The 44,736-nt window shown below is 67.7% G+C and carries 36 protein-coding genes and 4 pseudogenes; 24 read left to right on the top strand and 16 right to left on the bottom strand.

The annotated features are described in order from the left end of the window. Window positions 1-309: pseudogene (locus tag AC1RRW_RS21105) on the bottom strand (transposase); the annotation flags it as partial. Window positions 310-745: 436 nt separating this feature from the next. Further along, entirely contained in the window at window positions 746-1,531 is a 786-nt protein-coding gene (locus AC1RRW_RS21100) for a DeoR/GlpR family DNA-binding transcription regulator (protein ID WP_492903524.1), read from the bottom strand. A 209-nt stretch (window positions 1,532-1,740) separates the two neighbouring features. Between AC1RRW_RS21100 and AC1RRW_RS21095 the strand changes: the two genes are divergently transcribed. Genes AC1RRW_RS21095 through AC1RRW_RS21080 form a run of 4 tightly spaced genes read left to right on the top strand, consistent with a single transcriptional unit; the run spans window position 1,741 to window position 6,308 of the window. Continuing rightward, a complete protein-coding gene (locus tag AC1RRW_RS21095) occupies window positions 1,741-2,547 on the top strand; it encodes an inositol monophosphatase family protein (protein WP_492903523.1) in 807 nt (268 codons plus the stop codon). A 29-nt stretch (window positions 2,548-2,576) separates the two neighbouring features. Further along, complete coding sequence (locus tag AC1RRW_RS21090; protein ID WP_492903521.1) at window positions 2,577-3,638, top strand: ABC transporter ATP-binding protein; 1,062 nt, start codon at window positions 2,577-2,579, stop codon at window positions 3,636-3,638. Beyond that, window positions 3,635-5,278: an ABC transporter permease gene (locus tag AC1RRW_RS21085; RefSeq protein ID WP_492903520.1), complete on the top strand. Its 1,644-nt coding sequence runs from the start codon at window positions 3,635-3,637 to the stop codon at window positions 5,276-5,278. The genes AC1RRW_RS21090 and AC1RRW_RS21085 overlap by 4 nt, the downstream gene beginning before the upstream one ends. A gap of 43 nt (window positions 5,279-5,321) precedes the next feature. Further along, complete coding sequence (locus AC1RRW_RS21080; protein ID WP_492903518.1) at window positions 5,322-6,308, top strand: extracellular solute-binding protein; 987 nt, start codon at window positions 5,322-5,324, stop codon at window positions 6,306-6,308. A 14-nt stretch (window positions 6,309-6,322) separates the two neighbouring features. On the opposite strand, the pseudogene AC1RRW_RS21075 reads toward AC1RRW_RS21080, so the two are convergent. Next, window positions 6,323-6,457: pseudogene (locus AC1RRW_RS21075) on the bottom strand (transposase); the annotation flags it as partial. A 419-nt stretch (window positions 6,458-6,876) separates the two neighbouring features. Here AC1RRW_RS21075 and AC1RRW_RS21070 point away from each other — a divergent pair. Continuing rightward, a complete protein-coding gene (locus tag AC1RRW_RS21070) occupies window positions 6,877-7,551 on the top strand; it encodes a GntR family transcriptional regulator (RefSeq protein WP_492903516.1) in 675 nt (224 codons plus the stop codon). Between the two features lie 396 nt (window positions 7,552-7,947). Here AC1RRW_RS21070 and AC1RRW_RS21065 read toward each other — a convergent pair. The 6 genes and pseudogenes from AC1RRW_RS21065 to AC1RRW_RS21040 form a co-directional block, all read right to left on the bottom strand. Next, a pseudogene (locus AC1RRW_RS21065) lies at window positions 7,948-8,430 on the bottom strand (ISAs1 family transposase); the annotation flags it as partial. Continuing rightward, a pseudogene (locus AC1RRW_RS21060) lies at window positions 8,411-9,175 on the bottom strand (transposase); the annotation flags it as partial. The pseudogenes AC1RRW_RS21065 and AC1RRW_RS21060, both read right to left, overlap by 20 nt. A 352-nt stretch (window positions 9,176-9,527) precedes the next feature. Further along, window positions 9,528-11,120, bottom strand: coding sequence for a bifunctional phosphoribosylaminoimidazolecarboxamide formyltransferase/IMP cyclohydrolase (gene purH / locus AC1RRW_RS21055; protein WP_492903514.1), 1,593 nt, complete (start codon window positions 11,118-11,120; stop codon window positions 9,528-9,530). A gap of 91 nt (window positions 11,121-11,211) precedes the next feature. Continuing rightward, window positions 11,212-12,939: a heparinase II/III family protein gene (locus AC1RRW_RS21050; RefSeq protein WP_492903512.1), complete on the bottom strand. Its 1,728-nt coding sequence runs from the start codon at window positions 12,937-12,939 to the stop codon at window positions 11,212-11,214. Between the two features lie 62 nt (window positions 12,940-13,001). Further along, window positions 13,002-14,357 (bottom strand): RsmB/NOP family class I SAM-dependent RNA methyltransferase, encoded by a 1,356-nt coding sequence (locus AC1RRW_RS21045; protein WP_492903510.1) that lies wholly within the window; start codon window positions 14,355-14,357, stop codon window positions 13,002-13,004. Window position 14,358: 1 nt separating this feature from the next. Then, complete coding sequence (locus tag AC1RRW_RS21040; RefSeq protein WP_492903508.1) at window positions 14,359-14,895, bottom strand: M48 family metallopeptidase; 537 nt, start codon at window positions 14,893-14,895, stop codon at window positions 14,359-14,361. A gap of 128 nt (window positions 14,896-15,023) precedes the next feature. Here AC1RRW_RS21040 and AC1RRW_RS21035 point away from each other — a divergent pair, with 128 nt between their 5' ends. Next, window positions 15,024-15,248, top strand: a complete 225-nt coding sequence (locus AC1RRW_RS21035) for a DUF1674 domain-containing protein (RefSeq protein WP_492903506.1) — start codon at window positions 15,024-15,026, stop codon at window positions 15,246-15,248. A gap of 782 nt (window positions 15,249-16,030) precedes the next feature. On the opposite strand, the gene aptA is transcribed toward AC1RRW_RS21035, so the two are convergent. Together aptA and AC1RRW_RS21025 are read right to left on the bottom strand one after the other, a co-directional pair. Further along, on the bottom strand, window positions 16,031-17,362 hold the full coding sequence (gene aptA, locus AC1RRW_RS21030) for an omega-aminotransferase AptA (protein WP_492903504.1): 1,332 nt from the start codon (window positions 17,360-17,362) through the stop codon (window positions 16,031-16,033). Between the two features lie 59 nt (window positions 17,363-17,421). Continuing rightward, window positions 17,422-18,303: a GntR family transcriptional regulator gene (locus AC1RRW_RS21025; RefSeq protein ID WP_492903502.1), complete on the bottom strand. Its 882-nt coding sequence runs from the start codon at window positions 18,301-18,303 to the stop codon at window positions 17,422-17,424. 81 nt (window positions 18,304-18,384) lie between these two features. Here AC1RRW_RS21025 and AC1RRW_RS21020 point away from each other — a divergent pair, with 81 nt between their 5' ends. Next, entirely contained in the window at window positions 18,385-19,527 is a 1,143-nt protein-coding gene (locus tag AC1RRW_RS21020; RefSeq protein WP_492903500.1) for a C45 family autoproteolytic acyltransferase/hydrolase, read from the top strand. A 42-nt stretch (window positions 19,528-19,569) separates the two neighbouring features. Then, window positions 19,570-21,141, top strand: a complete 1,572-nt coding sequence (locus AC1RRW_RS21015; protein ID WP_492903498.1) for an ABC transporter substrate-binding protein — start codon at window positions 19,570-19,572, stop codon at window positions 21,139-21,141. On the opposite strand, the gene AC1RRW_RS21010 is transcribed toward AC1RRW_RS21015, so the two are convergent. Next, window positions 21,084-21,818 carry a GntR family transcriptional regulator gene (locus AC1RRW_RS21010; protein WP_492903496.1) on the bottom strand — a complete coding sequence of 245 codons (735 nt, stop codon included), beginning with the start codon at window positions 21,816-21,818 and terminating at the stop codon, window positions 21,084-21,086. The two genes, AC1RRW_RS21015 and AC1RRW_RS21010, sit on opposite strands and share 58 nt — an antisense overlap. 106 nt (window positions 21,819-21,924) lie before the next feature. Between AC1RRW_RS21010 and AC1RRW_RS21005 the strand changes: the two genes are divergently transcribed. The 16 genes from AC1RRW_RS21005 (at window position 21,925) to xylB (ending at window position 40,691) form a co-directional block, all read left to right on the top strand. Beyond that, the gene (locus AC1RRW_RS21005) at window positions 21,925-22,812 is read left to right on the top strand and encodes an alpha/beta hydrolase family protein (protein ID WP_492903495.1); all 888 of its coding nucleotides are present in this window, start codon (window positions 21,925-21,927) and stop codon (window positions 22,810-22,812) included. A 34-nt stretch (window positions 22,813-22,846) separates the two neighbouring features. Continuing rightward, a complete protein-coding gene (locus AC1RRW_RS21000; protein ID WP_492903494.1) occupies window positions 22,847-24,388 on the top strand; it encodes an ABC transporter substrate-binding protein in 1,542 nt (513 codons plus the stop codon). A 37-nt stretch (window positions 24,389-24,425) separates the two neighbouring features. Beyond that, a complete protein-coding gene (locus AC1RRW_RS20995; RefSeq protein ID WP_492903492.1) occupies window positions 24,426-25,370 on the top strand; it encodes an ABC transporter permease in 945 nt (314 codons plus the stop codon). Next, window positions 25,367-26,185 carry an ABC transporter permease gene (locus AC1RRW_RS20990; protein WP_492903491.1) on the top strand — a complete coding sequence of 273 codons (819 nt, stop codon included), beginning with the start codon at window positions 25,367-25,369 and terminating at the stop codon, window positions 26,183-26,185. The genes AC1RRW_RS20995 and AC1RRW_RS20990 overlap by 4 nt, the downstream gene beginning before the upstream one ends. Continuing rightward, window positions 26,182-27,846, top strand: coding sequence for an ABC transporter ATP-binding protein (locus AC1RRW_RS20985; protein WP_492903489.1), 1,665 nt, complete (start codon window positions 26,182-26,184; stop codon window positions 27,844-27,846). Before AC1RRW_RS20990 ends, AC1RRW_RS20985 begins: the two co-directional genes overlap by 4 nt. Further along, window positions 27,843-29,459: a gamma-glutamyltransferase gene (ggt, locus tag AC1RRW_RS20980; RefSeq protein WP_492903487.1), complete on the top strand. Its 1,617-nt coding sequence runs from the start codon at window positions 27,843-27,845 to the stop codon at window positions 29,457-29,459. Before AC1RRW_RS20985 ends, ggt begins: the two co-directional genes overlap by 4 nt. Window positions 29,460-29,487: 28 nt before the next feature. Further along, the gene (locus tag AC1RRW_RS20975; RefSeq protein ID WP_492903485.1) at window positions 29,488-30,795 is read left to right on the top strand and encodes a zinc-dependent alcohol dehydrogenase; all 1,308 of its coding nucleotides are present in this window, start codon (window positions 29,488-29,490) and stop codon (window positions 30,793-30,795) included. Next, the gene (locus AC1RRW_RS20970) at window positions 30,792-32,159 is read left to right on the top strand and encodes an ABC transporter substrate-binding protein (RefSeq protein WP_492903483.1); all 1,368 of its coding nucleotides are present in this window, start codon (window positions 30,792-30,794) and stop codon (window positions 32,157-32,159) included. Before AC1RRW_RS20975 ends, AC1RRW_RS20970 begins: the two co-directional genes overlap by 4 nt. Window positions 32,160-32,239: 80 nt before the next feature. Further along, entirely contained in the window at window positions 32,240-32,791 is a 552-nt protein-coding gene (locus tag AC1RRW_RS20965; RefSeq protein ID WP_492903481.1) for an SIS domain-containing protein, read from the top strand. Then, complete coding sequence (locus AC1RRW_RS20960; RefSeq protein WP_492903479.1) at window positions 32,766-33,719, top strand: carbohydrate ABC transporter permease; 954 nt, start codon at window positions 32,766-32,768, stop codon at window positions 33,717-33,719. Before AC1RRW_RS20965 ends, AC1RRW_RS20960 begins: the two co-directional genes overlap by 26 nt. After that, the gene (locus AC1RRW_RS20955) at window positions 33,719-34,543 is read left to right on the top strand and encodes a carbohydrate ABC transporter permease (RefSeq protein ID WP_492903478.1); all 825 of its coding nucleotides are present in this window, start codon (window positions 33,719-33,721) and stop codon (window positions 34,541-34,543) included. Before AC1RRW_RS20960 ends, AC1RRW_RS20955 begins: the two co-directional genes overlap by 1 nt. Beyond that, window positions 34,540-35,457, top strand: a complete 918-nt coding sequence (locus AC1RRW_RS20950; RefSeq protein WP_492903476.1) for a sugar phosphate isomerase/epimerase family protein — start codon at window positions 34,540-34,542, stop codon at window positions 35,455-35,457. The genes AC1RRW_RS20955 and AC1RRW_RS20950 overlap by 4 nt, the downstream gene beginning before the upstream one ends. Then, on the top strand, window positions 35,454-36,461 hold the full coding sequence (locus AC1RRW_RS20945; protein ID WP_492903474.1) for a sugar-binding transcriptional regulator: 1,008 nt from the start codon (window positions 35,454-35,456) through the stop codon (window positions 36,459-36,461). Before AC1RRW_RS20950 ends, AC1RRW_RS20945 begins: the two co-directional genes overlap by 4 nt. A gap of 31 nt (window positions 36,462-36,492) precedes the next feature. Continuing rightward, window positions 36,493-38,106: an FGGY-family carbohydrate kinase gene (locus AC1RRW_RS20940; RefSeq protein ID WP_492903473.1), complete on the top strand. Its 1,614-nt coding sequence runs from the start codon at window positions 36,493-36,495 to the stop codon at window positions 38,104-38,106. Further along, window positions 38,094-39,176 carry an ABC transporter ATP-binding protein gene (locus AC1RRW_RS20935; RefSeq protein ID WP_492903471.1) on the top strand — a complete coding sequence of 361 codons (1,083 nt, stop codon included), beginning with the start codon at window positions 38,094-38,096 and terminating at the stop codon, window positions 39,174-39,176. Before AC1RRW_RS20940 ends, AC1RRW_RS20935 begins: the two co-directional genes overlap by 13 nt. A 12-nt stretch (window positions 39,177-39,188) precedes the next feature. After that, on the top strand, window positions 39,189-40,691 hold the full coding sequence (gene xylB / locus AC1RRW_RS20930) for a xylulokinase (protein WP_492903469.1): 1,503 nt from the start codon (window positions 39,189-39,191) through the stop codon (window positions 40,689-40,691). Here xylB and AC1RRW_RS20925 read toward each other — a convergent pair. The 4 genes from AC1RRW_RS20925 to AC1RRW_RS20910 form a co-directional block, all read right to left on the bottom strand. Beyond that, on the bottom strand, window positions 40,669-41,811 hold the full coding sequence (locus tag AC1RRW_RS20925) for an amino acid ABC transporter permease (RefSeq protein WP_492903467.1): 1,143 nt from the start codon (window positions 41,809-41,811) through the stop codon (window positions 40,669-40,671). The two genes, xylB and AC1RRW_RS20925, sit on opposite strands and share 23 nt — an antisense overlap. 2 nt (window positions 41,812-41,813) lie before the next feature. Then, window positions 41,814-43,007 (bottom strand): amino acid ABC transporter permease, encoded by a 1,194-nt coding sequence (locus AC1RRW_RS20920; protein WP_492903465.1) that lies wholly within the window; start codon window positions 43,005-43,007, stop codon window positions 41,814-41,816. Window positions 43,008-43,053: 46 nt separating this feature from the next. Beyond that, window positions 43,054-44,100 (bottom strand): amino acid ABC transporter substrate-binding protein, encoded by a 1,047-nt coding sequence (locus AC1RRW_RS20915; protein WP_492903463.1) that lies wholly within the window; start codon window positions 44,098-44,100, stop codon window positions 43,054-43,056. Window positions 44,101-44,290: 190 nt separating this feature from the next. Then, the gene (locus tag AC1RRW_RS20910; protein WP_492903461.1) at window positions 44,291-44,560 is read right to left on the bottom strand and encodes a hypothetical protein; all 270 of its coding nucleotides are present in this window, start codon (window positions 44,558-44,560) and stop codon (window positions 44,291-44,293) included. Between the last annotated feature and the right edge of the window lie 176 nt (window positions 44,561-44,736).

Below are 44,736 nucleotides of genomic sequence, written 5' to 3'. Positions count from 1 at the left end.
CGTCTTGTCCTGCCCGGCGACGGTCTTGATCCAGCCGAACGCCTCCTCGATCCGCCCGCGGCCGCCCGGCGTGCGGCATGGCCGCCGTGGCGGGTCGTGCGCCCATCGATCGCCGATCCTCGCCTCTTCGTGTTCCGGGCGACATGCGGCGTCACCTTCGTCGAACGCAACTCGTTGACGAAGTCCTGGCACGTCATGGGCCTTGTCGGCGCCGAGCGTGATCGCCCGCGGCCGCCCGGCGTGCGGCTCGATCATGTGCAGCGCCGCCGCCCGCTCGGCATGCCTCAGGCCGGCGTCGGCCAGACTCAAGATCGACATGGCTGAACAGCTCGCCCGTCCGCTCATCCCCGTCGAGAGCTGGCTCGGTTTGTCTGAACAGTTTCGGTGCTGTCGCTAAGTGTGTTTCGATTTCCGCCAAGATGCGCTCGCGACCCCAGCCCTGCGTGGCGCTCCGGCGCTGCTGGGCATCGTCGGCCATATTCGAGCCGCTTTGAATATTACGTGGCGTTATGTCGCGATGACCAATTCTCATTTGCGAACGAGCAAGTGCGATGTGGGCATCCGTCCGATAATGGGCGGTTACATGCGATCGATCCATGGGCGTTCTGCCAATGCGTCTCACCGAACTTGCGATCAGGTGGTGGCGAACGGTTTTTGTCAGAGCCGGCCATCATCGCTGCGGATCGAACGAAAGCCGGCTGGATTGGGTGCCCACCGCGATCAAGGCGCGATACATCACGGTGCCCTATTCCGCCACGACGACTTTGCGCAGCGCGACGGCAATCGCGTCGAAGCTCGGATTGTCGCGGGCGGTTACGTCGGTGATCAGGATGTCGATTTCATCGGCCGGACAGAAGACGGACCGCGCGGGCGCGTCGATTTTTGAATGGTCGGCGAGGATCATCGTCTGCCCGGCGTTCTGGACCATGGCGCGAGCGATTTCGGCGCCGTATAGAAAGGAGTCGGACGCTCCCCTAGCCGCGTCGACGCCCCATGGCGCGAGTATCGCCAGATCGGCCCGATAGCGATGGACCTCATTGACCACCCCCGGGCCAATGGTTTCGTTCGGGTCCTGCTTGAACTCGCCACCCAGCACGATGACGCGGAAGCGCTTCGAGGGTTCGCCCGTCGCTTCGGTCAGGTTTCGGGCCGCGTCGAATGAATTGGTGATGAGCGTGATGTCGCTCAATCCGTTCGTGCCGGCGATCGCCTCCGACATGATCGTCGTCGTGGACCCGGCATCCATGAACAGGGTCATGCCGCCACGAAGGAACTGCAGCGCTGTCGCGGCGATCGCCCGCTTCTCCTGCAGGCGCTGGGTGTGGCGCACTTGAAAGCTGGACGTCTCGCGGATGACCGGTACCGCGCCGCCGCGTACCCGACGCAATTCGCCCGCCTGCTCCATCCCGACCAGATCGCGCCGGATCGTCTCCCGCGCGACGCTAAAGTTCTGGGAAATCCGATCGGTCGAGACCTGCCCGAAAGCCGCGAGGAGGTCGCGGATCTTCTGCTGCCGCTCTTCTTGCCACATTGCACGTTCCGTTCATCTCGCCTCGGAAGCTATAGCAGGGACAGGCACTGACCGCCTCCGCTGAGCGTAGAAACCCACAACTTTGAACATTTGCCACTCGCACAAATTGACACACATCGCTCACTATGCAATAGAACGCACATAATCGGTCATATCGCTTATTTTCGCACTTTCCGGCATGGGTGGACGATCGAGGTTCGGGAGCGGGGATGCCGATGACGCCCGATGCGCTTGTCCAGGCCGGCCACATCGCCGTCGCGACGGAGCTTGCGAACACCTCCCGGCGGATGATCGAGCAGCACAGGCGTGATCGGCTCGGCGTGACGCTGAAGCCCGACCGCAGCCTCGTCACGATCATGGACATGGCCATCGAGCAGGAGCTGCGGGCCATGATCCATGACCGCTTCCCCGACCACGGCATCATCGGCGAGGAGCAGGCGTGGGAAAACGAGGACGCCGAGTTCGTCTGGGTTCTCGATCCGATCGACGGTACCGCGTCCTTCATCGCGGGAATGCCGGTCTACGGCACGCTGATCGCCCTGGCGCATCGCGGCGTCCCGGTTCTCGGCATCATCGACATCCCGCCGGTCAATGCGCGCTGGATCGGCGTCGCCGGACGGCCCACGCTGAAGAACGGCGCGCCGTGTCGGGTGAAGTCATGCCCGGACCTGTCGCTCGCCATGATGTCCACCAGCAACCCGGATTTCTATTCCGATGCCGAACGACCCGCGCTGGATCTGCTCCGTGAGCGGACCAACTGGCGCATCTATGGAGCCGCCGCGCTAGCCTATGGCCTGCTCACCGACGGCGGGACGGATGTCGCGCTGGATACCGGGCTGAAGGTCTACGACTTCGCCCCGTTCCGGCCGGTTATCGAGGGCGCCGGCGGCGTCATCACCGACTGGCGCGGCAATCCGATCACGCTGAACTCGGGACCGCGGATCCTGGCGGCGGGCGATCGGCAGAAGCATCGCGAAATCGTCGAGTTGCTGAACGCTCTCGACATCGCCGCCTGAAGGAAACACGACGCAAACGGGAGGACGCCGTGGGGATCGATATCAAGAATCTGCACGTCAGTTACGGAGAAAAGGACGTCATTTCCAATCTGAGTCTGTCGATACCGGAGGGATGTTTCTTCACCTTGCTCGGGCCTTCGGGCTGCGGAAAGACGACGCTGCTGCGCGCCATCGCGGGCTTCGTCCTGGCCTCGAAGGGAAACATCTATTTCCAGTCGCAGGACGTGACCCGGCTACCGCCGCACAGGCGCAACATCGGCATGGTGTTCCAGGACTACGCGCTGTTTCCCGACAAGACGGTGGCGGAAAACGTCGCCTACGGCCTCAGGGCGCGCGGCGAAAGCGGCGACGCGATGATGAAGAAGGTCCGGAACGAGCTGGAGCATGTCGGGCTGGGCCATGTCATGGACAGGCACCCGGCGGCGCTGTCCGGCGGCCAGCGCCAGCGCGTCGCGCTCGCCCGCGCCATGGTGATCAAGCCGCAGGTCCTGCTGATGGACGAGCCACTGTCGAACCTCGACGCGAAGCTCAGGGTCCAGATCCGCGAGACGATCACCGACCTCCAGCGCGAAGCCAACATCACCACGGTCTTCGTGACGCATGACCAGGAGGAAGCCCTGTCGATGTCAGACCAGATCGGTGTGATGAAGAAGGGCAAGGTCGAGCAGCTCGGCACGCCGGAGGAAATCTACGTGACGCCGCGCACCTCCTACGTCGCCGATTTCGTCGGCGCCGCCAACCGGATCGACGTCGAGCTCACCGACGCCAATCCGGACGGTACGGTCTGCGTCGCGCTGGGCGGCGGCTCGATCCTGGCGCGCAACGGCCTCTCGGCCGCGGCGCGGGGTGGCATCCTCATCATGCGCCCCGAGGATCTGCGGCTGGCGCCCAGGACCGCCGCATGCCAGGGCCTGTCCGGACGGGTGGTGAAGCGGCAATATCTCGGCGGCAAGACGAGCTACAAGCTGGCGCTAACCGACGAGACCCTGATCACCGTCGATTCCCATGGCGACCGGCACGACGGCTTCGAGATCGGTGCCGACGTCGTCGCCACGATCGATCCGTCCAAGGCCATGGTGATCGCGTCATGATCACCTCGTCCGATCTCCGAGCCCCCTGGCTGTGGCTTTCGCTCGCAGCCCTCGTCGTCCTCATCGCCTTCATCGTCTATCCGCTGGTGAACATCCTGACCGCCAGCTTCGTGGGCGGGGCCGAGAGTGGCTGGGTCCGCCTGCTCAACGATCCACGCGGCCTCACCGCCATCATCAACACGCTGATCCTCGCTTCTGTGGTGACCTGCGCGTGCGTCCTGATCGGCGTGCCGCTCGCCTATGTGACGGCCCGCTACCGCTTCCCCGGCAAGGCGATCATCACGTTGCTGCCGCTGATCACCCTGGTCATCCCGGAGGTCATCTCGGCCCAGACCTGGCTGATGGCGCTCGGCAACAACGGCCTGATCACCCGCTTCTTTCGCGACTACGGCGTCCAGTTGCCGAGCTTTTACGGCTGGTTCGGCCTCGTCACGGTGATGACCTTCGTCTACTACACCTATATCTATATCGGCACGGTCGCCGCGATCAGCGGCTTCGACGTGCATCTCGAGGAAGCGGCCCAAAGCCTCGGCACCTCACCGGCGCGCTCGCGCCTCAAGGTCATGCTGCCGATCATCATGCCTTCTATCCTGGCGAGCGCTCTCCTGGTTTTCACCATGGTGGTCGGCAACTTTGCCATCTCGATGATCCTGTCGAACCAGATGCCGCTGCTCTCGGTCGTGACCTATCAGGCGGCCGTCTCGGAAGGCGGGGCCGCGCCGGTGATGCAGAGCACCTTCGCGACCATCTCCGTCGCGATGGTGATGCTGATCCTATTCCTCAACCGCCGGATCGTCTCCCGCGGCCGCTTCGAGATCGTCCAGGGGCGCGGCGCCAAGCCGGTTCCGCTCGCCGGTTGGCGGGCGGCCGCCATCGGCCTCGCCGCCAGCCTGATCGTCGTCATCTCGCTCGTGCCGCTCGCGGTCATCGCGGCCGGGGCCTTCACCGTCTCCCGTGGCCCGGTCATGCAATGGGGCAACTGGACGCTGGCGAACATGGAGCGCGTCTTCGTGACCGCCCCGCAGCCGCTGGTGAATTCGCTGATCTATGCTGGCGCGGCCACGCTGATCGGCATCTGCTTCAGCGCCCTCGTAAGCTACCTCATCATCAAGAAGCGCAACGCCGTCACACCCTGGCTCGACTACATCTCCTCAATCCCGCTGGCGCTGTCGGGCACGGTGCTCGGCATCGGCCTGATCGTCTCGTTCAATGCCGGCTGGCTGCCCCTGACCGGAACGGCGACGATCATGGTCCTGGCCCTGCTCGTCCGCCGCCTGCCCTTCGGTATGCGCAGCTCGCAGGCGACCCTGCACAACATCCCGAACTCGATCGAGGAAGCCTCAATCAGCCTCGGTTCGCCGCCGCTGCGGACCTTCGTCAAGGTGGTGCTGCCGATGATGGCGCCGGCCATCGCCTCGGCCACCATCCTGACCTGGACGACCAGCGTCTCGGAGCTGAGCGCCTCGATCCTGGTCTATTCGGGCGGGCGGGAGACGCTGACGATCCAGGTCTTCCGTCTGATCGGCAGCAATCTGATGGCCTATGCCTCTGCCTATGGCCTCGTGCTCATCGCGGTCATCCTCATCCCGATCATCGTGGCCACGAAAATCTTCAAGGTCGACGTCTTCGCGTCGAAGTGAAGGCTAAGACGCCATCCACCCAAAGAAGCCGGAGGAAATGAAAATGGTAATCCGTCATCTTGCCGCGACCGCGTTGCTGTCGTTTGCGCTGGGCACCACCGCCTGGGCCCAGGACAAGAAGGTCACGCTCTATTCGTCCAACCCGGAGCAGGCAATCGAAGCCGTCTCGAGCACGCTCAAGAAGAAGAACCCGGACATCAGGCTCAATTCGGTCACCGGCGGAAGCGGCGTGCTCCTGCGGCGCCTGGAGGCGGAAGCCGCGAACGTCCAGGGCGACATCTTCTGGAGTTCAAGCTTCAACACCGTGGGCGCCTTCGAAAAGCTGTTCGAGGCCTACACCTCCCTGGAGCTCGCCGCGATCCCTGAAAAGCTGCGCTATCCGGGCGATCTCTTCACTCCGTCGAACATCCATGTCTCGGTGATCATGGTGAACGCCAGCCAGCTCGGCAATCTGCCCGCGCCCAAGAGCTGGGCCGATTTGCTCGACCCGAAATGGAAAGGCAAAGTCGTGATCGCCGATCCGGCCAATAGCTCGACCGGCTACACCATCCTCTGGGGCCTGCATAAGATGATCGGCGACGAGAAGCTGAAGCAGCTCACGGCGAACCTCATCGTCAGCTCCTCGTCCTCGGCCGTCCAGAGCGGTGTCGCGATGGGCGAATATGCGGTCGGCCTCGGCTTCGAGGCGAACGGCTACCCTTATGTCGACGGCGGGCAGAAGGAGTTCAAGCTGGTCTACCCGGAGGACGGCACCTTCATCACGGCCGACTTCGCCGGGCTGGTCAAGGGCGCTCCCGGCGGCGCCGCGGCAAAGGCCGCCTTCGACGGTCTGATGTCGAAGGAAATGCAGACGGCCCTGCTCGAATCCTCGTTCCGTCGCCCGAGCCGGAGCGACATCGAAGTGTCCAAGATCGTCAAGCTGCCCGAGATGTCGGCCATCAAGGTTTTCGATATCGACGAGAAGGAAGCCGCCGACAATCGCGACGAATTTCTGAAAACTTGGCGATCTTATCCAACAGCTAAGAAATGATCGTCATAGTGTTTGGGGACGTAGCCCTTGGGCGCGTCCTTCCACTGCAGGCCGTTGCGGATGACGTAGACGATCCCGCTCACGACACGCCGGTCATCGACCCGTGGCACGCCGTCCGAGAGCGGAAAATACGGCTTGACCCGACACATCTGACGCTGCTCAGCAGAAACAGATCACCCATCACGGTGTCCTCCCGGACACCGTGAATCACAGCTCAAACCAAATTAACAGGTCCTGAGCCTAGGCGATCGCTTAGCCTCGGGGAAAAGCCGTTGAAGTAGATTGATCAGTAGAGCAATTGCAGAGGCAAATCCAAATTTGTATAGGATCAAATTATGTTGTATCTTAAATATTTTGCGATGACTGGTTGTGATATTCAATTCAGGCATGCGCTAAAAGCATAATGCTAATTTATATTTGATTTTGATGCTGCTATATTGCAGAATAAAAAGTCAATGCGGAAAGAGATATCATTGCGCTTGGTGAATATTACATATTGCTAATCTATATCATTTACGATATTGCTGCGGACCGGACTGGATCGTTCAACGCACGCTTTAGGACAGTCATGCCGCTTATATCGAAGCAGATACCCAATCTCGGTAAAGCCCCGAGTGCATCAGACGTCATCCTCACGGTGCTCCGGGATGCGATCATGGACGGATCTTACAACGAGGGCGAGCCGATCCGGCAGGACGATGTCGCAAGGCTGTTCAACGTGAGCAAGATTCCGGTCCGGGAAGCCCTCAAGCGTCTCGAAGCGGAAGGTCTCGTCGAATTTCAGAAGAATCGTGGCGCGATAGTCACGCGAGTTTCGGAGCCGGAGATCGCGCAGATCTTTGAAACAAGGGCGATCCTGGAGGCGAGCGCGCTCAAGCTTTCGGTTCCACACATGACGAGCGCAACCTTCGAGAAGGCGGAAGCCTATTGCAATGCCTTCGCCGCGGAGACGAACGTCGCCCGATGGGCTGAGCTCAACTGGCAGTTTCACAGCTGCCTCTACGAGGATGCTAAGCGTCCCTTCCTCGTGAGCATGATCAGATCCGTGAACGACCGCCTCGAGCGATATCTACGTATCCAACTCACCCTGTCTGACGGCCATGGAACGGCCGACCGCGAGCATCGCGAAATCCTGAGCGTGGCGAGAACCGGAGACGTCGAGAAAGCTGGCCGCCTCATATACGACCACATCATGAAAGCCTGCAGTTCACTCATTCACCATTTGCCCGGCGACAAGGCTTAGCCGGCTGTCAAGGAAAGGCCATCGCGGACGGTGAAGCCGATTTCGGCGCAGCTGTCGAAGCGGTCGTGTCCCTAAACGTTCCGTCGGCTCGAAATTCAGCCGATCCGGTACGCGGGCCTTGTTCTGCTCGCGGTTGTCGGCCCCTCAAACTCGATGGTGTCATACGCGTCACCATCGGCGACATCGCTGGTGACGCAGCTGAAATCTCCGCGTTCGGAAGCGGTATAGACCGGCTTGACCATACCCAGCACTGATACCAACGGCCTTGATCGTTGACTCACGGGGAATCCACCAGGGCAATCGCTTGGACGTCGTGGCTTGTTTTGAGTGATTGCGATGAGGAGGTAGTCGTCCCATCCGAGCGTTTGCGGCGGACCTTGCTGCTGGCTATGTCGTTGATTTGTTGATGATGTTGGTGCTTGCGTGGCGGATGGCGGCCATGTTTGCGGTTCTCAGGCGCATCAGGTCGTCATGGAAGACGACGTCCATGATCCAGTGGAGCCGGTTCTCGACGCCCCAATGGGCGCGCACGGCATGCGCGAACTGGCTGGCGGAGAGCTTGGCCGAGGAGAGGTAGTGTCGTCTGGCGGTTGAGGTTTTTCCGGCGCGTTCGACGGTTGCGACGATACCGATCATGGACAGTCCCGGGAAGCAGGGCTCTCCGGGAAAGCGGCGATCGCAGGCAAGCCACGCGACGTCGTGGCTGACGCGATGGCGGCGGATTTCGATGCGGCCATGGTCGCCTTCGGTTCCGGAGTGCGTGTCGAAGGCGGTCTTCGGCTCGCGCTCGAAGAACAGGGCGACCTCTTCGGCCAGCGTCGGCCAGTTGCCCTTGAGGGCCAGCAGATAGTGGGCGCCCGCGCAAAGCTCGCCCCGAGCGCAAGCAAGCCGTCAGTTCACGGCGCAGCGCGCCGCGACCCTGGATGTACAGGGACTGGTAGATCGCCTCGTGGCTGATGCGCATGGTAGGATCATCCGGATAATCGATCCGAAGTCGATGGGCGATCTGCCCGGGGCTCCACGCGGTTGACCGGCGCCGGCTCTGTCGGAGTACGGCGCGACGCTTCTTCCATATCACCTTGGGACCCGCGAAGCCGATGCCATCGATGTTCGTGACCTGACCCGAGAGATGCTGCTCGACATAGGCGCGCAGAGCCGCGTTGCTGGCCAGCTTGCCCGGGCGCGGCCGTCGTGCCGCGCGGTCGGCATGCTGCGCGGCAAGGGCGCGATGGTCGAGATTGCCGCTGCGCGTGGCGGCATTGCGGCGCACTTCCCGTGAGATCGTACTGGGCGAGCGCCCCAGCTTCCGTGCGGCCGCGCGGATCGCCGTTCCCTCGGCAAGCCTCGACCGCGATCTCCTCACGCTCGCCGAAGGACAGGTATCTTCCGGTGAGCGAGGGCGCCGAAGGCGCAAGCTGGGTTGGCGGCATCCCTCCCGAACTCCGAAACCAGCGCTGCCCCAACGGCGCCGAAATGCCCGCGTCGGCGGCCGCCTGCTCGCTCGTACGTCCGCGCGCGATAGCCTGCCAGAAGCAGCGATAATGCTCACGCTGCCAGGCAGGTGGCCTTCCTGGAGAACGCAACTTCGGCCGTGCGCATCGTTCCGATGTCGTCGACCAGCCATCGTCACAACCTCCAATCTCTGGGTGTTGCGACAACCGGTTGAATCCGCCCAATACGCGGCCGGCCGCTACCGGCAGGCCCTCGCCGAACATGGCCTCTTCGGATCGATGGGGCGCCGCGGCAATCCCTATGATAACGCCAAGGCCGAGAGCTTCACGAAGACGCTCAAGGTCGAGGCCGTCCATCCGATGGCCTATGAGACCTTCGAGGATGTCGCCACCGACCTTCCACGCTTCATCGATCAGGTCTACGACGCAAGCACCATTCCAACCCGCATGAAACCAAACAACACAGTTGCCGGAGCCCCGCTTAGCTCCGGCCGGGACGACGGCGCTGTGGCGAGACTTCCGAACTCAGTGCCGGAAGTGGCGGTGACCGGTGAAGACCATGGCGAGGCCGGCCTCGTTGGCCGCCTTGACGACCTCGTCGTCGCGCATCGAGCCGCCGGGCTGGATCACCGCCGTCGCCCCGGCTTCGGCCGCCGCCAAGAGGCCGTCGGCGAAGGGGAAGAACGCGTCCGACGCGACGACCGAGCCCTTGGCCAGGCTCTCCGCGACGCCGGCGGCCTTGGCGGCTTCCGCCGCCTTCCAGGCGGCGATGCGGGATGAATCGACCCGGCTCATCTGGCCGGCGCCGATGCCGACGGTCGCGCCGCCCCTGGCGTAGACGATCGCGTTCGACTTGACGTGCTTGGCGACGCGGAAGGCGAAGCGCAGGTCGGCGAGCTCGGCCTCGCTCGGCTGGCGGCTGGTGACGACCTTCAGCGCCATGTCGTCGACGACGGCGTTGTCACGGGCCTGGGCGAGGAAGCCGCCCGAGACGGTGCGCAGCGACAGGCCGCCCTTGCGCACGTCCGGCAAGCCGCCGGTCAGGAGCAGGCGCAGGTTCTTCTTCGCCGCGATCAGCGCGATCGCATCCTCGTCGGCGTCGGGCGCGATGATCACCTCGGTGAAGATCTCGACGATCTTCTTCGCGGCGGCCGCGTCGAGCCTGCGGTTCAGCGCGACGATGCCGCCGAAAGCCGAGACGGGGTCGCAGGCCAGCGCCCGCTCATAGGCCGCGCCGAGATCGGCCCCGGTCGCGACGCCGCAGGGGTTGGCGTGCTTGACGATGACGCAGGCCGCGCTGGCGGCGGGGTCGAACTCGGCGACGCATTCGAAGGCGGCGTCGGTGTCGTTGATGTTGTTGTAGGAGAGCTGCTTGCCCTGCACCTGACGCGCGGTCGAGACGCCCGGCTGCTGCCCGGGCGTGCGGTAGAACGCCGCCCATTGGTGCGGGTTCTCGCCATAGCGCAGCGTCTCCGCCAGCGCGCCGCCGAGCGCCCGGTAGGACGGCGAGGTCTCGCCCAGTTCGCTCGCGAACCAGTTCGAGATCGCGGCGTCATAGGCCGCCGTGCGGGCATAGGCCTTCTGGGCGAGCTTCCTGCGCAGCGTCAGCGTGGTCGCGCCCTTCTGGGCGTCGAGATCGCCGAGCACGGCGGCATAGTCGGCGGCGTCGACGACGACCGCGACGTCGTTGTGGTTCTTGGCGGCGGCGCGGATCATCGCCGGCCCGCCGATGTCGATGTTCTCGATGCAGTCGTCATGGCTCTGGCCGGCCGCGACCGTCGCCTCGAACGGATAGAGATTGACCACCAGGAGGTCGATCGGCGCGATGCCGTGGCCGATCATCGAGGCCTGATGCTCGGGATGCGAGCGGATCGCCAGCAGGCCGCCATGCACGTTGGGATGCAGCGTCTTGACGCGACCGTCCATCATCTCGGGAAAGCCGGTCAGGTCGGACACGTCCGTCACGGGCAGCCCGGCGTCGCCGAGCGCCTTCGATGTGCCGCCGGTCGAGACGAGCGCGATGCCGAGCCTGTGCAAGGCGCGGGCGAAATCGACGAGTCCGCTCTTGTCCGATACGGAAAGGAGGGCGCGTTCGACGCGGCGAAGCTCTGTCGGCATCGGGTCGGGTCCGGGCTGGAAGCGGGAGGATATTCTGGCGCGCGAGCTATCATGCTGCGCCGCATAAGCAAAGCGTGACGCCGCGGGACGGTCAGGCGTCGGGCGCCGGCTCTTCCGGCGGCTCCGGAACGAGCGGGTGAGCCGAGAACAGGCCGGAGACCCGTGCCAGTCGCCAGCCGATCCGCGGCATGGCGGCGGCATCGAATGCCACCACGAGCTGCTCGCTGCGGCGACGGCTGTCGGCGGCGGCGAGAAAAATGCTCTCCTCGATCGCGACGGGCAGGCCCCGCGCCTCGAAGCTCCAGACCTCGCCGGAAGCGAGCGTCAGCAGCGCGCCCGTCCCGTCGCCGGTGAGGCTCGCCTTGACGGCGGGGTGCAGATGGAAGCGCGCGAGCGCCGACAGGGTCTCGCGGTTGCCCGACAGCGTGATCTCGTCCTCGCCGGTGAGGCTCGTCCCGTCGCGCGACAGCAGCAGCCGGCGGGTATGGACCGTGCCCAGGCTGCGCTTGTAGCCGTCATGGCTCGCGACCCACTCATGGCCGTCGACGGCCTCCTGCCGCGCGACGCGGACATCGCCGGGGCCTGCCACGATGCGCCGCTCGCCCAGCACCAGCCCGAAATCGGCGCTGGAGCGCTCGGCGAGCTCGATGGTCGAATGCGCCGCCGTGCTGCGCGCCGCGATCCGCAGCGCCGGCGAGCCGTAGCGGCTCGCTCCGCAGTTCACGACGATCCGGTCCGGTCCGCTGGAGAACTCGAAGGCGAGGCAGCCGGCATGCGCCTCGGTCGAATGCGCGCCGCGCGGGGCCGGCCCCGCATCGACCACGACGATGGCCCGCCCGCCGGTGAGGCGGCTATAGCCGGAATAGGCGGCGTGCTCGATCGGCCTGGCGCGGGCGTCGTCATAGGCCGCGAGCGTCGCCATCAGGTCGGGGGGCGTTGTGCCCATGCCGTTGAACAAGGCGAGCGACCCGTCGCCGTGCCGGAACAGGCGCAGATGCGGCATCATGCGCTCGATCGCCATGATCACGCCGCGTGGCGGCTCCATGCCGCGCGCCGCGAAGGTCTCGCGCAGCGGCAGCAGGTCGAGCAGCAATTCGATCAGCAGGCGCGGATTGCGGGTGAGATGGCCGCCATCGGGCAGGATCTGGTGGTCGAGCTCGTCCGAGAGCGCCATCTCGTAGCGGCGCAGCCGGCGGTCCTGCCGGTCGAGGCTGATCGCGGCGAAGGTCACGGCGATCAGCACCTGAAGCCTTGCGACCCCCTCGACCGCGCCCGACAGTTCGAGCGTCAGCTTCTCCGTCAGCCGCGAGACATGGCCGATGAAGCGCTCGTAGAAGACGTGGTCGGCGCCCTCCAGCAGCAGCGGGGAATGCGACAGGAAGGAGATCAGCCGCCTCGCGGCGACCGCCGGCCGTCTGGCGATCTCAGCGCGGTCGCGCCGCTTCTGGATGAAATCGCCGACCAGCGCGCGGGCGTTGGCGCGGGCGATCGCGGTGTCGGCCGCGCGCATATGGCGCAGCCAGCCGAAGCCGTGCAGCACCTCGGCCCAGGCTTCGCTCGGCGGCGTGCTGTCGAAGGGCGAATCGCCGTGGCTGCGCAGCGTCCGCCCGGCGAAGGCGAAATAGCCGGCATAGATGTCGCTCGCCGTGGTCGGGTCGGCGGTGCGCAGGTCGTGCGGGGCGAACAGCAGCCGCGAGGCCTGGGCCTTGCCGAAGGGCCATAGCCGATGCACGGCGCCGACGAACTGGCCGCGCGTGCGTCGCGCCGCCCGTCCGATCGCTGCGCCGGCAAGCCCCCTTCGCTCAGACCAGCCGCTCAAGACTCCCGAAATCCCTTATTCCCCCGGCACGGCCAGGTCCGGCCCTGCGATTCCCCGTTCCGTCATAGCCTGATCAGCCGGCAGGCGTAAAACCCCGCCCAGCCGGCAAGACGGGGTATGTCGCCCGCCAGCCGATGCGGCAGGGTGCGCAGATCGCCATCGCCGTCGATCGCTCCGGATACCCCGCCGATGTCCTCCGGCGCGATCGGCAGCCGCTGGAAATCGGCGCGTTCCGCGAGGAAGGCCGCGATCTGGCGCTCGCCCTCCTGCGGCTCGAGCGAGCAGGTGCAGTAGACCAGCCGGCCGCCGGGCTTCGTCAGCCTGGCCGCGGCCTCGAGCAGCCGGGCCTGAAGGGCCGACAGTTTGTCGCGGTCCTGCGGCGTCTTGGTCCAGGCGACGTCGGGGTGGCGGCGGATCGTGCCGGTGGCGCTGCAGGGCGCGTCGAGCAGCACGGCGTCGAACGGTTCGGCCTGCCAGAGCGTGGCGTCCTTGGTCACGATCTCGGCTTCGAGCCCGAGCCGGTCGAGATTCTCGCGCAGGCGGCGCAGGCGCGGCCCCGAGCGATCGACGGCGGTGACGGCGGCGCCCATCGCCGCGAGCTGCGCCGTCTTGCCGCCCGGCGCGGCGCAGAGATCGGCGACGCGCTCGCCCGCCTTGGGCGCCAGCAGCAGCGCCGGCAAGGCGGCGGCGGCGTCCTGCACCCACCAGGCCCCCTCGTCGAAGCCCGGCATCGCGGTCAGGCTGCCGCGCTCGCGCAGGCGCACCGAGCCGGTCGGCAGGAGCAGTCCGTCGAGACGCCGCGCCCAGCCCGCGGCATCGTTCTTGACCGTGAGATCGAGCGGCGGCTCGTCGCGATGGCTCCTGGCGATCGCGGCTGCGGTCTCCTCGCCATAGCTCTCGCGCCAGCTCTCGGCGAGCCAGTCCGGCACGTCGAGGAAGGGGTCGGCCTCGGCCTCGGCGAGGATGGCGTCGCGCTCGCGGGCGATCCGGCGCAGCAGGGCGTTGCCGAGCGCGACATAGCGCGAGGAGCGCGCATCCTCGTGGAGATGGCGGATGGCGAGGTCGACGGCGGCGTGGTCGGGCACGTCGAGGAACAGGATCTGGGCGGCGGCCGCGACCAGGATCGGCTCGAAGGGTCCGGAATTGCGCGGGCTGCCGCGCTCCAGCCGCGCATCGATCGCGTGCCGGATCGTGCCGAGACGGCGGAAGGCGGTGATCGCGATGGCGCGCGCGAGGCCCGCATCGGCCGCGTCGAGACCGAAATCGACGCCAAGCCGCTCATGGGTCTCGTCGAGCGCGAGCTTCGCCCGCAGCACCTCGTCGATCAGCGTCGCCGCCAGCCGGCGCGCCGGCAGGCCGGGCACGGGCTCCGGTTTCGTCTCGCTCGCGCGTTCCTGCGCCCGTCTCGGCCGCGCCATCTCAGCCCCAGGGTCCGGGCTGTCGATCGCCGCCGCTGGCCCAGGGGCTGGCCGCGGCCTGGCTCGTGAAGCCGCCTGACTGGGCGGCCGCCGAACTGCCGACGCCCATGGCGCGGGCCTGCTCCATCAGCGCGGCGATGCGGTTGCCGGTATCGGGATGTGTCGAGAACAGGGAATCCATGCCGCCGCCGGTGAGGGGATTGATGATGAACATGTGCGCCGTAGCAGGCTTCCGCTCCGCCGTCTCGTTGGGAATGTACGGCACGGCGCCGGCGGTCTTGGCGAGCGCGTCGGTGGCGAAGGCGTTGGGCTGGTCCTCGTCGATCAGGTAGACGCGCGGCATCGGCATGTCGGCTTGCGCGGCGAGGTCGCGGACCATACGATAGAGTTCCGGCGCGCTGCGCTCGTCGACCTCCCGTGCGTTATGGGCCGCGAGCGCGAGCTTGTCGGAATTCCAGTAGCTGATCAGGTTGGTCGCGGCCGCGATGGCGAGCGCGATCAGGCCGGCCATCAGGACGCCGGTGCGGATATAGTTCATGGGCCTCCCCAGTTACGCCGGCACGGGGAGTTGCCTTGCCTCTCCCCTTGCCGGCTTTCGCGCCTTATGTGGTGAAGGCGCTGCCGCTCCCACAAGGGAGTCCGCCGGAACGAGACTGCGAAGATCCCATGCCGAACGATCCGACCGGGCCCGAGCCGACGAGCGACGCCGCGCCGCGCAAGCCGCTCGCGGCGGCGGCCGAGCGGGCGCTGGCCGAGGCGCGGGCGCGCCGCGCCGAAATCGATGCGCGCGCCGCCGAGCTTGCCCGCGAGCGCGAGATCAACGGTCGCGGCGGGCTGGAGCCGGGGCGCTACAACGACTGGGAGGTCAAGGGCCTGACCAGCGATTTCTGAGAAGTGTTCGCGATCAGAGCCTTTCTGACAAATCAGCCCTCATTCCGAGGAGCCATTTCGATGGAAATGGCGTCTCGAAGGAGCCTCCCAGTTCGCTCCGGAGGCATCCGGAGCATCTGCGGGGCGCCGCTTGCGCGGCTCCTCAGGACGAGGGCTGGGAGACCTGCTGGCGGGTGGGCGTGGATGGGGCGGCCTGCCAGTTCGGGCGCGTTCATCGCCGCCATCGCGGTTGCGCGCCGATCCGAACTTTCCGCGACGGGACGGCTGCCATCAGGATCGACCGGTTACGCTCGAGATTGTAGGCGATGGCGGCGAGGTGAATTTGGAGGGTGGCTTTGGCGAGGCCGCGCCCTCGCATCGCGCATCGGGGCCGCCTCGGAGCGCGAGAACCCGCGGAAGCGAGAGGACCGAAAGCATCGCTCCCGTCATCTGTCATCTGTTGACAATTCGCTGTTGCGTGAGCAAGGCTCCGCTGAGCATGGCCGAGATCGCCGCCGCCCTGTCGACGCAGCCGATCGCGGCCAGGGCCTGACGAGGACGCCCGCCAGTGCGACTGCATCGTCGTCGGCGCGGGTTCCGCCGGCTGCGTGCTCGCCAAAGCCCCGCATCGCGGGATCGCGCCCGGCCGCCGCGCGAGTCGGCCGCCAGCATGAAGATTTCCATGACCTGTCCCGAGACCGGACGCGGCGATGTCGTCGAAGAGCATTTCGGCCGGAGGATCGCCGATCCCTATCGGACAGCGGCATCGGGCCGATCCAGGGTGGGCAGCGCCCTTTTCGGCGTCAATCGATCGCCGACAGCGCCTGCTCGATCGTCCCGAAGATCGTCTCGATCTCGCCGGCCGCGATTACCAGTGGCGGCGACAGCACGATGACGTCGCCCGAACTGCGCACCAGCACGTCGAGGTCGTAGCAGGAGCGGGCGCAGGCCGTTCCGCGCGCGCCGACCGCGCCCGGGCGCGGCGCGAGCTCGATCGCGCAGAGCAGCCCGGCGGTGCGAATGTCGACGACATGGGGCGCGGTCTTCAGGCGATGGGCGCGCTCCTCCCAGAGCGGCAGGATGGCGCGCGTCCGTTCGAGCAGATCCTGCTCCTCGAACACGTCGAGCGTCGCCAGACCGGCGGCGCAGGCCAGCGGATGGGCCGAACAGGTGTAGCCGTGGAAGAGCTCGATCGCCTCCGGCGGGCCGGCCATGAAGGCCTCGAAGACATGGCCCGCGACCAGCACGCCCCCCATGGGAACCGCGCCATTGGTCATGCCCTTGGCGATGCTCATCAGGTCGGGCGCGACGCCATAGGCCTGCGCCGCGAAGGGCGCGCCGAGCCGGCCGAACCCCGTGATGACCTCGTCGAAGATCAGCAGGACGCCATGCCGGTCGCAGGCCTCGCGCAGGCGCTCGAGATAGCCGCGCGGCGGCGGATAGACCCCGCCCGAGCCGGTGACGGGCTCTACGACGACGGCGGCGACGGTCGCCGGATCATGGATCGCAAGCAGGCTCTCCACCGCAGCGGCCGCGGCCGCGCCGCCGTCGGGCAGCCCGCGCGAAAACGCCATGGCGGCGCGGTCATAGGGCAGCGGCAGATGCGCGACATCGGGCAGCAGCGGTCCGAAACCCTGCTTGTGCCGGCCGATGCCGGCGACGGAGAGCCCGCCGAAGCCCATGCCGTGATAGCTCTTGGCCCGCCCGATCAGCTTGGTGCGGGCGCCCTCGCCACGGGCATGATGGTAGGCGCGGGCGATCTTGAGCGCCGTATCGACCGCCTCCGAGCCGGAATTGACGAAGAAGGCATGGTCGATCCCATCCGGCGCGAAGGCGCAGAGACGCTTCGCATAGGCTTCGGCGGCCGGATGACTCATCTTGAAGGACGAGACGAAATCGAGCCGGCCGGCGGCCTCGCGGATCGCCTCGACGATGCGCTTCTGGCCGTGGCCGGCATTGACGCACCAAAGCCCGGCCATGCCGTCGAGCACGCGCCGTCCTTCCGGCGTGACGTAATGCATGCCGTCCGCGCGGTCGAACAGCAGCGGCGCGTCCCGGAAACCGCGCATCGACGTGAACGGCATCCAGAACGCGTCGCGCGCATTGGGCGGATGGCGGGTCGCTGCGACATCCATGACGGCTTTCCGGTTACGAAAGCATCATTGTCTTTTTATATCCAAAAGACAATACCAGATCAGTCGAGGCCGTCGCCCCGGCGCAGGACGCTGGCGCGCTGCAGATGACGGCGCATCAAGGCCGAGGCGACCTCGCGGTCGTCCTTCTCGAGAAAGTCGAGCATCTCCATATGCTCGCGGCAGTTCACCTCGACCCGCGCGAAGCCGAAGACCCAGTCGTAGTTGGAGAGCCGCCTGAGCTGGTTCTGGCGCCGGACCGCCCAATGGACGAAGCGGTTGCCCGAGGCCGCCGCCAGGCCCTCGTGGAAATCGGCGTTCATCTCGAAGAAGCCGATCGCGGAGCTGTCGCGCCAGGGTCTTGCCAGCGTTTCGCGATGGCGTTCGCGCATCGCGGCGATCCAGCCGGGCTCCAGCCGGAAGCCGGGTTCCAGCAACCCCATCGGCTCGATCAGCAGGCGGAAGCGATAACGCTCGTCATGCACGGCGGGATCGCGCGCCGGATGCAGGAAACGCCAGCCATAGCCGGGCTTGCGCGCGATCATGTCGAGATCCGCGAGCCGCGCCAGCAGCCGCTGCGCCTCCGGCCTCGCGAGCTCGTAGCGCCGCATGATCTCCTGCTCGGAGAAATCGTCGGGAAGCCGGCCGCTCTCGCGGTCATGGGCGAGCGCGACCATGACGCGCTCCAGCAAGTCGGGCGCGGTGTTGCCGGCGGCGGCTGACGCCGGCGCGTCGATCAGTTCGATGCCGCGATTGGGATGCCGTCGAACCAGGCCGCGCGCGGCCAGATGGGCGAGCGCGGCGCGCACCGGCGTGCGCGAAACGTTCAGCCGCTTGGCGGCGCCGCTTTCGTTGAGCATCGCGCCCGCGCCAAGCCCGTCCTCGCGCGCCATGTCGAGGATGCGTTCGGCGAGGTCTTGCTGAAGGCGGGTCGGTGACGACATCGATTCAGGCCTTGATTGTCTTAGTTACAAATGAAATACATTAGAGACCGGCACAAGCCAGACATCGTCGGGAATGCGATCATGGTTCGGCACTGCCCCTTCGTCGATGTCTCCGGCAGCGCGTATGAGCGCGGTCGCCGGCACGGTTCCGCCGTACCCGATCGCGTCGCACGCTCGATCGAGCTTTATGGCGGCCAGCTTAGCGAACTCGGCTACGGCGCCGCGGCGAAATCGGCGCTGATCGGCGAGTTCGCCCGCGAGATCGAGGCCTTCGGGATCCACTATGTCGAGGAGATGGCCGGCATCGCCGAGGGGGCGGGCGTGGCGCTCGAGGACATCGTCATGGTCAACGCCCGCACCGAGATAATGGCCAAGGCGAGACTGGAGAAAAAGCGGCCCGTCGGGGCGACCGAGGAACTGGACGACGGCTGCACCGGCGCGATCATCCTGCCCGAGCGCAGCGCCACGGGCGCGCTGATCCACGGCCAGAACTGGGACTGGAAGGCCGAATGCGCCGGGACGGCGATCGTGCTGCGCGTGCGCCGCGACGACGGGCCGGATTTTCTCACCTTCGTCGAGGCCGGCGGCCTCGCCCGCTGCGGCATGAACGCGGCCGGCATCTGCATCACCGCCAACTACCTCGAATCCGACCGCGATTTCACGCAAGCAGGCGTGCCGCTCGCCCTGATCCGCCGCAAGGTGCTGGAGCAGGAGCACTTCGCCTTCGCCATCAAGGCGGTGGCGACGACGCCGAAGGCCTGTTCCAACAACATGATGCTTTCGACCGTGAAGGGCTTCGGCATCGATTTCGAATGCGCGCCGGACGAGGCGTTTCCGCTCTATCCTACTGACGGACTGATCGTTCACGCCAATCACTGGGTCGGCCCCGTTCCGCTCGCCAAGCTCAGGGACACCGGCATCCCGCGCGTGCCGGAGAGCTTCTATCGCGACTGGCGCGTCCGCAAGCTGCTCGACGAGGCCGGCGCCAGGCTCACCGTGGACGACCTCAAACACGCCTTCTTCGACGATTTCCTCAGCCCCCACTCGGTCTGCCGGCCGATACGCCCGAACGACACCGGCAACCTCTCGGCCACCGTCGCGATGGTGATCATGCAGCCGGACAAGGGCGTGATGGAGGTCGCGCCGCTGCCGGCTCGGAACCGCGTCTTCACCCGCTACAGCCTGACCGGAGACCCCGTGACGCTCGCGCTCGCCGCCGAATGACGGCCGCGCCGCGCCGGGACGCCTCCACAACAGAAGGGGACCATGCCGATGCATCGACAGATCCTGGGCTGCGCCGCGCTTGTCGCCGGCATCGTCTTCGGCCCCGCCGTCGCGACCAATGCCGCGCAGGCGAGCACGCTGCGCGTCTCGATCCCCTTCGACATCCGTTCGATCAATCCCGGCGTGAACCGCGACCACAACACCGACGGCGTCGTGCTGCAAATGGTCGAGGGGCTGGTCGCCTATGGCGAGGACGCTCAGCCCCGGCCGCTGCTGGCGGAGAAGATCGACGTTTCGGAGGACGGCAAGACCTACAGCTTCACGCTGCGTCCGGGAGTCAAATTCCACAATGGCGCGGAGCTGACCTCGGCCGACGTGGTCTGGAGCTGGAACCGCTACATGGAGCCCAGGACCGACTGGCGCTGCCTGTCGGAGTTCGACGGCCGCGGCCAGGTCAAGGTCGAGAGCGTCGCCGCGCCGGACGCCCGAACGGTCGTCTTCAGGCTCGACCAGCCGAGCGCGCTGTTCCTCGCCTCGCTGGCGCGCACCGACTGCGCCATGACCGGCGTCCTGCACAAGGATTCGGTGAAGGCCGACGGCTCCTTCGACCGGCCGATCGGCACCGGCCCGTTCAAGCTGGCCGAGTGGAAGCGCGGCGAGTTCATCCGGCTCGAGCGATTCGCCGGCTACGCCTCGCTGCCCGGCAAGATCGACGGGTTGAGCGGGGCCAAGCGCCCGCTGGTCGACGAGGTGCGTTTCGTCATCATTCCCGACAGCGCCACCGCCAAGGCCGCGCTGCTGCGTGGCGACGTCGATGTCGTGCCCGATGTCGCCAATGCCGATGTCGCCGAGCTGAAGAAGACCGGCAAGGTCGATCTCTCCGTGGTTTCCAGCATGGGGCTGGTCGGGCTGATCATCCAGACGCGCGATCCGGTCATGGGCAAGGTCGGGCTGCGCCGCGCCATCGACGCGGCGATCGACAAGACCGAACTGGTCGCGGCCGTCACCGACGGCATCGGCAAACCCAATTCCTCGATCGTGCCCTCGCTCTCGGCCTATCACGGCCCGGTCCAGAAGCAGGCCAGGGCCTACGATCCCGCCGCCGCGAAGAAGCTGCTCGCCGAGTCCGGCTACAAGGGCGAAAAGATCGTGATGATCGCCAACAAGCGCTATCCGCAGAGCTTCGACGCCGCCGTCATCGCCCAGCAGATGCTCAAGGGCGCCGGGATCAACATCGAGATCGAGGTGCTCGAATGGGCGACCCAGCTCGACCGCTACAACAAGGGCAACTACCAGATCCAGGCCTTCCCCTATTCGGGGCGGCTCGATCCGTCGCTGTCCTTCGAGTCGATGACCGGCCCCAAGGACAAGCAGCCGCGCAAGCTCTGGGACGATCCGGAGGCGCAGGCCCTGCTCGACGAGTCGATGGTCGTCGGCGACAGGGCCCGGCGCCAGGCGATCTTCGACGAGCTGCACAGGCGCTTCGTCGCCGATGTGCCGATGGTGATGCTCTACAACGGCATCGTCGGCGGCGCTTCGGCCAAGCGCGTCAGGGGCTACACCTCGTCGCTGACCTCGCTGCCCCGGCTCTGGGAGGTCTCGGTCGAGGACTGAGCCGGGCTCGCCGTGGCCGCATCCTTGGCCTCGACCATGTTCTTGGCCTCGACCATGTCCTTGTCGATATGACGCGCGATCAGCCCGGCGAGACGCGGCGCGTCGCGGGCCTCCAGCGCCGCGATCATGGCGTGGTGGTCGCGGTCGCTGTCCAGCAGCGCCTGATGCGAGGTCCAGACCGTCACGGCCGAGCCGCGCGAGCGGTCGCGCAGCGACCAGATCGTCTCCTCCAGCACCGGATTGCCGCAGAAGGCGTAGATCAGATGATGGAAGGCGTGGTTGATCTCGCTCTGCCGGAGGCGCGTGCCGCTCAGCACCGCCTCGCCGAAGGCGCGCGCCAGCGCCTTCAGCTCCGCGATCGCCGCCGCGTCGATCCGCGCGACCACGCCTTGCGCCGTCGCGGTCTCCAGGATGACGCGCGTGTCGCGGATCGCCCTGTAGGTCTCGGCGTCGATCTCGGCGACGCGGTAGCCGCGATTGGGGACGTGCTCGATGGTCTTGCGCACGGCGAGCTCGTCGAGCGCGCTGCGCACGTCGAAACGCGTCGCCCTGAAAGCCTGTTCGAGATCGATCTGGCGCAGCCATTCGCCCGGACGGTAGGCGCGCAGATGGATCGCCTCGGCGATCTCGGCGGCGAGGGCGCGCTTCTCTCTGGGGCGGGTCCGGCGTGTCGTCATCGGGCGTCTCTAGCAGATTCCGCGGCCGGCGCATGGGCCTGTTGCAAAGGCGATCGTAACATGCAACAAAATTGGCGCCAATTATAACGCCAATGACGAGGGCGCGATGACATCCTCCCCCGCAGCAGCCAGCGCGCCGGTCGAGGACGCCGCCGCGATCGCGCATGCGCTCTACGACATGGGCGCGACGCCGGTCATGGCCTGCAAGGCCGATCCGCGTTTCAGCTACTGCCTCTATGTGCCGCCAAGCCTCGGCAAGGCCGGGGCCGCGCCGGAACTCGTGGTGGCGATGCACGGCACCGGGCGTGGCTTCACCGGCTATCGCGACGCCTTCGAGGAATTCGGCCGCTGGAACGACTGCATCGTGCTGGCGCCGCTGTTCCCGATCGGCGTTCTCGGCGACGACAACCGCGACGGCTTCAAATACATGCGCGAGGGCGACATCCGTTACGACCGCGTCCTGCTCGCCATGGTCGACGAGGTGGCGCAGCGCTACGGCCTCGCCTTTCCGCGCTTTGCCCTGTTCGGCTATTCCGGCGGCGGCCATTTCGCCCATCGCTTCCTGATGCTGGAGCCCCGCCGGCTCTTCGCCTGCTCGATCGGCGCGCCGGGCTCGGTCACACTGCTCGACCCGAGCCGCGACTGGTGGGTCGGGACGCGCAACATGGCCGCGCTCTTCGGCGCCGCTCCCGACATCGCCGCGATGAAGCAGGTGGCGGTCCAGATGATCGTCGGCGCGGCCGATCTCGAAACCTGGGAGATCACCCATCGCGAGGGCGGCCGCAACTGGATGCCCGACGCCAACCATGCCGGCGCGACGAGGCCCGAGCGGCTGGCCGCTTTGCTCGCATCCTTCGAGGCGGCCGGCGTGAAGGTCCGTTTCGACCTCGTCCCGAACATGGCCCATGATGGCCTGCGCGCCGTGCCGCGCGTGCAGGATTTCCTCGCCGAGGCGCTTGCCGCGCGCCGCTCGGGCGCAGCCAGAGCCGCGTGAACGCAAAAAGCCGTCAGATACAAGGGGACACGCCATGAACCGTCTGCTCGCCTCCGCCATCATGCTTGCGGCCTTCGCCAGCCCCGCCGCCGCGCAGTCGATCACGGTCGCGGTGCAGGCCGATGTCCGCAGCATCAATCCCGGCGTCAACCGCGACGACGGCACCGACGATTTCGTCCTGCAGATGGTCGAGGGTCTGGTCGGGTACGACGAAGGCGGCACGCCGCAGCCCTTGCTCGCCGAGAAGGTCGACCTCTCGGCCGATGGCAAGACCTACACCTTCACGTTGCGTCAGGGAGTGAAGTTCCACAACGGCGCCGAGCTGAGTTCGGCCGACGTGCTCTGGAGCTGGAACCGCTATATGGACCCGAAGACGGATTGGCGCTGCACCTCCGAATTCGACGGCCGCTCCGGCCTCAAGGTCGAATCCGTGCAGGCGCCGGACGCCCGCACCGTGGTCATGACGATCGACAGGCCGAACGCGCTCTTCCTCGACACCATGGCCCGTACCGACTGCGCGATGACGGCGATCCTGCACAAGGATTCGGTGAAGGCGGACGGCTCCTTCGACAGGCCGGTCGGCACCGGGCCCTACAGGATGGGCGAGTGGAAGCGCGGCGAATACTTCACCATGACGGCCTTCGATGGCTACGCCTCGCCGAAGGCCGACGGAAAGGTCGACGGCTATGTCGGCTCCAAGCGTCCGCTGCTGAAAGAGGTGAAGTTCCTGGTCGTCAAGGATCCGGCGACGGTGAAGGCCGGCCTGACCTCGGGAGCGCTCGATCTCAGCGAGATCCTGCCGAGCGATGTCGGCGAGCTGCGCAAGCTGCCCAGGCTCGACGTCGTGACGGCGGCGACCGCCGTCCGCCACGTCCTGCTGATCCAGACCCGCGATGCCGTGATGGGCAACAGAAAGCTGCGCCAGGCGATAGCGGCCGCGCTCGACATGGACGAGATCGTCGCGGCGGCGTCCGACAATCTCGGAGAAACCAACACCTCGCCGATCTATTCGCGCTCGGCCTATTTCGGGCCGGCCGAGAAGCAGGGCCACAAATACGATCCCGCCCGGGCCAGGAAGCTGCTGGCGGAGGCCGGCTACAAGGGTGAAAAGATATCCATCCTCGCCAACAAGCGGCCCCGCGTGCCGAGCTTCCCGGCAGCCGTCGTGGTCCAGTCCATGCTGCAGGCCGTCGGCGTCAATGCCGACATCGAGGTGCTCGACTGGGCGACGCAGCTCGACCGCTACAACAAGGGCAACTACCAGATGCAGTCCTTCTCCTTCTCGGCCCGCTTCGACCCCGCAATCGCGTTCGAGCAGTTCTCCGGACCCAAGGACAAGCAGCCCCGCAAGGTCTGGGACGATGCCGCCGCCCAGGCGAAGATCGACCGTCTCATGACGGTGTCCGACAAGGCCGAGCGCCAGAAGCTGGTCGACGAACTCCACAAGCAGGTGATCGAGGACGTCCCGCTGATCTTCATGTTCAACGGCATCGACGCGATCGCGCTCAGCAAGCGCGTCAAGGGCTTCCAGCCTTGGCAGTCCAAGCTGCGGATGTGGGAAGTGACGGCGAACTGAACTCCCCGGCCGACTAGAACCAACCGGGGAGGGCCCGATGCTGCGCTTCGCGCTGACCCGGATCGGCATGGCCGTGCCGACCCTGCTGATCGTGGCGGTCGCGGTCTTCGTGCTGATCCGCCTGATCCCGGGCGATCCGGCCGCCCTGATGCTGGGCGACCTCGCGACGCCCGCCAGCCTCGCCGATCTGCGCGGCCGTCTCGGGCTGGACCAGACTCTGCCCGTGCAGTTCGGCATCTGGTTCGGCAATCTGCTGCAGGGCGATCTCGGCCAGTCGATCTCCTCGCAGCAGCCGGTTCTGCCGCTGATCCTGTCGCGCTTCTGGATCAGCGCCCAGATCGTGCTCGTCGCCGTGCTTTTCGCCAGCCTCGTCGCGGTGCCGGCCGGCGTGATCGCAGCCTGGAAACAGGATTCCGCGCTCGACCTCGGCCTGGTCGCGGTGGCGACCCTGCTGCTTTCGATCCCGACCTTCTGGCTCGGCCTGCTGCTGCTGCTGTTCTTCGGCCTCAGGCTCGAATGGCTGCCGGTCGTCGGCTACGTCTCGATCGGCGACAATCCCCGGGCCGGACTGCTCTACATCGTCATGCCGATCCTGACCCTGTTCCTGCACGAGATCGGCGTGCTGATGCGGATGGCGCGCGCCTCGACGCTGGAGGTGCTGCGGCTCGACTACATCACCCATGCCCGCGCCAAGGGCCTATCGGAGGGCGCGGTGCTGTGGCGCCACGCCTTCAAGAACGCCTTCGGCCCGACCTGGACGCTGATCGGCCTCGTGCTCGGCAATCTGCTCGGCGGCATCGCGGTGGTCGAGACGGTGTTCACCATTCCCGGCCTCGGCCGGCTGCTGGTCGATGCGATCTTCGCGCGCGACTATCCCGTGATCCAGGGCTGCATGCTGGTGATCGCCTTCAGCTATGTGCTGGTCAATCTCGTCATCGACCTGTGCTACCCCGTTTTCGATCCGAGGGTGACGGCGCAATGAAGCTCCCCGCACTCAATGCGCTGATCGGCGGCGCGCTCATCGGCGGCCTTGGCGTCGCGGCGGGCTTCGGCGCGCTGTGGACGCCCTATGATCCGCTCCAGCTTTCCTTCCGCGCCAAGCTCGCCGCGCCAGGCGCGACGCACTGGCTCGGCGCCGACGAGTTCGGCCGCGACGTGCTGAGCCGGCTCCTGGCGGGAGCCGCCACCTCGGTCTGGATCAGCCTGCTCACCGTCGCGATGGCGGTGACGCTCGGCACGCTGATCGGGTTGCTGTCGGGCTATCTGCGCGGCTGGGTCGACCGCGTCATCATGGCGTTCAACGATGCGCTGCTCGCCTTTCCCGGCATCCTGCTGGCGCTCGGCCTGCTCGCCGTGGTCGGGGCCAACAAATACGGCATCATCGTCGCGCTCGGCATCGCCTATACGCCCTCGGTCGCGCGCATCGTGCGCGGCACGGTGCTCTCGCTGCGCGAGCGCGAATTCATCGCGGCCTCCAGGGTGATGGGTAATTCGGAAGCCTTCACCATGGCCCGCCACATCCTGCCGAACTGCATCGCGCCGCTGACCGTGCTCGCGACCTCGATGTTCGGCTATGTGCTGCTGGCCGAGAGCTCGCTCTCCTTCCTGGGCCTCGGCGTGCCGCCGCCGGCCCCGACCTGGGGCAACATGCTGGCGGGCTCGCGGCCCTATATCGGGCAGGCGGTCTGGCTCGGCATCTTTCCGGGCCTGTGCATCTCGTTGACGCTGCTGGGCATCAACCTGCTCGGCGACGCGCTGCGCGACAGGCTCGACCCGCGGATGCGGGGCCTGCGATGAGCCCCGGCAAGCCGCTGCTCGCGGTCTCCAACCTCACGCTTCGCATCGGCGCGAGCGGCAAGACCGTCGTCAACGATGTCGGCTTTTCGGTCTCGGCCGGCGAGATCGTCGGCATCGTCGGCGAGTCGGGCTCGGGCAAAACTCTTGCCGCCCGCGCCGTGATGGGTTTCGTGCCGCCCGCCGTGAGACGGATCTCCGGTTCGATCCTGTTCGACGGCGAGGAGGTCACGACCATGGCCCGGAAGCGCCTGCGCTTGATGCGCGGCGCCAAGGTCGGCATGGTCTTCCAGGAGCCGATGACCTCGCTCAACCCCTCCATGCTGATCGGGCGGCAACTGGAGGAGGGGCTGGCGCTGCATCGCGACCTCGACGCAGGCCAGCGGCGCGCGCTGATCCTCGACATGCTGCGCCGCGTCGGCCTGCGCGATCCCGAGGGCGCCTTCACCGCCTATCCGCACCAGTTCTCCGGCGGCATGCGCCAGCGCATCATGCTGGCCTCGGTGATGCTGCTGAAACCGGCGCTGCTCATCGCTGACGAGCCGACGACGGCGCTCGACGCGGTCGTCCAGCGCGACGTGCTCGAGCTCATGGTCGACCTGACCAAGGAGAACGACACCGCCGTGCTGATGATCTCGCATGATCTCGGCATGATCGCGCGCTATTCCAGCCGCATCATCGTGATGTGCCAGGGCGACGTCGTCGAGCAGGGCGGGACGGAGGACATCCTGGCCCGGCCGCGGCACCCCTACACGCGAAAGCTCCTGGCCGCGATGCCGCACCGCCTGCCGGCGCGCGAGCTGCCAGACGCGAAGACGCCGATCGTCGCCGTGCGCGATCTCGTTCTCGACTATGGCGGCCGCCAGGGCTTCTTCCGCAAGGAAGCGGCCAAGCGCGCGCTGCACGGCGTCAGCCTCGCGGTTCAGCCGGGCCAGGTCGTTGCCGTCGTCGGCGGCTCCGGCTCCGGCAAGACCACGCTCGGCCAGGCCATCGCGGGGCTGCTGAAGCCGACCGGCGGCGACATCCTGTTCGACGGCAAGCCGATCTTCAAAAGCGACGCCGCCTTCTGGGACTATCGGCTGAACTGCCAGATGGTGTTCCAGGATCCCTATTCATCGCTCGATCCGCGCATGACGATCGGCGAACTGGTCGCCGAGCCGCTGCGGCTGGTCAGGGACATGAGCGCAGCGCAAAAGCGCGCGCGCCTCGACGAGGTGCTGTCCGAAGTCGGGCTCGGCGACGGCTTCGCGCCGCGCTATCCGCACGAACTCTCCGGCGGCCAGCGCCAGCGCGTCGCGATCGCCCGCGCCATCGTGCGCCGGCCGAGCTTCGTCATCGCAGACGAGCCGGTCTCGGCGCTCGACGTCACGGTGCGGGCGCAGGTGCTGGAGCTGTTCGCGGAGCTGCAGAAGAAGCACGGCTTCTCCTGCCTGTTCATCAGCCACGACCTCGGCGTGGTCGAGCAGGTCGCCGACCGGGTCGTGGTGATGCAGGACGGACGCATCGTCGAGGAGGGCTCGCGCGACCAGATCTTCGATGAACCGCGGCACGACTACACGCGAAAGCTGCTCTCGGCCGTGCCGGGGCTCGAAAGCACGGCGGATGGCGGGGTCAGGCTGTTCTGGCGGCTGGGGGAGCGGGCCACGGGGATGACGGCGCGATGAAGAACGGCATGATCGTCTGCCCGCAGCCGGAGGCCGCCGAGGCGGGGGCTGCCGTGCTGGAGCGCGGCGGCAACGCGGTCGACGCGGCCATCGCCTGCGCCTTCATGCAGGGCGTGGTCGACCCGCTGATGTCCGGGATCGGCGGCTTCGGTTCGATGCAACTCTACATGCCGGGCAGGGGCATTCACCAGATCGTCGAGTTTTATGCGCGCGCCTCGCTGCATGCGACGCCCGGGATGTGGCTCGACAAGCTGACGGGCCAATCGCGCGACGGCTTCGCCTTCCTGCTCGAAGACGGCATCAGCGAGTTCGGCCATCTCGCCGTCTGCACGCCCGGCAGCGTCAAGGGCTACGATTTCGCGCTCTCGCGCTACGGCACGATGGACTGGGCCGACGTGATCGCGCCCGCGGTCAGGCAGGCGCGCGAGGGCGTCCTGGTCCGCCCGCACATGCACTGGTTCTGGACGCAGGACCAGAGCGGCTCGGGCCAGGTCAACACCGCCGACAAGCTGCGCTACAGCGAGACCGGCAGGCGGCTCTATTTCCGCCCCGACGGCAGCGCCAAACGCCCCGGCGACGTCATCGCCAATCCCGATATGGCCGATACGCTGGAACGATTGGCGAAAGGCGGCGCGGATCTGTTCTATCACGGCGAGCTGGCCGAGGAGATCGCCGCCGACTTCGCCGCCCATGGCGGGCTGATCTCGCGCCAAGACCTCTCGGCTTACGCGCTTTCGGTCGCGGAGCCGATCTGGGGCGAGTATCGCGGTCACCGCGTCGCGACGAGCCCGCCGCCGGCGAGCGGGATGCTGATGCTTGAAATCCTGCACATGCTCGAACATTTCGACATCGGTTCGCTGGGGCATGGCTCGGCCGAGCATGTCAGGCTGCTGGCCGAGGCGATGAAGCGCATGACCATCGACAAGGACGCCTTCATGGGCGACCCGGCCTATGTCGAGGTGCCGGTCGAACGCCTGCTCTCGAAAGGGCATGCGGCGGCGCAGGCCGACAGCATCCGCCGCGGCGAGCGCGCCGATGTCAAGCGGCTGCAGCGCTCCTCCTCGCGCGAGACGACCCATGTCTCGGTGGTCGACAGGCACGGCAACGCGGTGGCGCTGACGCATACGCTCGGCAGCCCGTCCGGCGCGATCACCGAGGGGCTCGGCTTCATCTGGAACGGCACGATGAGCCGCTTCGACCCGCGCCCGGGCCGGGCCGGCTCGATCGCGCCCGGCAAGCGCCGCTCGTCCTCGGCCGCGCCGACCATCGTGTTCAGGGATGAAAAGCCCTTCATCGTGATGGGCGCGCCCGGCGGCAGCTACATCGCGCCGGCGATGGCTCAAGGCGTCATGAACGTCGTCGATTTCGGCATGTCGATGCTGGAGGCGGTCGCGGCGCCGCGCATCGTCGCGGTCTCGAACACGATCGACGTCTCTAACCGCATCCGCCGCAGCGTCACCGACGAACTCGTCGCGCAGGGCTACGAGGTCAAGCGTTCGGCCCAGAGCTATCCCTTCGCGGCGCTGCACGGCATCCGTATCGAGGACGGGCTCTGCTCGGGCGGGGCCGATCCGCAGCGCGACGGCATGGCGATCTCGGCGCCTGCCGGCTGACGTTCGGGCCTGCGCGGGCGACGGCACGGTGCTCGCGGCGGGTTCGGCCTTCCGGAGGCTGCCGCAGGCCGAGGCGATCGTGCGCATGGTCGGCGATCTGGGGCGCACGGTCGCCGATGCCGGCCAGATGCGCGGCACGGCGATGATCGGCGCGATCGACCTCAACGTCGACACCAGCCTCAATCTCGCGCGCCATCCTTCAGATGAATTTCTGAAATTACATCTGTTGCAATCAAGCGAGCGCATCTGTATCAATGGCCGCCAACGAGGTTCAGGCACCCCGGGCAGGGCGATGGCGACGGCTCTCTTCATTCACGGAGCGAAGGATGCCCGCGTCGCACCCTTCAACCTGCGCGAGGGACGGCCGGAGGAGGTCCTGCTCGACGTCGCGGCGGTCGGGCTCTGCGGCAGCGACCTGCACTACTACAAGGACGGCGGCATCGGCGCGGCGGTGATCCGCGACCCCTTCGTGCCCGGGCACGAGTTCGCGGGGTTTCTCTGCGAGGAGATCGCCGATCTCGGGCTCGACGCCGGGACCCTCGTCGCGGTCGACCCCAACAAGGCCTGCGGCGCCTGCTCCTGGTGCCATGAGGGCCATCCCAATCTCTGCCCGCATGTCGAGTTCATCGGCGCGCCGCCCTTCAACGGCGCGATGACCAGCCGGATCTGGGTGCCGCGCTCGCAGATCGTGCCGCTGCCCCGCAGCTTCGACCCGCTGACCGCGGTGATGCTGGAGCCGCTCGGCGTCGCGATCCATGCCGTCGATCTCGCCAAGCCGCGGCTGCTCGAAACGGTGGCGCTGCTCGGCGCCGGGCCGATCGGCCTGCTGACCCTGCAGGTGCTGAGGGCGGCCGGCGCCGGCGACATCCTCGTCGCCGACCCGCAGCCGCATCGCCGCGAACTGGCGCGGCGGCTCGGCGCGAAAGCCGTCTTCGTTTCCGTCGAGGCGCTGCTGGACGAGGCCCGCCAAGGCTGCCCGCTCGTGGTCGAGGCGACGAATTCGCCGGCCGGCTTCACGGATGCGGTGCGCGCGGCGCGGATCGGTGGGCGCATCGTGCTGGTCGGCATCCCGGATGGCGACAGCTACACGCTGCCGGCCTCCGAGGCGCGCCGGCGCGCGCTCAAGATCAAGTTCGCCCGCCGCATGGGCGAGGTCTACCCGCGCGCCATCGCGCTGGTCGAGCAGGGAAAGGTCGATGTCGCGTCGATGGTGAGCCATCGCATCGCCCTCGCCGAGACGCCCGGCGCCTTTCGCGCGCTGGCCGAGAACGCACCGGGCTACAACAAGGTGCTGATCTATCCGAATGGGACGAACGCCACAGGGAGGCAACAATGAAGAGACTGCTTGAAACGATCAGCGCGCTGGCGCTCGGCATCGGATTGCTCGGCGCGCCCGCACCGGCTCAGGCCCAGACGCAAGCCCCGGCCCCATGGGCGATCGAGAAGGCCGCGGCCCCGCTCAAGGGCACGCAGATCAACGTCATCTTCCTCGACCGGCCGGGCTACCGCGCCATCATCAAGCTGCTGCCGGAGTTCGAGAAGAAGACCGGCATCAAGGTCAATTACGAGATCGTCCCTTACGAGAACACCCGCGAGAAGCAGGTGCTCAACTTCAACTCCAAGGGCGATCTGACGCTGGCGCTGGTCGATCTCGTCTGGATCGGCGAGTTCGCCGAGAACGGCTGGATCGTGCCGGTCGAGAAGTTCTCCGGCGACGCCGCGATCACCGACCCGAACCTCAACCTGAAGGGCTTCTTCCCGCTGCTGCTCGAGGCCTTCGGCTCCTGGGGCAACAAGGTCTACGGCCTGCCTTTCGACAACTATTCCGGCCTGCTGTTCTACAACCAGTGTCTGCTGAAGGAGGCCGGCTTCGACAAGCCGCCGGCGACCTGGGACGAGGTGCTGAACACCTATGGCCCGAAGCTGAACAAGCCCGACAGGAAGCAGTTCGCCTTCGCGCTGCAGTCGCTGCGCGGCGAGACCCAGTCGGCCGACAGCTTCATGCGCGTGCTCTGGCCCTTCGGCGGCTCGCTGCTCGACAAGAACTTCAAGTCGAACCTGCTCTCCAAGGAGAGCCAGGCCGGGCTGAAGTTCCGCCAGGACCTGATGAAGCTGATGCCGCCGGGCATCGTCTCCTACGACCACTCGGAGGCCGTCAACGCGCTGGCCCAGGGCCAGGTCGCGATGATCACCGAATGGTCGGCCTTCTACGGTACGCTGACCGACCCGAAGACCTCCAAGCTCGGCGACTGCCTTGCCGTCGCCCCCGAGCCATCCGGGCCGGCCGGCCGCCTGCCGGCGCTCGGCGGCTTCTCGCTCGCGGTGGCGGCGCAGGCGACCGAGGCGCAGCAGAAGGCCTCCTGGATCTTCACGCAATGGGCGACTTCCGAGGAGATCGCGCGGTCCTATGTCGAGGCCGGCGGCGTCTCGGGCCGCAGCGCGATCTACGAGCAGGCCGACATCAAGGCGAAGTACAAGTTCGTCGAGCCGATGGTCGCCTCCTGGCAGAAGGGCGTGCCGGAGTTCCGGCCGCGCTTCCCGGCCTGGCCGGCGATCTCCGAGATCGTCGCCGAGTTCGGCTCCAAGATGATGCTCGGCGAGGTCTCCACCGAAGAGGGCGCCAAGCAGATCGGCACAAGGATGGAGGCCATCCTCACCAAGGAGGGTTACTACGACGGCAAGAAGGCGCTGCGTCAGTAACCGGCCTCTCCGGCGCGCGCCCCCTCTCCCCGGACGCGCGCCGGATCGCCCTTCCGGGTTCGATGTTCCGGGCTTCCTGCATGACCGATCTCTACCAGGCGGCGCTCGCCGACCTCGGGCGCGTCTTCGAGCGCCTCGATCGGGCTGCGGTCGAGCGCGCGGTCGCAGGCGTGGCGGCGGCGCGGCGCATCGCGCTCTACGGCGTCGGCCGCGAGGGGCTGCAGATCAGGGGCTTCGCCATGCGGCTCCATCATCTCGGCCTGGAGGCCGCGATGGTCGGCGACATGACGACGCCGCCGCTCGGGGCGGGCGACCTGCTGATCGTCTCCGCCGGACCTGGGCATTTCTCGACTGTCGAGGCGTTGATGGGCGTGGCGAGGCGGGACGGGGCGCGCACGCTCGTCGTCACGGCCCAGGCCGAGGGCGCCTGCGCCAGGGCCGCCGACCTCGTGCTCGCCGTGCCGGCCCAGACCATGGCCGACGACGGCGGCGCGGACGTCTCGGTGCTGCCGATGGGCTCGCTCTACGAGGGGGCGCAGTACATCCTGTTCGAAGTGATGATCCTGATGCTGCGCGAGCGGCTCGGCGTCAGTGCGGAGGCGATGCGTGACCGCCACACCAATCTCGAGTGAGCTCGGCCGGCCGTCGAAGCCCGCCAGGGCCGTGCGCCACCACCCCGGCCATGGCCGCTGGACGCCGTTCTGGTTCCTCGCGCCGGCGGTGCTGGCGCTGCTCGTCATCGGCATCTACCCGACGATCTTCGCGCTCGTCACCTCGTTTCGGCGCTACAACATCACCCGGCGGGCCGACATGCTCGACGGCTATCCCTTCGTCGGCCTGCAGAACTACGCCAGCGTTCTCTCCGACCGCTCCTTCTGGGACAGCCTGCTGCTGACCGGGCAGTTCTACCTCACCGTGATGCCGCTCCAGATCGCGTTCGGCCTCGTGATCGCGCTGATGCTGAACCGGCCGGGCCTCGGCTTCCTGCGCGCGCTGACACGCGTCTCGCTGGTGGTGCCGCTGGCGACGACCTATGCCGTCGTCGGGCTGATCGGCCGGCTGATCTTCAACCGCGATTTCGGCGTCGCCAACCAGATGCTCGGCTGGTTCGGCGTCGCTTCCTCCGACTGGCTCGGCAGCACCACCGGCGCCTTCATCGCCATCGTCGTGATGGACATCTGGCAGTGGACGCCCTTCGTCGCGCTGATCTTCCTGGCCGGGCTGTCGATGGTGCCGGTCGAGATCGAGGAGGCGGCCAGGCTCGAGACCAAGAGCCCGTGGGCGCTGCTGCGCCATGTGCAGCTTCCCTATCTGCTGCCGGGGCTGACCGCCGTGCTGATCCTGCGCTCGGCCGATGTGCTCAAGCTCTTCGACATGGTCTTCGTGATGACCCGGGGCGGGCCCGGCTCGGCGACCGACCTGATCTCGATCTACATCCAGCGCGTCGGCTTCAAGGTCTTCGATCTCGGCGTCGCCTCGGCGCAGGCGATCCTGCTGCTGGCGCTGACCGTCGTGCTCAGCCGGCTCTACATCCGCCTGATCTACCGGGAGATCGCCTGATGGGCCGCCTTCGTCTCGGCCGGGCGCTGCATGCCGGTGGCCTGCTTCTGGTGCTGCTGTTCGCGCTGTTCCCGTTCTACTGGATGGTGTCGTCGAGCCTGAAGGAGCAGACCGACCTGCTCGCCTCGCCGCCGGTCTGGTGGTTCAGGCCGACGCTCGCCAACTACCAGGACATCTTCGCCGACCAGCGCGTCACCACCGCCGTGCTGAATTCGCTGATCGTCTCGGTCGCGACCACGGGGCTGGCCGTGCTGCTCGGCACGCCGGCGGCCTATGCGCTGGCGCGCTTCGAGTTCCGGGCCAAGTCCGACCTCTGGTTCTGGTTCATCTCGAACCGGATGATCAGCCCGATCGTGCTGGCGCTGCCGGTCTATCTGCTGGCGCGCCAGGTCGGGCTGCTCAACACCCATCTCGTGCTGGTGCTGATCTATCTGACCTTCACCCTGCCGATCGTGGTCTGGATCTGCACCGACCAGTTCCGCTCGATCCCGCCCGACCTCGAGCAATCGGCGCGGCTGGAGGGCGCGAGCCAGCTCGTCATCTTCCGGCGCATCTACCTGCCGCTCGGCCTGCCCGGCGTCGCGGTCTCGGCGATCTTCGCGTTCATCTTCTCCTGGAACGAACTGCTCTACGCGCTCGTCCTGATCACCAGCCAGAACCTCAAGACCGCGCCCGTCGTCGCGACCAACTTCATGTCCGGCTACGAACTGCCCTGGGGCAAGATCATGGCGACCGCGACCGTGATCGTGCTGCCGGTGACGCTGTTCGCGCTCGTCGTCTCGCGCCATCTCGTGCGCGGCCTGACCATGGGCGCGACGAAATGAGCGCGATCCCCTCGACCAAGATTCCCTTGGGCGTCAACCTCTCCTTCTGCGTCAAGCGCTGGGTCACGCCGGCGCTGTGGACAAGGATCGTGCGCGAGGATCTCGGCCTCGACCTGGTGCAACTCTCCTACGACCTCGTCGATCCGATGTGGCCGGACGCGCTGCTCACCGACCTCGCCGGCGAGTTGCGCGAGGCGACGAGAGCGCAGGGCATCACGATCCATTCCGCCTTCATCGGGCTGGCGCACTACACCTACAACCAGCTGCTGCACCCCGACCGGCGGGTGCGCGAGGCGGCCGAGATCTGGCTCGGCCGGGCCTATCGCTTCGCAGGCGCTGCCGGCATCGCGCGCGTCGGCGGCCCGCTCGGCGCGATCGCCTCGCGTCGCGACGGCATCGAGCCGCCGTCGATCCCAGACGCGGATTACGGCGACCTGATCGCGCGCATGCTGCGTCTGGCGGAGACGGCCGCCGCCTGCGGCCTGAGCGAGCTCTATGTCGAGCCGACGCCGATGCGCCGCGAATGGCCGTGGACGACGGCGCAGGCGCGGACCATGCTCGCCGACGTCTCGGGCGGCGCCTTGCCGTGGAAGCTCTGCGTCGACTGGGGCCACGGCGCCCTCATCCCGCTCTATGGCGAGGAGCCCGGACTGATGGAGCGCTGGTATCGCGAACTCGCCGACGGGATCGGCGCGATCCACATCCAGCAGACCGATTTCCGCTTCGACCGGCATTGGGACTTCACCGAACCCGGCGCGGTCGATCCGGTGGCCGCGGCGGCGCTGCAGCGCGAATGCGGGCTTGCCGACCGGCCGGTTTTTCTGGAGGTGTTCTACCCGTTCGAACGCGACGACGCCTCGGTGCTGGAGGGCGTCGGGCGCTCGGTCGAACTCCTGAAGAGCGCCTTCGCATGAGGTTCGCCGTGGACGATCAAGAGGTCAGGAGACGCCCGCCTGCCGCGGACATCGAGAGCGAGCGCGCCGGGGCCGACGCGCAGCTCCAGGCCCGCGTCGCCTGGCACTATTATGTCGGCGGCATGACCCAGCAGGAGATCGCCGACCGCTTCGGCCTGACGCGCCTGCGCGTCAACCGCATCATCGGCCAGGCCCGCAGCGACGGGCTGGTGCGGATCGACGTGCGCCTGCCGCTGGCGTCCTGCGTGGCGCTGGAGGAGCGGCTGAAGGCGCGCTTCGCCCTCGACGAGGTTATGGTCGTGCCCTCGACCGACGATCCGGACATCCAGCAGCAGGTCATCGGCGAGGCGGCCGGCACGATGCTCGACGGGCTGCTGCGCGACGGCATCGGGCTCGGCGTCGGCTGGGGCCGCACGCTGCGGGCGGCCGTCCGCCGCCTGACGCCGCGCCGGCTCGGCGAGGCCTGGGTCACGGCGCTGATGGGCGGGCTGACGCGCGGCTCCGGCACCAACACCTTCGAGGTCGCGACCGAGTTCGCCCGCGTGCTCGGGGCCGAATGCCACTATGTCGCCGCGCCGATCTACTGCCCGTCGGTCGAGAGCCGCTCGACGCTGCTTACGCATTACGGCCTCGCCGAGGTGATGCGGCGGGCGCGCGAGGGCGATGTCGCGCTCGTCGCCGCCGGCGACATGTCGCCGCGCTCGCTTCTGGCCTCGACCCACATCGTCTCCGGCTGCCTGGCGGAGCTGAAGGCGGCCGGCGCCGTCGGCGACATTCTCGGCTGCTTCCTCGACGAGTACGGCCGGCCGGTGAAGCACCCGCTGAACGAGCGCGTGATGGCGCTGACGCCGGCCGAACTGAAGGCCTATCCCAACGCGATCCTCGCCTCGGGCGGGCTGCACAAGCTCGAGATCGTGCGCGCCGTGCTGAACGCCGGCTATGTCCGCCGCCTCGTCACCGACGAGAGCGTGGCCGAGGCGCTCGCCGGGTCGACTGGCGCATGATCGGGCCCGGCATCCTTAGCGCGGCCTGCCGATGACAACGCTTCTCGCCATCGATGTCGGGACCCTCTCGGCCCGCGCCGGTCTGTTCGAGGCCGATGGCCGGCTCGTCGCCGTGGCGAGCGAAGGCTTCGAGCTGCTGCGCCCGCTCGACCGCCATGCCGTCTACCGCATGGACGGCATCTGGCGGGCGACCGTCGCCGCCATCCGCGCGGCGCTCGCCGCCGCCCCGGACGCGGCGGCGCGACTCGCCGGCATCGCCGTCGACGCGACGTCCTCGCTCTATGTCGAGGCCGAGGGCGGCGCGCCGCTCGACGGCTCGGCCGACGTGCTGTGCTGGATGGACCATCGCGGCGAGGCCGAGGCGCAGGAGCTCGGCCTGAGCGGCGACCGCTATCTCGACTATGTCGGGGGAAGCGTCTCGCCCGAGATGCATCTGCCGAAGCTGCTCTGGCTGAAGCGGCGCCGGCCCTTCGCCTGGCGTCGGGTCCGGGCCATCCGCGATCTCTGCGACGAGATCGCCAGGCGCCTCACCGGCCTCGCGCGCCACTCGATCTGCGGGCTCGCCTGCAAGCTGCCCTATCTGCCGGGCGACGAAGAGCCATGGCGGCGCGAACTGCTGGACCGCTTCGACATCGCCGACCTGCTCGCTTTGGACGGCCTCACCGAGACGCCGGGGCGCGTCGGTGACGTCCATGGACCGCTTTCGGCCAACGTCGCCGCGACGCTCGGGGTCGCGCCCGGCATTCCGGTGGCGGTCGGCCTGATCGACGCGGAAGCCGGCGCGCTCGGCGTGCTGGGGCGCGGTTATTTCGAGGCGATGAACGGGACGCTCGCGCTGATCGGCGGCACCTCGACCTCCTACATGGCCTGGAGCGCCGAAGAACGGCGCGTGCCCGGCGTCTGGGGTCCGTTCAGGGACGCGGTCTTTCCCGGCTACTGGATGCACGAGGCGGGGCAGAGCCTCTCCGGCGCCGCGCTCGACGCCGTGCTGGCGCAGCATCCCGCCGGACCGGGCGCGGCCTCGACGGAGGCCCATGCCGAGACGGCCCGGGCGATCCTCGACCGGCTCGACGCCGAGGGGCCGGCCTTCGCGGCCCAGCGCCATGTCGTGCCCGACTGGCTCGGCAACCGCGCGCCGCTGGGCGACGGCCGCGTGCGCGCCCTCGTCACCGGCCTCGACGAGGAGACGACGCCGCGCTCCTTCCTCGAACACTACTACGCCACGGCCCGCGCGCTCGTGCTGCAGAGCCGGCACATCGTCGAGCATCTCGACGCCCACGGCTATGCGATCGAGCGCGTCGCGCTTGCCGGCGGCCATCTCAGGAACCCGCTGCTGGCGCGGCTCTATCGCGACGGGCTCGGGGCCGAGGCGGTCGTCTCGGAGACGCCCGAGCCGGTGCTGCTCGGAACGGCGATGGTCGCCTCGGTCGCCGGCGGCGCGCACCGCGATCTCTTCACGGCGCTCGACGGAATGGCGCCGCGGCAGACGGTTCTCGCCGCCGACCCGGCCTGGGCGCAGGCTCATGACGGAGCCTATCGCATCTATCGCAAGCTCTTCGCGATCCGCAACGAGACGGAGGCCGAGGCGCGCAGCCTGTTTTCGCCCTCCGCGACGACGGAAGGAGACCGCCCATGCCGTTCCTGAAGCTCGACCACGTCTTCAAGCGCTTCGGCGCGGCCACCGTGATCGACGGCGTCACGATCGAGGCGGAGAAGGGAGAGTTCGTCGTCTTCGTCGGCCCCTCCGGCTGCGGCAAGTCGACCCTGCTGCGCATGGTCGCCGGGCTGGAGGAGATTTCGGACGGCTCCGTCCTGATCGACGGGCGCGACGTCACCGGCGTCGAGCCGGCCGACCGGCAGGTCTCGATGGTGTTCCAGTCCTATGCGCTCTACCCGCATATGAGCGTGTTCGAGAACATCGCCTTCGGCCTGCGCATGGCCAGGATGGCGGAAGCCGAGATCAAGAAGCGGGTCGACGAGGCGGCCCGCATCCTGCAGATCGGCCCGCTGCTGGAGCGCAAGCCGCGTCAGCTTTCCGGCGGCCAGCGCCAGCGCGTCGCGATCGGCCGCGCCATCGTGCGCCAGCCGAAGCTGTTCCTGTTCGACGAGCCGCTTTCCAATCTCGACGCCGAGCTGCGCACGCAGATGCGCGTCGAGATCGCCCGGCTCCATCGCGAACTCGGCGTCACCATGGTCTATGTCACGCACGACCAGATCGAGGCGATGACGCTGGCCGACCGCATCGTCGTGCTGCGCGCCGGCAAGGTCGAGCAGATCGGCTCGCCGACCGAGCTCTACGACAGGCCGGCCAACGTCTTCGTCGCCGGCTTCATCGGCTCGCCGAAGATGAACTTCGTCAAGGCGAAGGTCGCGGCAATGGACGAAACGCAGCTCACGGCCACGCATCCGGCCTTCCGCGGCGGGACGCTGGTCCTGCCTGCGGCCGGCCGACGGCTGGAAGCCGGCGCGCCGATCATGGTGGGCCTGCGACCGGAAAACCTCGAACTCGGCGGGTCCAAGCCGATCCTCGACCTTGTCGCCGATGTCAGCGAGAATCTCGGCGGCTCCACGCAGATCTACGCCAGCGCGCCGGAAAGCGGGCTGCTCACCATCCTGGCCAATGGCCGGCCGGCGCTGAAGCCCGGCGACGCCCTGCCGGTGGGCCTGCGCGACGGCCATGTCTATCTCTTCGACGAACACGGCGCGGCGCTCTGAGGCCCGGCGGTCGTGATCTCGTTTCTCGGCATCGATATCGGCACCTCCTCGGTCAAGGCGATCCTGATCGACGAGCGCCAGCAGCTTCTGGCCGAGGCGAGCGCGCCGCTGACGGTCGAGCGACCCAGGCCGCTCTGGTCGGAGCAGGATCCGGAGGCCTGGTGGCGCGCGACCCGTACTGTCGTCGCCGAACTGCGCGGACGCGCGCCTCGGGCGCTCGCGAATGTCGGCGGCATCGGCCTGTCGGGCCAGCAGCACGGCGCGACGCTGCTCGACGCAAGCGGCGGCGTGCTGAGGCCCTGCATCCTCTGGAACGACGGCCGCTCGCTGGCGCAATGCCGCGAGATGACGAGGCGCATGCCGGATTTCCCCGCGCGCGCGTCCAACATCCCGATGCCGGGCTTCACCGCGCCGAAACTGCTCTGGGTCGCCGAGCACGAGCCCGAGATCTTCGCCCGGACCGCGACCGTGCTGCTGCCGAAGGACTATGTCCGCTATCGCATGTCGGGCGCGCTGGTTTCGGAGCTCTCCGATTCCGCCGGCACGCTCTGGCTCGACGTGGCGCGCCGGCGCTGGGACGACGAGCTGCTGGCGCTGTGCGGCCTGACCCGCGCGGCGATGCCGGAGCTGGTCGAGGGCTCGGCCGAGGCCGCGACCCTGTCGCGCGAGATCTCGCTCGACTGGGGCATGGGGGGCCGGCTCGTGCCGGTCGCCGGCGGCGGCGGCGACAATGCCTGTTCGGCGGTCGGCATCGGCGCGACGCAGGCCGGCGACGGCTTCGTCTCGCTCGGCACCTCCGGCGTCGTCTTCGTCACCGCCGACCGGCCGGTCGCGCTGCCCGAGCGGACCCTGCACGCCTTCTGTCATGCGCTTCCGGAGCGCTGGCACGGCATGGCGGTGACGTTGTCGGGCGCGCAGTCGCTGTCCTGGCTGGCCGGGCTCTTCGGCGCGGCGCAGGACGTGCCGGGCCTGCTGGCGCGGGCCGAGGCCTTCGCCGCCGAGCCCGGCCGGATCGAGCAGGCGCCGCTCTTCCTGCCCTATCTGACCGGCGAGCGCACGCCGCACAACGACCCCGACGCCACCGCCCAGTTCGCCGGGCTGAAGGTCGAGCACGATATCGCGGCGCTGGCCTATGCGGTGCTGGAGGGGGTCGGTTTCGCGCTTTCGGACTGCCTTGCCGTGCTCGACGCGGCGGGTGCCGCTCCGTCCTCCTGCATGCTCGTCGGCGGCGGGGCGCGCAGCCCGTTCTGGGCCCAGCTCGTCGCGGATGCGACCGGACTTTCGCTCGTCATCCCCGAAGGCGCCGAGATCGGCGCGGCCTTCGGGGCCGCCAGGCTCGGCATGCTCGCCGCCGGCGCCGGGGAAAGCGAGGTCTGCGTCAAGCCGCCGATCAAGGTGAGGGTCGAGCCTGCCGCGACGGCGCAGCCGCTGATGGCCAAGCGCCGCGCGGACACGCTGGCGCTTTATGCCCGGCAAGACGATGCACCAGTGGTCAGCGGCGGCGCTCGGGATTGAGGGTGTCCTCCAGGCGGCGGCTGTAGCGGGATATGCAATAGCAGATCACGAAATAGACGAGCGCCGCGTAGACATAGGCCTCGGTGGCGAAGCCGAGCCAGTTGGGATCGCCGAGCGAGGCGCGCAGCGTGGTGAAGAAGTCGAACAGGCCGATGATGACGACGAGCGTCGTGTCCTTGAACAGGCCGATGAAGATGTTGACCTGGGCCGGGATGGTGATCTTCAGCGCCTGCGGCAGGATGACGAGGCGGGTCGCCTGGACATAGCCGAGGCCGAGCGAATCGGCGGCCTCGAACTGGCCCTTCGGCACCGCCTGCAGGCCGCCGCGAAAAACCTCCGCCAGATAGGCCGCCGCGAAGATGACGAAGGCGATCTGCGCACGCAGGAAGCGGTCGATCTCGATGCCGCTCGGCATGAACAGCGGCACGATGAAGGTCGCGATGAACAGGACCGAGATCAGCGGCACGCCGCGGATGAACTCGATCCAGGCGATGCAGAACGCCTTGACCAGACGCAGGCTCGAGCGACGCCCCAGCGCCAGCAGGATGCCGATCGGATAGGCGATCGCGATGCCGAAGACGGCGAGGAAGATCGTGACGAACACGCCGCCCCACAGCCGCGTCGGGACGGGAGAGAGACCTGGTATCGGAACGCCCAGAAAGCTGCCGCCCATCAGGCTCGACATCAGCGCCATGGCGCCGATCCAGCCGAGAACGAGTTCGCGCCGCCAGAACCGGCGCTGGACCGAGACCGCGACGAGGCCGGCGAAGAGCGCGAGAACGAGGCCCGGACGCCAGCGCAGCTCGTAAGGATACAGCCCGAAGATCGAGAACCAGAACTTCTCGCCGATGAAGGCCCAGCACGCCCCCGCGCCGGGCGCCCGGCAGTCCTGCGCCGCGCCGGTCCAGACCGCCTTCAGGACCAGCCACTCGAGCAGCGGCCGGGCGATCAGCGCCAGCACGACGAGACCGACGATCGTGGCCGCGGCGTTGAGCGGCGAGCCGAAATAGGCTTGCCGCAGCCGGGCGAGCGGGCCTGGCAGCACGCCGGGCGGCGGCGCCAGGTTCGGCAGGGTCTCGCGCGAGACGAAAGCCGGGGGAACCGCGCCGGAGCCCGCCATCCTCAGCGCTCCCGAATGGCCATGCTGGCGTTGTAGCGATTCATGAAGAGCGCGGTGCCCAGGCTCAGCACGAGGTAGACGCCCGCGAAGATGACGATCGCCTCGACGGCGCGGCCCGTCTGGTTCATCGTCGTGTTCGAGATGTGGACGATGTCGGGATAGCCGATCACGACGGCCAGCGACGAGTTCTTGGTCAGGCTCAGCAGGTTGGAGGTCAGCGGCGGGATGATGACCCGCAGCGCCTGAGGCAGGACGAGCAGCCGCATGATGCGGCGGTCGGGCAGGCCGAGCGACCGCCCAGCCTCCCACTGGCCGCCGGACACCGACAGGATTCCGCCCCGCACGATCTCGGCGGTGAAGGCGGCGCCATACAGCGTCAGGCCGAACTGCAGGGCCGCGAACTCCGGCGACAGGGTCAGGCCGCCGCGAAAATTGAAGCCGCTCAGCCGCGGAACGGAAAAGCGCAGCGGCCAGCCGGAGAGCGCGGCGACGGCGAGCGGCATGACGACCAGAAAGGCGAGCGCCCAGGGCCAGAGCGGGCCGCGCCGGCCCGTGCGATCCTGCCCGCGGGCGCGGAGGCGACGCGCGGCCAGGGTGGCGGCGAGACCTGCGAGAGCGGCGACGGCGACCGGCCAGAGCCCGGGCGTCCAGTCGATCCAGGGGATCTGCAATCCGCGATTGGACAGAAAGACGCCGGGCAGGGGCGTCAGCGAGCCGCGCGGCCCCGGCAGCAGGTTGATGATGGTGTACCAGAGGACGAGCTGGAGGACGAGCGGCGTGTTCCGGATCACCTCGACATAGGCGCCGACCAGGCCCGAGAGCAACGGGTTCGGCATCAGGCGGACGATGCCGAGCGCGACGCCGAGCAGAGTCGACAGGACGATGCCGATCAGCGCGATCCGCAGGGTGTTGACGAGCCCGGCGATTAGGGCCCAGCCATAGCTGTTCGACGGGTCGTAGGGGACCAGCGTCTCGCCGATCTCGAAACCGGCCGGCCGCCACAGATAGTCGAAGCCGAACCGCAGGCCGCGCGCCTGGATGTTGGCGGCGAGATTGGTCCAGCAGAACCAGACGAGGCCCGCCAGCAACAGCAGCAGCACGCCCTGGACGATCAGCCCGCGGGCCTTCGGATCGTTCCGGAGGCGCGGCTTGCCCGCGCCTCCGGTCGATACGGACCGCGAGGCGTCCAGCGTCATGACGTCGCGTCCTCGCGGCGGCGTCGGCTAGAGCCGGCGACCCGGCTCAGCGCGCCGGCGGCGCATAGAGCAGTCCGCCCTTGGTCCAGAGGTTGTTCTGGCCGCGTTCGAGGCCAAGCGCCGTCTTGGGGCCGATATTGCGGTCGAAGATCTCGCCGTAATTCCCGACGGCCTTGATGATGGTCTGGACATAGCGCTGGTCGGCCGCGCCGAGCGAGGCGGCCATGCCGGGATCGACGCCGAGGAAGCGCTTGATCCGGGGATCGGTCGAGGAGGCGGCGATCTCGTCGACATTGGCCTGGGTGATGCCGAACTCCTCCGCTTCGGTCAGCGCATAGACGGTCCATGCCACCAGCACGCTCAGCTCCTCGTCGCCCTTGCGGATGGCGGGCCCGAGGGGCTCCTTCGACAGGCGCTCGGCCAGGATGACGTGGTCCTGCGGCTTCGACATCAGAGTGCGCGCGGCGGCCGCGCCGGAGAAGTCGTTGGTGAAGACGTCGCAGCGGCCCTGGTCATAGGCGCGGCGCAGTTCGTCCAGCGCCTCGATCACAACGGGCTTGTACTTCATGTTGTTCTGCCGGAAGAAGTCGGCGAGCGTGAGCTCCGTGGTCGAGCCCGGCTGCAGGCAGACGGTCGCGCCGTCGAGCTGCCTGGCGCTGGTGACGTTGAGCTCCTTGCGGACCATGATCGACTGGCCGTCATAGAAGACGATCGCCGGGAAGTTGAAGCGGTTGACGTTGGTGTTGCGCGTCAACGTCCAGGTCGTGTTGCCGATCAGAACGTCGATCTCGCCGTTGGTCAGCGCCGGGAAGCGCGACTGCGACGTCGTCGGCACGAACTCGACCTTGGTGGCGTCGTTGAGGATCGTCGCCGCGACGGCACGGCAGAGGTCGATGTTGAAGCCGGCCCAGCGCCCCTGCGAGTCGGGCACGCCGAAGCCGGGGTTGGACGGTCCCTGGACGCCGCAGCGCAGCATGCCGCGGCTCTTGATGGCATCGAGATCGCGGCCGGCGGAAGCGGGTCCGGCGAAGCCGGCGAGCGCGGCGGCAAGCGTCGCTGCGGCAATCAGGCTGTAGCGAAGTGTGACTGTCATACCCTTGTTCCCCATTTCCGATGTTCAGGCAGATGTCCGGACACTGTCAGAAATCCGGTCGACGCCGCGGCCGCGCCGCATCCTTCGCGACCTTTCATCAGCTTGCAAGGGCTGACGCGGGTTCTGCGGGTGTCAAACGGCGTTCAAGGTTGTCCCCTGATTTGGAGTGCGCCCCTGCGGATAGACAGGATCAGGCTGCTGATTTGACCGTGAGCCGGGCGTGTTGATCCTCGAACTGCTGCGGGCTGAGATAGCCGAGCGCGGAGTGCAGTCGGCTTGCGTCGTAGACCTGATCGATGAAGCGTGGAAGGTCGGCGGCGACATCCTCGAAGGTCTCGTAAGCCATCGGATGGACGGCCTCGTCGGAGATCGCCGCCATCGTCTCGACGAGCGCGGTGTCGTCGATGCCGGTGCCAGCTTGTCGTAGCAGGTCGAGTGCGCGATCCCCATCAGCCGGCATCCTTCGGCGACGGAGATGCCGAGGGGCCGGTGACGACGGATGGAGTCGCGCGTCTCGGCCGCGTCCGTGCTTCAGAGCCCCCTTCTATCAGGCTGTTGAAGAAGGTTCTGGTCTGGCCTTGAGGACGAGTTCGTCGCCATTGTGACAGGCGAAGGAGATCCCGATCGCGCCGTCGT

It is taken from the genome of Allobosea sp. GW821-FHT12C12 (assembly GCF_058807355.1).
Note: the sequence above shows the minus strand (reverse complement) of the source record. Positions and strands in the feature narration are given on the sequence as shown.

Excerpts from the sequence above, each read along its gene's own strand:
- AC1RRW_RS21045 (WP_492903510.1), bottom strand. The coding sequence starts at position 14,357 with ATGGCGCGGCCGAGACGGGCGCAGGAACGCGCGAGCGAGACGAAACCG.
- AC1RRW_RS20920 (WP_492903465.1), bottom strand. The coding sequence starts at position 43,007 with ATGACGCTGGACGCCTCGCGGTCCGTATCGACCGGAGGCGCGGGCAAG.
- AC1RRW_RS20950 (WP_492903476.1), top strand. The coding sequence starts at position 34,540 with ATGAGCGCGATCCCCTCGACCAAGATTCCCTTGGGCGTCAACCTCTCC.
- AC1RRW_RS20910 (WP_492903461.1), bottom strand. The coding sequence starts at position 44,560 with ATGCCGGCTGATGGGGATCGCGCACTCGACCTGCTACGACAAGCTGGC.
- AC1RRW_RS21020 (WP_492903500.1), top strand. The coding sequence starts at position 18,385 with ATGGTTCGGCACTGCCCCTTCGTCGATGTCTCCGGCAGCGCGTATGAG.
- AC1RRW_RS20915 (WP_492903463.1), bottom strand. The coding sequence starts at position 44,100 with ATGACAGTCACACTTCGCTACAGCCTGATTGCCGCAGCGACGCTTGCC.
- AC1RRW_RS20965 (WP_492903481.1), top strand. The coding sequence starts at position 32,240 with ATGACCGATCTCTACCAGGCGGCGCTCGCCGACCTCGGGCGCGTCTTC.
- AC1RRW_RS21040 (WP_492903508.1), bottom strand. The coding sequence starts at position 14,895 with ATGAACTATATCCGCACCGGCGTCCTGATGGCCGGCCTGATCGCGCTC.
- aptA (WP_492903504.1), bottom strand. The coding sequence starts at position 17,362 with ATGGATGTCGCAGCGACCCGCCATCCGCCCAATGCGCGCGACGCGTTC.
- AC1RRW_RS21025 (WP_492903502.1), bottom strand. The coding sequence starts at position 18,303 with ATGTCGTCACCGACCCGCCTTCAGCAAGACCTCGCCGAACGCATCCTC.
- AC1RRW_RS21085 (WP_492903520.1), top strand. The coding sequence starts at position 3,635 with ATGATCACCTCGTCCGATCTCCGAGCCCCCTGGCTGTGGCTTTCGCTC.
- AC1RRW_RS21005 (WP_492903495.1), top strand. The coding sequence starts at position 21,925 with ATGACATCCTCCCCCGCAGCAGCCAGCGCGCCGGTCGAGGACGCCGCC.
- AC1RRW_RS20955 (WP_492903478.1), top strand. The coding sequence starts at position 33,719 with ATGGGCCGCCTTCGTCTCGGCCGGGCGCTGCATGCCGGTGGCCTGCTT.
- AC1RRW_RS21080 (WP_492903518.1), top strand. The coding sequence starts at position 5,322 with ATGGTAATCCGTCATCTTGCCGCGACCGCGTTGCTGTCGTTTGCGCTG.
- AC1RRW_RS20985 (WP_492903489.1), top strand. The coding sequence starts at position 26,182 with ATGAGCCCCGGCAAGCCGCTGCTCGCGGTCTCCAACCTCACGCTTCGC.
- AC1RRW_RS21100 (WP_492903524.1), bottom strand. The coding sequence starts at position 1,531 with ATGTGGCAAGAAGAGCGGCAGCAGAAGATCCGCGACCTCCTCGCGGCT.
- AC1RRW_RS21070 (WP_492903516.1), top strand. The coding sequence starts at position 6,877 with ATGCCGCTTATATCGAAGCAGATACCCAATCTCGGTAAAGCCCCGAGT.
- AC1RRW_RS20940 (WP_492903473.1), top strand. The coding sequence starts at position 36,493 with ATGACAACGCTTCTCGCCATCGATGTCGGGACCCTCTCGGCCCGCGCC.
- AC1RRW_RS21035 (WP_492903506.1), top strand. The coding sequence starts at position 15,024 with ATGCCGAACGATCCGACCGGGCCCGAGCCGACGAGCGACGCCGCGCCG.
- AC1RRW_RS20945 (WP_492903474.1), top strand. The coding sequence starts at position 35,454 with ATGAGGTTCGCCGTGGACGATCAAGAGGTCAGGAGACGCCCGCCTGCC.
- AC1RRW_RS20970 (WP_492903483.1), top strand. The coding sequence starts at position 30,792 with ATGAAGAGACTGCTTGAAACGATCAGCGCGCTGGCGCTCGGCATCGGA.
- AC1RRW_RS20995 (WP_492903492.1), top strand. The coding sequence starts at position 24,426 with ATGCTGCGCTTCGCGCTGACCCGGATCGGCATGGCCGTGCCGACCCTG.
- AC1RRW_RS21010 (WP_492903496.1), bottom strand. The coding sequence starts at position 21,818 with ATGACGACACGCCGGACCCGCCCCAGAGAGAAGCGCGCCCTCGCCGCC.
- AC1RRW_RS21000 (WP_492903494.1), top strand. The coding sequence starts at position 22,847 with ATGAACCGTCTGCTCGCCTCCGCCATCATGCTTGCGGCCTTCGCCAGC.
- AC1RRW_RS20990 (WP_492903491.1), top strand. The coding sequence starts at position 25,367 with ATGAAGCTCCCCGCACTCAATGCGCTGATCGGCGGCGCGCTCATCGGC.
- AC1RRW_RS20935 (WP_492903471.1), top strand. The coding sequence starts at position 38,094 with ATGCCGTTCCTGAAGCTCGACCACGTCTTCAAGCGCTTCGGCGCGGCC.
- AC1RRW_RS21095 (WP_492903523.1), top strand. The coding sequence starts at position 1,741 with ATGCCGATGACGCCCGATGCGCTTGTCCAGGCCGGCCACATCGCCGTC.
- AC1RRW_RS20925 (WP_492903467.1), bottom strand. The coding sequence starts at position 41,811 with ATGGCGGGCTCCGGCGCGGTTCCCCCGGCTTTCGTCTCGCGCGAGACC.
- purH (WP_492903514.1), bottom strand. The coding sequence starts at position 11,120 with ATGCCGACAGAGCTTCGCCGCGTCGAACGCGCCCTCCTTTCCGTATCG.
- AC1RRW_RS21015 (WP_492903498.1), top strand. The coding sequence starts at position 19,570 with ATGCCGATGCATCGACAGATCCTGGGCTGCGCCGCGCTTGTCGCCGGC.
- ggt (WP_492903487.1), top strand. The coding sequence starts at position 27,843 with ATGAAGAACGGCATGATCGTCTGCCCGCAGCCGGAGGCCGCCGAGGCG.